General features: G+C 64.4%; 56 protein-coding genes, 2 tRNA genes and 1 pseudogene (1 of these 59 running past the window's edge). 19 read left to right on the forward strand and 40 right to left on the reverse strand.

Translation table 11 applies throughout. The features are described from left to right. The 4 genes from SPMU_RS06970 to SPMU_RS06980 all read right to left on the reverse strand — a co-directional run. Positions 1-339, reverse strand: partial view of a TetR/AcrR family transcriptional regulator gene (locus SPMU_RS06970; protein ID WP_169715645.1) — the beginning only. The gene continues 348 nt to the left of window position 1, outside the view; the window shows 339 of its 687 coding nt (coding positions 1-339); it begins with the start codon at positions 337-339; its stop codon lies off the left edge, out of view. Positions 340-571: 232 nt separating this feature from the next. Further along, the gene (locus SPMU_RS06975) at positions 572-2923 is read right to left on the reverse strand and encodes a TonB-dependent receptor domain-containing protein (protein WP_342746437.1); all 2352 of its coding nucleotides are present in this window, start codon (positions 2921-2923) and stop codon (positions 572-574) included. After that, on the reverse strand, positions 2920-3552 hold the full coding sequence (locus SPMU_RS17460) for a TonB-dependent receptor plug domain-containing protein (RefSeq protein WP_342746431.1): 633 nt from the start codon (positions 3550-3552) through the stop codon (positions 2920-2922). Before SPMU_RS17460 ends, SPMU_RS06975 begins: the two co-directional genes overlap by 4 nt. A gap of 979 nt (positions 3553-4531) precedes the next feature. Beyond that, positions 4532-4608 (reverse strand) — tRNA-Arg (locus SPMU_RS06980). Positions 4609-4875: 267 nt separating this feature from the next. Here SPMU_RS06980 and SPMU_RS16645 point away from each other — a divergent pair. After that, a complete protein-coding gene (locus SPMU_RS16645) occupies positions 4876-5193 on the forward strand; it encodes a hypothetical protein (protein ID WP_140418419.1) in 318 nt (105 codons plus the stop codon). A 9-nt stretch (positions 5194-5202) separates the two neighbouring features. Here the strand turns inward: SPMU_RS16645 and SPMU_RS06990 are convergent, their stop codons facing one another. From SPMU_RS06990 to SPMU_RS07020, 7 genes are all read right to left on the reverse strand, one after another. Beyond that, positions 5203-5718, reverse strand: coding sequence for a DUF2141 domain-containing protein (locus SPMU_RS06990; RefSeq protein ID WP_088333002.1), 516 nt, complete (start codon positions 5716-5718; stop codon positions 5203-5205). Between the two features lie 130 nt (positions 5719-5848). Next, a tRNA-Val gene (locus SPMU_RS06995) sits at positions 5849-5924 on the reverse strand. A gap of 102 nt (positions 5925-6026) precedes the next feature. After that, positions 6027-6974 (reverse strand): winged helix DNA-binding protein, encoded by a 948-nt coding sequence (locus SPMU_RS07000; protein ID WP_088333003.1) that lies wholly within the window; start codon positions 6972-6974, stop codon positions 6027-6029. Between the two features lie 125 nt (positions 6975-7099). Further along, positions 7100-8608: an NAD(P)(+) transhydrogenase (Re/Si-specific) subunit beta gene (locus SPMU_RS07005; protein WP_088333004.1), complete on the reverse strand. Its 1509-nt coding sequence runs from the start codon at positions 8606-8608 to the stop codon at positions 7100-7102. A gap of 98 nt (positions 8609-8706) precedes the next feature. Continuing rightward, complete coding sequence (locus tag SPMU_RS07010; RefSeq protein ID WP_088333005.1) at positions 8707-9006, reverse strand: proton-translocating transhydrogenase family protein; 300 nt, start codon at positions 9004-9006, stop codon at positions 8707-8709. 125 nt (positions 9007-9131) lie between these two features. Beyond that, on the reverse strand, positions 9132-10259 hold the full coding sequence (locus SPMU_RS07015; protein WP_088333006.1) for an NAD(P) transhydrogenase subunit alpha: 1128 nt from the start codon (positions 10257-10259) through the stop codon (positions 9132-9134). 3 nt (positions 10260-10262) lie between these two features. Next, on the reverse strand, positions 10263-10397 hold the full coding sequence (locus SPMU_RS07020) for an aa3-type cytochrome c oxidase subunit IV (protein WP_088333007.1): 135 nt from the start codon (positions 10395-10397) through the stop codon (positions 10263-10265). A gap of 129 nt (positions 10398-10526) precedes the next feature. Here SPMU_RS07020 and SPMU_RS07025 point away from each other — a divergent pair, with 129 nt between their 5' ends. Next, positions 10527-11948: a sigma-54-dependent transcriptional regulator gene (locus SPMU_RS07025; protein WP_088333008.1), complete on the forward strand. Its 1422-nt coding sequence runs from the start codon at positions 10527-10529 to the stop codon at positions 11946-11948. Positions 11949-12010: 62 nt separating this feature from the next. Here SPMU_RS07025 and SPMU_RS07030 read toward each other — a convergent pair whose 3' ends face one another. The 19 genes from SPMU_RS07030 to motA all read right to left on the reverse strand — a co-directional run bounded on the left by SPMU_RS07030 (position 12011) and on the right by motA (position 29147). Beyond that, entirely contained in the window at positions 12011-12448 is a 438-nt protein-coding gene (locus SPMU_RS07030) for a Na+/H+ antiporter subunit G (protein WP_088333236.1), read from the reverse strand. Between the two features lie 8 nt (positions 12449-12456). Further along, complete coding sequence (locus SPMU_RS07035) at positions 12457-12726, reverse strand: K+/H+ antiporter subunit F (RefSeq protein ID WP_088333009.1); 270 nt, start codon at positions 12724-12726, stop codon at positions 12457-12459. Then, on the reverse strand, positions 12723-13211 hold the full coding sequence (locus SPMU_RS07040; protein WP_088333010.1) for a Na+/H+ antiporter subunit E: 489 nt from the start codon (positions 13209-13211) through the stop codon (positions 12723-12725). Before SPMU_RS07040 ends, SPMU_RS07035 begins: the two co-directional genes overlap by 4 nt. Then, a complete protein-coding gene (locus SPMU_RS07045; RefSeq protein WP_088333011.1) occupies positions 13208-14713 on the reverse strand; it encodes a monovalent cation/H+ antiporter subunit D in 1506 nt (501 codons plus the stop codon). Before SPMU_RS07045 ends, SPMU_RS07040 begins: the two co-directional genes overlap by 4 nt. Continuing rightward, the gene (locus SPMU_RS07050; RefSeq protein ID WP_211275723.1) at positions 14710-15072 is read right to left on the reverse strand and encodes a Na+/H+ antiporter subunit C; all 363 of its coding nucleotides are present in this window, start codon (positions 15070-15072) and stop codon (positions 14710-14712) included. The genes SPMU_RS07045 and SPMU_RS07050 overlap by 4 nt, the downstream gene beginning before the upstream one ends. After that, positions 15069-17921: a monovalent cation/H+ antiporter subunit A gene (locus tag SPMU_RS07055; protein WP_088333013.1), complete on the reverse strand. Its 2853-nt coding sequence runs from the start codon at positions 17919-17921 to the stop codon at positions 15069-15071. Before SPMU_RS07055 ends, SPMU_RS07050 begins: the two co-directional genes overlap by 4 nt. Positions 17922-18300: 379 nt before the next feature. After that, on the reverse strand, positions 18301-19950 hold the full coding sequence (locus SPMU_RS07060) for a methyl-accepting chemotaxis protein (RefSeq protein WP_245832834.1): 1650 nt from the start codon (positions 19948-19950) through the stop codon (positions 18301-18303). 469 nt (positions 19951-20419) lie between these two features. After that, entirely contained in the window at positions 20420-20863 is a 444-nt protein-coding gene (locus SPMU_RS07070) for a hypothetical protein (protein WP_088333016.1), read from the reverse strand. A 10-nt stretch (positions 20864-20873) separates the two neighbouring features. Further along, a complete protein-coding gene (locus SPMU_RS07075) occupies positions 20874-21737 on the reverse strand; it encodes a flagellar motor protein MotB (RefSeq protein ID WP_088333017.1) in 864 nt (287 codons plus the stop codon). 2 nt (positions 21738-21739) lie between these two features. Next, positions 21740-22033 (reverse strand): hypothetical protein, encoded by a 294-nt coding sequence (locus SPMU_RS07080; RefSeq protein WP_088333018.1) that lies wholly within the window; start codon positions 22031-22033, stop codon positions 21740-21742. Positions 22034-22068: 35 nt separating this feature from the next. Further along, complete coding sequence (locus tag SPMU_RS07085) at positions 22069-22581, reverse strand: chemotaxis protein CheD (protein ID WP_088333019.1); 513 nt, start codon at positions 22579-22581, stop codon at positions 22069-22071. Positions 22582-22589: 8 nt separating this feature from the next. After that, positions 22590-22979 (reverse strand): response regulator, encoded by a 390-nt coding sequence (locus tag SPMU_RS07090; RefSeq protein ID WP_211275724.1) that lies wholly within the window; start codon positions 22977-22979, stop codon positions 22590-22592. 16 nt (positions 22980-22995) lie between these two features. Next, positions 22996-24027: a protein-glutamate methylesterase/protein-glutamine glutaminase gene (locus tag SPMU_RS07095; protein ID WP_088333020.1), complete on the reverse strand. Its 1032-nt coding sequence runs from the start codon at positions 24025-24027 to the stop codon at positions 22996-22998. Further along, the gene (locus SPMU_RS07100) at positions 24024-24917 is read right to left on the reverse strand and encodes a CheR family methyltransferase (RefSeq protein ID WP_088333021.1); all 894 of its coding nucleotides are present in this window, start codon (positions 24915-24917) and stop codon (positions 24024-24026) included. The genes SPMU_RS07095 and SPMU_RS07100 overlap by 4 nt, the downstream gene beginning before the upstream one ends. Continuing rightward, positions 24914-25408 (reverse strand): chemotaxis protein CheW, encoded by a 495-nt coding sequence (locus SPMU_RS07105; protein WP_088333022.1) that lies wholly within the window; start codon positions 25406-25408, stop codon positions 24914-24916. Before SPMU_RS07105 ends, SPMU_RS07100 begins: the two co-directional genes overlap by 4 nt. Next, on the reverse strand, positions 25405-27600 hold the full coding sequence (locus SPMU_RS07110; RefSeq protein WP_088333238.1) for a chemotaxis protein CheA: 2196 nt from the start codon (positions 27598-27600) through the stop codon (positions 25405-25407). Before SPMU_RS07110 ends, SPMU_RS07105 begins: the two co-directional genes overlap by 4 nt. Continuing rightward, positions 27597-27962 (reverse strand): response regulator, encoded by a 366-nt coding sequence (locus tag SPMU_RS07115; protein WP_088333023.1) that lies wholly within the window; start codon positions 27960-27962, stop codon positions 27597-27599. Before SPMU_RS07115 ends, SPMU_RS07110 begins: the two co-directional genes overlap by 4 nt. Next, on the reverse strand, positions 27959-28288 hold the full coding sequence (locus tag SPMU_RS07120; protein WP_088333024.1) for an STAS domain-containing protein: 330 nt from the start codon (positions 28286-28288) through the stop codon (positions 27959-27961). The genes SPMU_RS07115 and SPMU_RS07120 overlap by 4 nt, the downstream gene beginning before the upstream one ends. Then, a complete protein-coding gene (gene motA, locus SPMU_RS07125; protein ID WP_088333025.1) occupies positions 28263-29147 on the reverse strand; it encodes a flagellar motor stator protein MotA in 885 nt (294 codons plus the stop codon). The genes SPMU_RS07120 and motA overlap by 26 nt, the downstream gene beginning before the upstream one ends. A 188-nt stretch (positions 29148-29335) precedes the next feature. Here motA and flaF point away from each other — a divergent pair, with 188 nt between their 5' ends. Together flaF and SPMU_RS07135 are read left to right on the forward strand one after the other, a co-directional pair. After that, positions 29336-29722, forward strand: coding sequence for a flagellar biosynthesis regulator FlaF (gene flaF, locus SPMU_RS07130; RefSeq protein ID WP_088333026.1), 387 nt, complete (start codon positions 29336-29338; stop codon positions 29720-29722). A 94-nt stretch (positions 29723-29816) separates the two neighbouring features. After that, on the forward strand, positions 29817-30497 hold the full coding sequence (locus SPMU_RS07135) for a GAF domain-containing protein (protein WP_088333027.1): 681 nt from the start codon (positions 29817-29819) through the stop codon (positions 30495-30497). Positions 30498-30730: 233 nt separating this feature from the next. Here SPMU_RS07135 and SPMU_RS07140 read toward each other — a convergent pair whose 3' ends face one another. The 6 genes from SPMU_RS07140 to SPMU_RS07160 form a co-directional block, all read right to left on the reverse strand. Beyond that, positions 30731-31021, reverse strand: a complete 291-nt coding sequence (locus SPMU_RS07140; protein ID WP_088333028.1) for a hypothetical protein — start codon at positions 31019-31021, stop codon at positions 30731-30733. 150 nt (positions 31022-31171) lie between these two features. Then, positions 31172-31390, reverse strand: a complete 219-nt coding sequence (locus SPMU_RS17540; RefSeq protein WP_140418420.1) for a TorF family putative porin — start codon at positions 31388-31390, stop codon at positions 31172-31174. 82 nt (positions 31391-31472) lie between these two features. Beyond that, positions 31473-33725: a putative bifunctional diguanylate cyclase/phosphodiesterase gene (locus SPMU_RS07145; RefSeq protein WP_088333029.1), complete on the reverse strand. Its 2253-nt coding sequence runs from the start codon at positions 33723-33725 to the stop codon at positions 31473-31475. A 120-nt stretch (positions 33726-33845) separates the two neighbouring features. Continuing rightward, complete coding sequence (fliP, locus tag SPMU_RS07150; RefSeq protein WP_088333030.1) at positions 33846-34574, reverse strand: flagellar type III secretion system pore protein FliP; 729 nt, start codon at positions 34572-34574, stop codon at positions 33846-33848. Between the two features lie 11 nt (positions 34575-34585). Beyond that, positions 34586-35005, reverse strand: coding sequence for a flagellar biosynthetic protein FliO (locus SPMU_RS07155; protein WP_088333031.1), 420 nt, complete (start codon positions 35003-35005; stop codon positions 34586-34588). Next, on the reverse strand, positions 35005-35241 hold the full coding sequence (locus SPMU_RS07160) for a FliM/FliN family flagellar motor switch protein (protein WP_088333032.1): 237 nt from the start codon (positions 35239-35241) through the stop codon (positions 35005-35007). Before SPMU_RS07160 ends, SPMU_RS07155 begins: the two co-directional genes overlap by 1 nt. A gap of 120 nt (positions 35242-35361) precedes the next feature. Here SPMU_RS07160 and flgC point away from each other — a divergent pair, with 120 nt between their 5' ends. The 5 genes from flgC to flhB are packed head-to-tail and all read left to right on the forward strand — an operon-like array spanning position 35362 to position 38206. Then, entirely contained in the window at positions 35362-35769 is a 408-nt protein-coding gene (flgC, locus tag SPMU_RS07165; protein ID WP_088333033.1) for a flagellar basal body rod protein FlgC, read from the forward strand. A 14-nt stretch (positions 35770-35783) separates the two neighbouring features. Continuing rightward, positions 35784-36110 (forward strand): flagellar hook-basal body complex protein FliE, encoded by a 327-nt coding sequence (gene fliE / locus SPMU_RS07170; RefSeq protein WP_088333034.1) that lies wholly within the window; start codon positions 35784-35786, stop codon positions 36108-36110. Between the two features lie 5 nt (positions 36111-36115). After that, on the forward strand, positions 36116-36379 hold the full coding sequence (fliQ, locus tag SPMU_RS07175; protein ID WP_088333035.1) for a flagellar biosynthesis protein FliQ: 264 nt from the start codon (positions 36116-36118) through the stop codon (positions 36377-36379). 3 nt (positions 36380-36382) lie between these two features. Further along, the gene (fliR, locus tag SPMU_RS07180) at positions 36383-37135 is read left to right on the forward strand and encodes a flagellar biosynthetic protein FliR (RefSeq protein WP_088333036.1); all 753 of its coding nucleotides are present in this window, start codon (positions 36383-36385) and stop codon (positions 37133-37135) included. Positions 37136-37138: 3 nt separating this feature from the next. Then, the gene (flhB, locus tag SPMU_RS07185) at positions 37139-38206 is read left to right on the forward strand and encodes a flagellar biosynthesis protein FlhB (protein WP_088333037.1); all 1068 of its coding nucleotides are present in this window, start codon (positions 37139-37141) and stop codon (positions 38204-38206) included. An 18-nt stretch (positions 38207-38224) separates the two neighbouring features. Here the strand turns inward: flhB and SPMU_RS07190 are convergent, their stop codons facing one another. Continuing rightward, positions 38225-39094 (reverse strand): EAL domain-containing protein, encoded by an 870-nt coding sequence (locus SPMU_RS07190; RefSeq protein ID WP_088333038.1) that lies wholly within the window; start codon positions 39092-39094, stop codon positions 38225-38227. Between the two features lie 21 nt (positions 39095-39115). Beyond that, a complete protein-coding gene (locus SPMU_RS07195) occupies positions 39116-39460 on the reverse strand; it encodes a flagellar assembly protein FliX (protein WP_169715646.1) in 345 nt (114 codons plus the stop codon). A gap of 204 nt (positions 39461-39664) precedes the next feature. On the opposite strand from SPMU_RS07195, the gene SPMU_RS07200 reads away from it, so the two are divergent. The 3 genes from SPMU_RS07200 to SPMU_RS07210 are packed head-to-tail and all read left to right on the forward strand — an operon-like array spanning position 39665 to position 41438. Then, complete coding sequence (locus SPMU_RS07200) at positions 39665-40726, forward strand: flagellar basal body P-ring protein FlgI (RefSeq protein ID WP_245832872.1); 1062 nt, start codon at positions 39665-39667, stop codon at positions 40724-40726. Continuing rightward, complete coding sequence (locus tag SPMU_RS07205) at positions 40726-41019, forward strand: rod-binding protein (protein ID WP_088333041.1); 294 nt, start codon at positions 40726-40728, stop codon at positions 41017-41019. Before SPMU_RS07200 ends, SPMU_RS07205 begins: the two co-directional genes overlap by 1 nt. Next, positions 41016-41438 (forward strand): flagellar protein FlgN, encoded by a 423-nt coding sequence (locus SPMU_RS07210; RefSeq protein ID WP_088333042.1) that lies wholly within the window; start codon positions 41016-41018, stop codon positions 41436-41438. The genes SPMU_RS07205 and SPMU_RS07210 overlap by 4 nt, the downstream gene beginning before the upstream one ends. 236 nt (positions 41439-41674) lie before the next feature. Here the strand turns inward: SPMU_RS07210 and SPMU_RS07215 are convergent, their stop codons facing one another. Next, entirely contained in the window at positions 41675-42097 is a 423-nt protein-coding gene (locus SPMU_RS07215; RefSeq protein WP_088333043.1) for a flagellar basal body protein, read from the reverse strand. 2 nt (positions 42098-42099) lie between these two features. Further along, a complete protein-coding gene (locus tag SPMU_RS07220) occupies positions 42100-44838 on the reverse strand; it encodes an SBBP repeat-containing protein (protein WP_088333044.1) in 2739 nt (912 codons plus the stop codon). A gap of 104 nt (positions 44839-44942) precedes the next feature. Between SPMU_RS07220 and SPMU_RS07225 the strand changes: the two genes are divergently transcribed. The 7 genes and pseudogenes from SPMU_RS07225 to SPMU_RS07255 form a co-directional block, all read left to right on the forward strand. Next, the gene (locus SPMU_RS07225; protein ID WP_088333045.1) at positions 44943-45977 is read left to right on the forward strand and encodes a flagellar motor switch protein FliG; all 1035 of its coding nucleotides are present in this window, start codon (positions 44943-44945) and stop codon (positions 45975-45977) included. Positions 45978-45985: 8 nt separating this feature from the next. After that, entirely contained in the window at positions 45986-46645 is a 660-nt protein-coding gene (locus SPMU_RS07230; protein WP_088333046.1) for a FliH/SctL family protein, read from the forward strand. A gap of 149 nt (positions 46646-46794) precedes the next feature. After that, positions 46795-48360 (forward strand): flagellar basal-body MS-ring/collar protein FliF, encoded by a 1566-nt coding sequence (gene fliF, locus SPMU_RS07235; protein WP_245832874.1) that lies wholly within the window; start codon positions 46795-46797, stop codon positions 48358-48360. A gap of 65 nt (positions 48361-48425) precedes the next feature. After that, entirely contained in the window at positions 48426-48716 is a 291-nt protein-coding gene (gene fliN, locus SPMU_RS07240; RefSeq protein ID WP_245832876.1) for a flagellar motor switch protein FliN, read from the forward strand. 107 nt (positions 48717-48823) lie between these two features. Further along, entirely contained in the window at positions 48824-50065 is a 1242-nt protein-coding gene (locus SPMU_RS07245; protein WP_342746432.1) for a sigma-54-dependent transcriptional regulator, read from the forward strand. Between the two features lie 22 nt (positions 50066-50087). Next, entirely contained in the window at positions 50088-52169 is a 2082-nt protein-coding gene (gene flhA, locus SPMU_RS07250; protein ID WP_088333049.1) for a flagellar biosynthesis protein FlhA, read from the forward strand. A gap of 73 nt (positions 52170-52242) precedes the next feature. Beyond that, positions 52243-53271: pseudogene (locus SPMU_RS07255) on the forward strand (hypothetical protein); the annotation flags it as partial.

Below are 53271 nucleotides of genomic sequence, written 5' to 3' on the forward strand. Positions count from 1 at the left end.
ATCGGGCGCGGCATCTAGGTAGGCGTGTAACACTCCCTCGACCGTCAACTTGCCCGCCTGCTCTTGCTCGTACCGTGTAAGGGCGGCCAGCCGTCGCGCGCTCGTGATCGGCGTACGCTGCGTCAACACGGCCTCGAACAAGTCCTGCTTGTCGCGAACATAGTAGCGCAGCAGCGAACTATGGACGCCTACATGCTCCGCGACATCCTTGAGCATTACTTGCTCAACGCCACGCTGCGAGAAAAGCTCTTCGGCCGCGTCGAGAATACGGTCCATCGTTGCGTTGTGCTGCTTTGCCATCGGATGAGGCGGCAGCGCACGTCCGTCGCTCTTGGTCATGACAGCCCCGTTCACCTGACCCCGCTCGCGGCGGGGCATTCGTTGACGCACCGGGAACAAGCGCCGAGGTTGCGTCGCGGCGCCCGAAGGTTCGCGCGCACTTCGCCTGTGACATCGGTGGTGGCCGTCGCCGCTCTGCGCGGCGGCGTCCCTGACCTCGGTCAACAGCCCCGGACAGTTCTCCCGCTGTCGGGATGGCCAGCCCGCCGCAGCGGACCGGCCATCTGTACTTTCAGAACTTAAAGCCCGCCGCGATGCCGTAGCGGCGCGGTTCCAGCGTGAAGATGTTGGTGAAAAGGCCTGATGACTGGTCAGTCAGGTACAGGCCGGTGGTGGCATTGTTGTCGAACAAGTTCTGAACAAAGCCCCGCACGAACCACCGATCGTCCATGCCGTTCAGCTGGATTTGAGCGTTGACCTGCTCATAGCCCTGAATGCGGTTGATACGGCCGTTGAAGATGTTGCCGTAGCTATCGCCGGTATAGGTCAGGTCGGCGCGCGGTACGAGGCTCATGCCATTGGCGAAGTCAAAGGTCTTCTGCACGCCGGCCGAGAACTTCACTATCGGTGCCTGGGGCAGCTCGTTGCCCTTCAAGCTGACGCCGATGCCCTCGAGTACCGAGATCGTGCCTGCGGTGCCGGCCGAGGCGCCGGTCAGCACCGAGCACAGACCAAAGGCGCCGGTCGCCGCGCCAACATTGGCGTCGGCCGGGAAGGCTGCTGGACCCCGCAGCCCAAGCGCCGAGTTGACGCCGGCTACGAACGCCTGCGCCGCGGCCGATCCACCGGCGTTGGCGCGTACGACGCAGTTCGACCCGTTGCCGATATCCTTGATGATAACGGTGTTGGGGTTGCCACCCGATACGTCGCGCTGATTGATGAACGGCGCGTCCGAAGTGACCTTGGTGTTCAGGTAGCTTGCGCCGAAATTGACGATCCAGCCGGGGCCTGGCCGCACCACCGACTCCAGTTCGACGCCCCAGATATCGGCATCGATGTTATCGTTGATCGAGGTACGCGCAACGATGCGGCTAAGCTGTAAGCCCTTGTACTTATAATAAAAGCCGGTGAGGTTCAGGGTCAGCTTGCCGTCGGCAAACGTGTTCTTCGATCCAATCTCGAAGGCGTTGATGATTTCCGGCTGGAACGCATCCGGTACGGTCAGTTCAGGAACCTGCACCGGAGGGTTGAAACCGCCGGATTTGTAGCCGCGCGAAAACGATGCGTAGAGCAGGTTGTCGTTGCTGATGCGGTAGTCCACAACCGCACGGCCGGTGATCTCATCAAAGGCTCGGCTGCGGGCTGCGAAGGGCTGGATCCCTGCGATCACCGGATCGGCATCGTACCTCGCGGCAAGCGGCGCGTCGAACGCGCTGCCTGTTTGCGTATACGGCACGCCAAAGCTGGCGAGCGTCGAGCGCGAACGCACGTACTTCTTGTCGTTGTTGTACCGCGCACCGAGGGTGAGCTTCAGGCGTTCGGAGATGTCGAAATAGGTTTCGCCGAAGATGCCGTAGGATTTCAGGCGAAACAGATCGGTGTTGCTGCGGAAAAACGGGGTGGCTGAAAATTCCGGTCGCCGGCCGGCTCCCAGCGCACCAAAGGTGCCGAGGATACCGGTGACATAGTCGATCGCAAAGGCATTGACGTAGTAATCGCCATCGCGAACCTTTGCGTCGACGTAGATGCCGCCGAGCAGAAAGTTGAACATGCCGTCGAAGTCCGAGGACACGATCGCCTCAGCCGACCAGTCACGCGTCTTCTGCACTGAACGATCGTAGGCATTGGGGATCGGCCCACACCTGCTGAACCCGCCGTACACGCCAAGGCCCGACTTTTCGGGTAGCGAGGTACAAAGGTCACCCTGTGGTCCGTTGGGAATCAATGCGCGTGCGATCGGCTGGAAATAGGCCGCTGGCAGCCCGGGCACCCCCCCTGCGGCCGCAGCGGCCAGCGTATTGAGAGTCGGCTGGATGAGCGATCGATTGCTGACACCCAGGTTATAATCCTGCGAAGAGTCGACCGACGTTTCGTGATAGAAGCCGGTCAGCTGCGCCTTGATTGGGCCGAAATTATGCTCGATCCTGCCCTGGACTGTCAGTTCGTCAGTTTCGTAGGTTGGGTTGAACGCAGTGAACACCTCGCGTGGATCCGTGAGGATCGGGTTGCCGGCGTAAGCATCCTGCCCATAAAGGCTGCCAAGCCCGAAAGCATTGCCGAGCGTCGGGTTTGCGAAAGCAATCGACAAGAACTCACGGCTGCCTAACGTGCCGCTGAACGTCGAATTGGTATTGGTACGTCCGGCGTCACGCCGATTGTTGAGGCACCCGAGCACACCGGTCGGATCGGTCTGACAAAGCTGCTTTTGGATGCGCAGCCGATTATCGTCTTCCTTGAAGTACGATGCCAGCAAGTCGATCGAGGTATCGAGTGACGGCTCCCACCGGATCGAACCACGCACCGAATACATGTTGCGGCCGTCGATGCGGCTGTTGTCGAAGGTGTTGAGCGTATAGCCGTCGCGGTTGAGGTAAAAACCGGCGAGGCGCACTGCCAGAGTCTCACCTAGCGGCACGTTGATCATCGCCTTGGCGCGGATCGAATCGAAATTGCCGTATTCCGCCTCGCCCGCAGCGGCAAACTTATCGGTGCGCGGCTTGGCGCTGATGAAGTTGACGACGCCCGACGACGCCGAGCGGCCGAACAACGTGCCCTGCGGCCCGCGCAGACCTCCACCCGTTCGAGATCGAAATATTCTGTCTCAAAGATGCGGGTGGCGAGCAGCGGCGACCCATTGAGGTGTATGGCGGTCGCGGCGTCACACGAAATGCCGACGCAAAGGTCGCCGATGCCGCGGATGGTGAAGCTGGCACCCGAGAAATTACCTTTGGAGAAGGTAACGTTGGGGAGCGTCAGTTGGAGATCAGACGCATTGTCGATCTGCTGCGCCTCGAGCGCCGCGGCAGAAAAGGCGCTGACCGCGATCGGCACAGCCTGCAGCGTCTGCGCCTGGCGCTGCGCGGTAACGACAATATCTGTGCCATAGTCGCTGCTGGATGCATCGCTGCCAGCACCTTGGGGTGCGCCACTGCCTTGTCCCGGCTGCGCTCCCTCAGCAATGGCCGGTTCGGGCGTGGCCTGTGCCACTGCGACGCCCGGCAGTAGCGCAACCAGCGCCATTGCGGTCGCGCCAAACAGTTCGATTCTACGCATCGAGATCCTCCCCTAAGGCCCGCGCCGGCTTGAGCCGGTCTGCGGTATGTTCGCTTGCAGACAAATGCTGCGCGTGAAAATTTCACTCGTCAAGCAACCTACGCATCATTGTAATACGTTACTAATAACGTATCGGATCGTACCGTAATTTTGCAGTATTGCTTGGACCGGAAGAGTTGATCGCGAGCAGCACTTGAAGCATCATTGTGCGAGCATTCTGGGTCATCGCCTCCCCCGGCCGAGCTTAACGTAGCGGCGCCTTCTGCGTCGCTGCGGACATCATGTCGATTGTTGGCGATGGTGGCTGCGCCGCAGACCAAATCAGTCCGTACAGTTCATGCTCTCGCCGCCCCGCGCGGCGCCAACTGGCGTCGCTGGAGAATGACGCCCTAGCAACTGCTTATGCTTCTGAAGCCGAGGCATGGCCGATTCGGCAGGATGGTAATCTGCCATCGCGGCCGCCTTTAGCGTCCGTCGCTCGAAGCGGCCGAGCGGCGCAGGCAAGTTCAGGCGGCCCAAAGTGACTATGGCGGCGTCCGATTCCCGGCAGCACGTTCAATAACGGTGATCCTGTCGCGGTCCTGTGCTTCGGCAAGAACGGGCGCTTCTGCATGTGACAGCCCTGCCGGCGATGCTGTGATGCCTTGCGCGGACAGTCAGCTCGGCGGCACGCACGAGAACGAAGCTGGGCGGCAACGCTGCGGATTCGCTTTCATGGCGCCACGGCTCTAGCCAGAGATAAGAAGGATACATGCTCGCAGTCGAGGTCTGCGCCCGGCTGGAGTTTGCGGGTGGCACTCGCGGATAGCCAGCCAGCATGAATGGCAGGGCTGACCCATACCGCGCACCGGACAACTAAAGTTCGCGTCTAGCTTAAAGAGGGGGACGCTCGCTAGGGTCCGCCGGAAAGTACCGCCACAAAGAAAAAGGGGCGGCTCTCGCCACCCCTATATCCTCTTCTTTTCCCTCAGGAAAAGAATGGCGCGCCCGGAACGATTCGAACGTCCGACCCTCAGATTCGTAGTCTGATGCTCTATCCAGCTGAGCTACGGGCGCGTTGGAGTGGCGCTGATATAAGCGACTTTCGGATTGCGCAAGGGCGTTGCGGGCTACTTTGTGAAAAAGTAAGCACGAGCCATGTTTTTGCGCGCTTTCCTCCCACCGCTGATCCCGGGATTGTTGATCACAGGGTGCACCGCTCCCGCGAGTTACCCCTCCCTGCTGCCCCGGGTCACCGAATCACGGAGCTGGGAGGAGCCAGTCATCGCTGCTCCGGCGCCGGATGTAGCCGATCCCGCGCTAGACGCGAAAATAGCTGATGCCATGAAGATATTGGAGGAGCGCGCCGCTGCTTTCGACGCGGCTGGCGCTCGGGGGGAGCGGCTGGTGGCTTCGGCGAGAGGCACTGCCGCAGGAAGTGAAGCGTGGCTAAACGCGCAGGTGGCTTTGGCCGAACTGGACGCGCTGCGTTCGTCGACATCGGAAATCGCGCTCACTCTCGATGATCTGGCGAGCGAACGCGCGCTGTCCTTGGCGCCCGAATATCAGCCGCTCACCACAGCCGCCGATCGGGTCCGCGCCGCTATGAAGCGCCAAGCGGAGCGGATCGCGACCCTACAAGCCCGGCTCGCGCCAGCGTAGGCACGGCGCCTATGATACAGGCCGCAAAGCGCCATTCTGCAAGTACATGACGGTCACATTGATCTCGGTCACCCCGTTCCCGACCCGCACTGCGGTCACCGTGGGCGAAGGCTTGCGCCCGAGAATAAAGTCGATGAGCGTCACCTTCGGATCGCCAGATGCGCCTCCGCCATCGGAGCGATCCGTCTTTCCATTGCCGCTGACATCGTGGCGAAGGTCGACGGCATAGGTGCCGGGCGCGGAGACGGGCATGCACACGCGAACCGGGCCACTCGCAGGCGCTGGCACTTCGACCCGGGTCAGCCACCTCTTCTTCTCGAACCACGTCGACGTTGCACCACCGAACGTCCGCACACGTACGTTGCCGGTTCGAGCCTTCATGCCAACGACGGTGACCAGGATTGCGGGGGCATTCCCGGCGCTGCAACGAGACGCATAGGGGCCGAGGATTGCGCCCCCGCCCTGTGCCGCAGCGGGGGCGGCGAGCAAGGAGGCAGCAACAGCGATAAGCGGCAAAGTCTTCATAACTCGTGATTTTACACGAGCAGATGGCGCAACCGTGGCAATTCGTCGGCGAAACCGGACAGGAGCCGATGATCCGTCGGGATGATACTCACTCGCCCAACGGTGATGATCGAAGTTGGGCCGGCAATCATGGTGGGCGCTGACGGGTTCGAACCGCCGACCTACTCGGTGTAAACGAGCCGCTCTACCAGCTGAGCTAAGCGCCCCCTTTCGGGTGGAAGCCCCTTAAGCGCCTCGCGGGGCTTACACAAGACCGGTGCTGCGCAACGCTCTGCTGGTCCGCGGACGCGCCAGGGCACAACGGTTCTTCAGACCACCGGCAGACCCAGCGCTCGTGCCATCGAGGCATAGCGGCGCATCGCATCAAGCCCGCGGTCCGTCAGGGACATGAAGGCGCGCCTGCGATCGAAAGGATCGGGCCGCCGCTCGAACAAGCCGGCTTCCGTCAAACGGGCGATCCAGCGCAGCGCCGTCGTCGGCGCCACGGCAGCGGCGATGCACAGACTGGATACCGAAACATGAGCCCGCTCCAGGTGCGCGGCATAAAGGTCCAGCATCATGTCCCACGCAGGATCTTCGAACAGGCCCGGCCCGACGTAACGATCCCGGAGACGACGAGCGCGGACGATCTGCCGGATGTCAGCCGCCGTGATCGGATGCTCCCCGCCCGGCTCCGACGAAAAGTCCAGCCCAGCTTCCGCGACCAGTGCAGCACGCGGCGCCTCTTCGTGTTTCGACAGTCGCGCGAGCACGTCCGCGATTCGCGCAACTTCGGCATTCAGCTTTGCTAGTCGCGCCGCTTCATTTTCGCTGATGCGATCATGCAGCGTGAGGTCCGAGACGCCCTGTGCGGCCGCGATGGCTCCGATCCAGTCCGATGGGGCGGGATCGCAGAGGATCTGATGGCGCGACATCATCAATCCGGCAGCGGTGATGTCGATCTGCTCCGAAGCGATGGCTACAACCATGGGCAGATCTCGACCCGCTGCCAACCCGTCGAGCCGGGACAGCGACCGTGCCAGTTCGTCTTCGGACACAAGGCGCGCGTCGACCAGGAGCAGTGGGCGCGACGCCATGCCGGCAATCCGCTGCACGGCATCTCCGAACGGAGCCGAGGTGACGATGCGTCCGCCAGCAAGGGCAACCGCAGCGGCCGCCCCAGCCCCGCCGATTTCTTCCTCTCCGCCCTCGTTGATCAGCACGGCATCGAACCGTGAGCTCAGCTGAGCTTGATATTCTTCTTCAATCAAATGCATGCGTCACTCCGATCCGTGATCGAACCCAAGTGTTTCCCGTTAGCGGCCGATGGATTGTCTAACATCCGAAATGGCACGGTATACATGCTAAATTGTCTTTCACATCCAATTCGGATCGACGCGCATCAATCCAAGGACTTCACGATCTCTTCCACCATCTTCTTGGCATCCGCCAAAAGCATCATGGTGTTGTCGCGGTAGAACACCTCGTTATCCACACCGGCATAACCGACGCCGCCCATTGAGCGTTTGATGAAAAGCACGGTCTTGGCCTTCTCCACGTCGAGCACAGGCATGCCGTAGATCGGCGAGGTTTTGTCCGTCTTCGCGGCGGGGTTCGTCACGTCATTCGCACCGATGACGAAGGCGACGTCGGTTTGCGAGAACTCCGAATTGATGTCCTCAAGCTCGAAAACCTCGTCGTACGGAACGTTGGCCTCGGCGAGCAGCACGTTCATATGCCCAGGCATGCGACCGGCAACCGGGTGAATGGCGTATTTTACGCGAACGCCATACTCCTTCAGCTTGTCGCCCATCTCCCGCAGGGCGTGCTGCGCCTGCGCCACTGCCATGCCGTAGCCGGGCACGATGATAACCTGTTCCGCCTGGCTCATCAGGAAGGCCGCATCCTCGGCCGACCCGCGCTTCCACGGGCGGTCTATCTTTGCCGCGCCCTCGCCGCTCGGCCCGGCTTCGGCGCCGAAGCCACCAGCAATCACGCTGATGAAACTGCGGTTCATCGCGCGGCACATGATGTAGCTGAGGATCGCGCCGGACGAGCCCACGAGCGCGCCCGTGATGATCATCGCCGTATTGTGGAGCGTGAAGCCCATCGCCGCCGCCGCCCAGCCGGAATAGCTGTTCAGCATCGACACGACGACCGGCATGTCCGCGCCGCCGATCGGGATGATCAGGAGGAAACCGATCGCAAAGGACAGACCCACCACGATCCAGAAGTCGATCGGTGATTGCGTCAGCCAGAAGGAAAAGGAAAACCAGACGATCATCAGCGCGACGCCCAGATTGATCGCGTGACGCATCGGCAGCATGATCGGCGCGCCGCCCATGTTACCATTCAGTTTGAGGAAGGCGATTACCGAGCCGGAGAAGGTGATGGCACCGATCGCCACGCCAAGGATCATTTCGATCCGGCTGACGCCATGGATTGCGGCGAACGGCTGGCCGATCAGCGGCGTGACGATATCGGCGATGCCGAACGCCACCGGATTGAGGAAGGCGGCGATCGCCACAAGCACAGCGGCCATGCCGACGAGGCTGTGGAACGCGGCCACGAGCTGCGGCATCGCCGTCATGGCGATGCGGCGCGCCGTGACGACGCCGATCACCGCACCGATGGCGAGCGCGGCAAGGATCTCGAACACCGCAAGCGAGTCCACCCGCTGCAACAGCGCAGCGTAATCGTAGCCGGCGACCTCGCCGACGGCGAGCACGGGCATGGTCGGCACGTGCGTGGCAAGCGTCGTAATCACGGCGATCGCCATGCCGATCATGCCGTAGCGATTGCCGCGGCGGCTGCTTTCGGGGCTGGAGAGACCTCGAAGGGCGAGAATGAAGCACACGCCCGATATCAGGTAGGCGAGCGCCACCCAGGGATTGTCCGCGACGTGTTCCACTATCCTCTTCCCCTATTCGTCGTCCGGCGCGGGCCGGTTTGCCCTGTGCGGGCGCAACTTCACGGCAGTCGAACCCGGCCGCCAACCGGCGCCGGTGGTCAGTGCTTGACCGCCGCCGGCCGTTCTTTCTTCTTGTACATCGCCAGCATGCGCTGGGTGACGGCGAAGCCGCCGAAGATATTGATGCTGGCCAGCACGACGCCGAGCAGCCCCAGCCACTTGGAGCTCGCCGAGCCGCTGGCCGCCGCGGCGATCAGTGCGCCGACGATGATGACGCTGGAAATGGCATTGGTCACCGCCATCAGCGGCGTGTGAAGCGCCGGTGTCACCGACCAGACCACGAAATAGCCGACGAAACACGCCAGCACGAAGATCGACAGGATCGCGATGAAGCTCAACTTCCCCTCCTCATTTGCCGCGAATGTTGAGAATGTTGAGACACTCGCGCGTTTTTCTCCAACGCCTCAACATTCGCCGCCCGGCCGATCATCGTTGTGACCGAAGCCGGGCGTGTAGGACAGCATCAGCCCGCAGCAAGCAGCCGCTGGTTGACGACCTTGCCGTCCCTGGTCAGCCGAACCGCGTCGCCGATTTCCTCGTCGAGCACCGGCCGGCCCTGTTCCTTGTCCCAGAAAGCCGACAGGAAATTGAAGAGGTTGCGCGAGAACAGCGCCGATGCATCCGCGGCGAGGCGCGACGGCACGTTGCGGTGCCCGACGATCTTCACGCCGTGTTTCACGACGATCTCACCGGCGACCGAACCCTCGACATTGCCGCCCTGCTCCACCGCAAGATCGACGATCACGCTCCCCGGCCGCATGGTGGCGATCTGCGCATCGCTGATGAGCCGCGGCGCGGCACGCCCCGGAATCAGCGCCGTGGTGATCACGATATCCTGCTTGGCGATGTGCCCGGAGACCAGCTCGGCCTGCGCCTTCTGATATTCCGCGCTCATCTCCGTGGCGTAGCCGCCGGAGCCTTCGCCCTCGATGCCGGCTACGTTTTCGACGAAGATCGGCTTGGCGCCGAGCGACTGGATCTGCTCCTTGGTGGCGGAGCGGACGTCCGTCGCCGACACCTGCGCTCCGAGGCGCCGCGCGGTGGCGATCGCCTGGAGCCCGGCCACGCCGACGCCCATCACGAACACCTTGGCCGCGGACACGGTGCCCGCTGCCGTCATCATCATCGGAAAGGCGCGGCCATATTCGGCGGCGGCATCCAGCACCGCCTTGTAGCCCGACAGATTGGATTGCGAGGACAGGATATCCATCGACTGCGCGCGCGTGATGCGCGGCATGAACTCCATCGCCAGCGCCTCCAGCCCGGCGGCTGCATAAGCATCCACGCGCGCCCGGTCGCCGAACGGATTGAGCCCTGCGGCCACCCACGCGCCCGGCTTTGCGCCGGCGAGCGAGGCCGGATCCGGCCCCTGTACGCCCAGGATGATGTCTGCCCCGGCAATGGTGCCGGCACGATCGCCGACGGTTGCCCCCGCATCGCGATACGCCTCGTCAGCGATCGACGCGCCTGCACCAGCGCCTGATTCCACGGCCAGATCTGCGCCCAGCTGAATGAACTTCTTCACCGTTTCCGGTGTCGCCGCCACTCGCTGCTCGCCGTCCGCCCCCTCCCTAAGGACAGCGATCTTCATGGCTCAGGCGATCAGATAGATGACGAGCGCGGCCAGCAGGATGCACAACAGCGTGCCCCACTTCATCATGCCCATCACGCGGTCATAGGTTGCCGCATGCGTCTTGATGTCCCCACCGGTCGTACCATGGTCAGCCATAGCGATCCTCTCTTCCAAAAAAGCTTTGTGTAGCGTCTTAGTCCGCTCGACGGCCACCCCTCAAGCCTGCTTAAGCCTGCTTTTACTTGCACGGCCTAAAGCAGGACACGCGATGGGACAAAACCAGAGATGACTCGCAACGGCCAGCGCTTGCTGATGCTGATCGACGATGAGCCTGCGCAGCGGCGCCTCGTCGCGGCGCTTGCCGCGCGTGGCGGATGGCGCACGATCTTCGCCGGCGATGGGGAAACCGCAATTGCCACGCTCGGCACGCAGGATGGGATGCGGCTCGACGCGATCCTGCTCGACCAATGGGGCGAGGATGCCGATGCCTCTGCGCTGATCGCGGAGCTGCGCACCCGGCGCCCGGCGCTTCCCGTGCTGGTGGTCACCGCCAACGGCTCGGTTTCCCATGCGGTGAGTGCGATGCGCGCGGGCGCGACGGATTTCCTGGTAAAGCCGCTCGCCCCCGAACGCTTGCTGCAGGCGCTGGACGCGGCGGTCGAGGGCACCGCGGCCGGCGAGCTGCGCCCGCTGACCGAGAAGATCCCCGCGATGCTTGGCTTCGACGAGATCGTCGGATCGGAACCGCAATTCCGTGCGGCGCTCGCCATCGCGGCCAAGGCGGCGCGCGCGCGAGTCGCGGTGCTGATCGAGGGCGAGAGCGGGGTCGGCAAGGAAGTGGTGGCGGAAGCGATCCATGCCGCCAGCCCGCGCGCCAAGAAGCCGATGCTGACGGTGAATTGCGGCACGCTGCCGGCCAATCTGATCGACAGCGAATTGTTCGGGCATGAGCCGGGCGCATTCCCCGGCGCGTTTGATCGCAAGGTGGGCAAGTTCGTCGAGGCGGATGGCGGCACGCTCTTTATCGACGAAGTCGCCGAACTGCCGCTCGAGACGCAGGACCGGCTTCACGCCGCGCTGCAAACCGGGCTTATCCACCCGCAGGGTGGGCGCCATGCACGTGAAGTGGACGTTCGGGTGATCGCGGCCACCAACAAGCGGCTTTCCGAAGAAGTCGAAGCCGGCCGGTTTCGCGAAGACCTTTTCTTCCGGCTGAATGTCGTGCCGGTGACGATCCCGCCCCTGCGCGATCGCGCGCAGGATATCCCGGCCCTGGCGCGGCACCTGCTTGCGCGGATCGCGCTTCAACCGGGATTGCGACAGCTCGGCATCACCGATGATGCGGTGGCCATGCTGGTCGATTACGACTGGCCCGGCAACGTTCGCCAGATGCAGAACGCGCTGTTCCGCGCGGCAGTGCTTTGCGAGGGCGACGCGCTCACCCGCGCGGATTTTCCGCAGATCGCGACGCTCAACGCGCGTCGGGTGCGCGCGCCGCAGCCGCAGCATATGTCCACCTCCGGCGGCGTGACGCTGTTCCACGCGGACGGGAACCTGCGGGCATTGCACGAGATCGAGGCCGACGTGATCCGCCTGGCGATCGGCCATTACCGCGGGCGGATGACGGAAGTCGCTCGGCGCTTGGGCATCGGGCGGTCAACGCTTTATCGCAAGCTGAGCGAATTGGGGATCGACAGCGCGGCGTAAGGCCGCCGCCTGCGGTAGTCGTAGACGCAGGGGAGCCAGACAGGGGTCTGCCCCTTACCGCGTCAGGAGCGCCGTTCCGGGCTCGCGTCTCCCGTCTCACCCAGGATCATTTCCTCCAGTTCCTCGTCACGGCCGAACGTCGCCCAGTCGGCATCATGCGGCGGGGCGACCGGCATGCCCTCGGCGGCCGGCGCGTTCTCGTCCGGCTCCGTGCGGCAGCCATGGAGATACGCCTTGGCGATCAGGTTTGCCGAGATCGGCGCCGTGATGAACAGGAAAAGCGTGATCAGCAGCTCGTGCGCCGTCCACGCATGTCCATATGCCGGGAAATAGACCATGGAGGCGATCAGGCAGCTGCCGACCCCCAGGGTGGTCGCCTTGGTCGGGCCATGCAGCCGGCTCATCAGGGAAGGCAGCTTGGCCAGCCCCCAGCTTCCGATCAACGCGAACGCGCCGCCAAGCAGGAGAAGGCCCGAGATCACGACATCGGCGATGATCATGCCGCCGCTCATTCCACCACGTCCCCGCGCAACAGGAACTTGGAATAAGCCGCCGTTCCGACGAAGCCGACCATCGCAAGCAGAAGCGCCGCCTCGAAATAGGTCGTGGTGGTCTCGTGAATGCCGAACAGGATGATGAAGGCAATCGCGTTGATCACCATTGTATCGAGCGCGAGGATGCGGTCGGCAGCGGTCGGGCCGCGAAACAGCCGGAACAGGTTGAGCAGCATCGCCGCCGAGACGCACGCCATGGCGCCGATCAGCGCATAGGCGATCATCGAAAGATCTCCATCAGGCGGCGTTCGTAGCGGGCCTTAATGTGGGCGATCTCGGCAGCGGGATCGGCAACGTCTAGCGCGTGGACCAGCAAGTGGCGACCGTCGGTGGATATATCTGCCGACACGGTGCCCGGCGTTAGGCTGATCGTGCCGGCCAGCAGCGTGATCGCCTCGGCCGAGTGCAGATCGAGCGGGATGGCGAGCCAGGACGGTCTGAGATCCCGGTTGCGGCGGAAGAGGATCAGCCGGGCCACGTGGAAGTTGGCGACGATGATGTCCCGCACGACCAGCAGGAGAAAGAGCAACAACGGCAGCCGCCACCGCATGCCGGGCCGGTCGGGCCAGAAAGCGGCCGTGTAGATGGGCACAAGAACGGCAAAGATGCCGCCGAGCACCAGGCCCCCCATGCTGAACGAATTCAGCATCAACAGCCAGATGAGGAGGAGCATGGCGGTGAGCCCGGGGTGCGGAAGGATACGCCTCATGCGCCCGCCCCTGCTGGCGGCGGGAGAACCGCGCGCACATAGCCGGCCACGTCGAATATCTGCCGGCTGGCCGCCTCCATATAGGCGGTGACCGGCCCGGCGCCGGCGGTGAGCAGCACCAACATGGCGAGTAGAAAGCCCGCCGGCGCGGCTTCCGCAAGGTTGGGCGCGCTTCGCCGGGCGGGCGGTGGCGGGGTCACGTCGCTTTTCCAGAACAAGGTGCTGCCGGCGCGCGCGAGCGCGATCACCGCCACCAGGCTGGTGCCCAGGATCACCGCCCAGATCGCCCGCCACCACGAAGACGAGAGCGACGCCTGGAGGATCAACAGCTTGCCAATGAAGCCCGAAAGCGGCGGCAGGCCCGCCAGCGCCACGCCGCCGGCGAGAAACAACCCAGCCAGCAGTTGTCGGCCGGGATAGCCGGGCGTGGCGACGATCGCATCGCCCTCCATCCCGCGCCAACGGATCACAAGATCGGTGATGAGGAACAACAGCGCGGCAGCGATGGTAGTGTGCGGCAGATAATATAGCGCCCCTGCCATCGCGGATTGCTCGAACAGCGCGACGGCCGTCAGCAGGATCGCGGTCGAGCCGATCAGGCCGAAGGCGGCGGTGGAGCGCAGATGGCGCGCCGCAAGGAAGCCGACGAAGCCCAGGATCATCGTGCCCAGCGCGGCGGGCACCATGTAACGCCCGGCAGCGCCCGCGAAGATCAGCGGGCCGGTGCGGATGATCGCATAAGCGCCCACCTTGGTCATGATGGCGAACAGCGCCGCGACAGCTGGGGCGGCTCCGGCATACGCACGCGGCAACCAGAGATGGAGCGGCAGCAACGCAGCTTTCAGCGCGAAAACGGCGGTGAGCAGCATGCCGCCGGCCCGGAACAGGCCATGATCGCCGGCCGGAAGCGAGGCCGCCCGAACGGCCATATCGGCCATGTTGAGCGTGCCGGTGACGCCATAGAGCAGGCCTAATGCGATCAGGAACAGCGTCGAGCCGACCAGATTGACGATCACATATTGCACACCCGCGGTCAGCCGCCGAGCGCCCTGCCCGTGCAGCAGCAAGCCATAGGAGGCGATCAGCAGCACCTCGAAGAAGACGAACAGGTTGAACAGATCACCCGTCAGGAACGCGCCATTCAGCCCAAGCAACTGGAACTGAAACAATGGATGGAAATGCCACCCGCGCCGATCCAGGCTGGTCAGCGTCGCGTGCACGCTGACGGCCAACGCCAGCGCGCTGGTCAGCACCAGCATCATCGCCGCCAGACGATCGAGCACCAGCACGATGCCGAACGGCGCCGGCCAGGCACCGAGCGCGTAGGCCGCCACTCCTCCCTCTGACGCTTCGATCATCAGCAGGACAGTGATGCCCAGCAACAGCGCCGTCGCGCCGATCGACACGCCGGCGCCGATCCAGCGGCGACGGCGACGAAACAGCAGGGAAATGGTGGCCGCGAAGGCCGGCAGCAGCACCGGCGCAGCGATCAGCGCGCTCATGTGCGGTTTTCCCGATCAAGCAAATCGGGGTCCGGCCTGCCGTCCACCTGATCGGTCCCGGTCTCCAGAAAGGTGCGCAACGCCAGCACGAGCGCCAGCGCCGTCATGCCAAACGAAATCACGATCGCGGTGAGCACCAGCGCCTGGGGCAACGGATCGGTGTAGCCCGTGGCGCCCTTTTCGTAGATCGCCGGACGACCGACCACGAGCCGCCCCATCGCGAACAGGAAAAGGTTGATCGCGTAGGACAGCATGGCGAGGCCAAGCACCACCGGAAAGGTGCGCGCGCGCAGGCACAGATAGATGCCGCCGGCGGTCAGGGCGCCGATCGCGGTTGCCACAAGGAACTCCATGCTCATCGCTGCAGCCCCCGTAGCTTGGCGGGATCGACGTCCATCGGGCCATCGTCCTCTGCCGGCTCCTTTTGCGCGCGCTGTGCGATATGGCTGAGCTCGGCGAGCGCCAGCATCACCGCGCCGATCACTGCGAGGGCGACGCCGATGTCGAACAACATCGCTGTTGCCAGCTCGAATTTGCCAACAATCGGCAAGGTGAAATAGCCAAAGGCGCTGGTGAACAGCGGCGCGTCGAATAGCAGCGAGCCGACCCCGGTCAGCGCGGCGATGATCACCCCGAAGCCGATCAGCGCATGCTCATCGATCTGCCGGCGCTGGTCCGCCCATTCGAAACCCGAGGCCATGTACTGCATCAACAAGGCGATCGACACGATCAGCCCGGCAATGAAGCCGCCTCCGGGCGAATTGTGGCCGCGCAGGAAAATGTAGAGCCCGACCATCATCGCGAGTGGCAGCAGGAGCCGCGCGGCGACGGCGAACATCATCGGGTGGCGCTCCGGAGAGCGTGGCAGATCTGCGATCCATTCGCGCAGTCGCTGCCCCGATACGCCGCGTGCCGCCGGCTGAAGCAAGGCGAAGATGGTGAGCGCCGCGATGCCGAGCACCGTGATCTCGCCGAACGTGTCAAAGGCGCGGAAATCCACCAGCGTCACGTTCACGACATTGGTGCCACCCCCGCCGGAATAACTGTTGGCCCAATGGTAAGACGAAATCGGATCGTTCGGCGCGCGTGTCATCACCGCCCAGGCGGCGAGGCCGCTCGCGGTGCCGCCCGCCAGCCCCAGCAACAGGTTGCGCGCGCGCTCCTGGTTGCTCGATAGCTGCACGGGTTGCTTGGGCAACAGATTAAGCGCGAGCAACAGCAGCAGGATCGTGACGGTTTCTACCGAGATCTGCGTCAGCGCGAGATCGGGCGCCGACAGGTAAATAAAGGCGAGCGAGACGACGAGACCGATGACGCTGATGTAGATAAGGGTCACGAAGCGCTGCCGCGGCACAAGGGCGACTGCTGCGGTGGCAGCCAGCAGCAGCGTCCAGGCGACGATCGCAACCGGAGGCGCCGGCAGCAACGGCCGCGTGCCCGGTGCATATCCACCGTACCAGATCGCCTCAACGCCGATCACCACCGCCAGCAGGAACATCAGCGCCAACTGCCGCTGAAGGGAGCCGTTGTGCACGGCATCGCTCATGCGGCGCGCCCATTGCACTAGACGCTCCAGCGCGGCCTCAAACAGGCGCTTCGCATCGGGCAGCCGCAAAAGCTCCCATCCGCGCAGAAGAGGACCATGGCGCCACAGCATCAGGCCGCCGGCGGCCACCGCAATGACGCTCAGCATCAACGCGGGCGTGATCCCATGCCAAAGCGCCGGGTGGAATTCTGGCGCCGTCCCGCCCGTGATGTCCGCCGCCGCGGGCGTGATCAGCCACCCCGTCAGCAATGCCGGGAACAGGCCGACAGCGATGGTCAGCGCAACCAACAAGGCCGATGGCGCCCAAAGCCCGGCAGGCGGATCATGCGGCGAGGCCGGATACGCATCCCGCTGCGGCCCCAGATACAGCTGGACGATGAACCGGAGCGAATAGGCCACCGACAATGCGGCGCCGACCAGCGCCACAAGCGGCACGACCCACGGCGCCCCAAGCCAGGCGGTATGCACCGCCTCCTCCAGCATCATCTCCTTGGACAGGAAACCGCCAAGCGGCGGCAGACCCGCCATGGAAGCAGCGGCGATCATCCCGAGTGCCGCCGTGATCGGCATCAACTTGGCGAGACCACCCAGGAGACGGATGTCGCGCGTGCCAGCCTCGTGATCCACGATCCCGGCGTTCATGAACAGCGCGGCCTTGAAGAGCGAATGGTTGAGCAGGTGAAAGATGCCCGCCAACGCCGCGGCCGGCGTGCCGAAGCCGAACAACATGGTCATCAGGCCGAGTTGGCTGACGGTGGAATAAGCGAGAATGGCCTTAAGATCGTGCCGAAACAGCGCAATCGCGGCGCCCACCACCATGGTGATGAGCCCGGTGGTCGCGACCAGATAGAACCACAGATCGGTGCCGGCCAGCACCGGCCACAGCCGCGCCAGAAGGAACACGCCCGCCTTCACCATCGTCGCCGAATGCAGATAGGCACTGACCGGTGTCGGCGCCGCCATCGCGTGCGGAAGCCAGAAGTGGAACGGGAATTGTGCTGATTTGGTGAAGCAGCCCAGCAGGATCAGCACGAGCGCCGCGGGGTAAAGCGGCGACGCGCGAACGACATCCCCCTGCGCGAGGACATCGGTCAGTTCGTAGGAGCCGGCGACATGGCCGAGCAGCAAAAGCCCGCCAATCAGCGCCAGACCGCCGCCGCCGGTCACCGCCAGAGCCATCCGGGCGCCCTGCCGCCCTTCCGCCTTGTCACTGCGGAAGCCGATCAGCAGGAACGACGAAAGGCTGGTCAACTCCCAGAAGATCAGCAGCAGCAGAATGTTGCCGGACAGTGCGATGCCGAGCATCGCACCCTGGAACAACAGGAGCAGCGAAAGGAAGCGGCCCATCGGCTCGCCGGCCGGCAGGTAGAAACGCGCATAGACGACGATGAGCAGCCCAATGCCGAGGATCAGGCCCGCGAACAGCAGCCCGAGCGCGTCGAGACGCAAGGTGACGCTCAGATCAAGCGCCGGCACCCACGCGTAGCGGACCTGGTCAGCGATGCCGTTCAGCACGCCAGGCGCGACGAACAACAGCAATCCCAGCGCCGCTACGACATGCGCCACCGCAATGCCGGCGTGAACGCCCCGGCTCGCCCGCGGCAGCAACGCCAGCCAGGCGGAACCCAGAAATGGCAGCAAAGCCAAAAGGATCAGGTGCAAGCCGGGTCCCCAAAGCGAAGCAGCACGAGATCGGCATCACGCAGGGGAAGCGGCGCCGCGCCAGCGAACGAATGAAACAAAGCAGCGGGCGTCATCTGGGCACGGCTCTCCGGCGCTGGCGGCCCGACCAACGCACGACCTGCTCGCCCAAACGCAGGACCGAGCACCCAGGCCGTTTATTGCCTCCCGAGCGCCGCTCTGCAAGCGGAAGCTCGACGAAGGCAGATACGCGCCTCATTACGGCGGCGGCCGCGGCGCTAGAGCGCGGGAGCCTAGGGCTGTGGAAGAAGGAATTGCCCCACCCTTTCCACGCTAACGGACCGGACGATGGAAGGAAGCGCAGGCGCGTGCTGGAGCGTTCCTGCCCAGGATCAGGCGCTCAGAATGCATTCCAATCGTCTGCTTTCGGCCGGGTGAGGGCGGAGATGGCGGCAGGTGCCAGTGGTTTGACGGGCGAGACATAGCCGCCGTTGTTCGGCTTGGGTTTCATCGCTTCGACCTGGGTGTGGATCGAACGGCTGGTGCCATTGTCAACCTTGAAGCGGGCGGCCTGTTCGCTGAGCGCCTGAACCTCGCTGGTGAGATTGCGGGCGGCAGCGGAGGTTTCCTCCACCATGGCGGCGTTCTGCTGGGTGGACTGATCCATGGTGCCGACCGCCGCCGAGATCTGGGTGATCGCGGAGGATTGCGCCTGGTTGTCGGCCGCCATGGTGGCGAGCAGCTCGTGCACCTGGCCAACGTCGCCCGAGATGTCGGCGAGCGCGCCGTCCACCTTCTGCACCATCTCCACCGCACAGACGATATCGGTCTGCGTGACGGTGAGCTGATCGCGAGCGCGCTTGGCCTCTTCCTCGGCGCGCATGGCGAGCGCGGAGACGAGATCGGCGACCACGGCGAAGCCGCGGCCTGCATCTCCGGCACGGCCGGCCTCGACGGCGGCGTTCATCGCGAGAACGCGGGTCTGGAACGCGATCTTATCCAGCCCTTCAATCACGCTGTCGATGCCCTTGGCGCTTTCGGAAACGCGGCCCATCGCCTGCACCCCCTGATCGGCAACCGAGCGTCCGCCCGATACTGTGGTGATCGCGCCATCGGCCCGCTCCACCGTGGTCGCGGCAGCGGCAGCCGACGTGCGCAGCCGCTCGTCCATCTGCGAGATCGCTGCCGAGGTCTCTTCCAGGCTCGCGGCATTGCCTTCCGTGCGGCGTGCCAGATCCTCCGACGCCTGCGCGATCTCGACCGAGCCCGTGCGGATGGAGGCAATCACTTCCTGAACCTTGGCAATCACATCGGCCAGGCCGTGCCGGGTCGCTTCGAAATCCTCGCGCAACGAGCCAAATTCCGGCGGGAAGGACTGGCCCGCAGGGGTGGCGAGATCGCCCTGCCGCCATGCGCCAAGCCCGCGGCCGATGGTGGCGATCACCGTCTCCAGCGTTTCCGCGCGCGCGGTGCGCTCCGCCGAGGCGGCCTGCTCCATCGCTTCGCGGGTAGCCTGCGCCGCCGCAATCCCGTCCAGAAGCTTCACCAGCGCATTCGACAACCAGATCAGCGCGGCGGACTCGATGACGAGGATCAGCGCATGGAGGGCAATGCGGCCGAGCGAGCCACCGTCGTCAAACACCCATGAAGGCAGCGCCAGTCCGAGGACGAGGTGATGAAGCGCAATCACCACCGTGCCGGCCAGGATGGCGCGCCAGTCTGCGATCACGGTGGTCACCGCCAAGACGGCGAAGAACAGCATGTGCAGATCGCTCTGCCAGGAATAGCCACTGAAGACGTACAGCAGCATCGCCGGCATTGCCGAGACCGTTAGCGCCATCGTGATCCGGGCGGCCTGATCGATCCGGCGGGTGAGGAAGATCCGGACAGGCTCGACCAGCAGCAAAACGGTGAGCACAACAGCTGCCCAGTCCATCGATTGTCCCGCAAACATCGCGCCGGCGATCACCGGAAGCGCAACGGCAGCCGTGAGCATGCACAATGCCCGCATCCCGGTTGCCCGAATGGTCGCGAGTGTCACCTGTTCCAAAACGTCTTCCCTTCCTGGCTACAGCCGCCGCCGCGAGCGGCGATCACGAGCGCCCCTGCCCGCGCTGCCGGCCCCACAAGCCGCGCCCGTGCGCCGTTGACGAAAAATGATCCTTCGTAGGGCCCCGCCCCCCGAAGACTGGCGCCGGCAGCCGTTGCCCATGCCGCGGTCGCGTTCGCCGACGCCGGGCGCACCGGCAGTATAAGCATCGGCCCTTCAGCCGGCGGCATGCCCGGCAGCAGCAAAGCAATCAAAAGTATCGCTGCTTGCCGAGGTACAGATGCCGTCCATCGTCGATGGTTGAACCAGTCTATCGTCAAAGCAAGCATCGGTTCCGATTGTCGTTCCAGTTCACATAGGACAATATTCTGCCTGCTAGTTTGGCGCGGAAAGATTATTTCTCGCCGGACGGATGCACACCGATTTTCTTACCCCGATGCCGATGTTGCTTCGATATTTCTGAACTGGCTCAGGCGGGCACGGCCTGGGTAATCGCCGTCGCCTTCACCACGTGCTGCCCAAACGCTTCGGGTGCCGCGGCCATCACGATTGCGCGAAACGTGCTCAGATCCGGCAGCATGCCGTCCGGCCCCGCCGCCATCGGCGTCTTGTAGGTCCGCATGTTTATGGCATGGAGCAGGAGCGGCAGCCGGGCGGTGACGAAATCCACTTTGTCGGCGGCTACTTCGAGCTGCACTTCGAACTGAACGTAGCCCGCCAATCGGCCATCGCCGGTGACCAGCGGCGCCATGACATTGGTGGCGGGCACGAACGCCAGATCCTTCGCTTCGGCAGCTGGAGTCTCCTTGGCGGTAGCGGAGGCACCCACCAACATGCGCGTACCGTAAGCGGCGCCGCCGCCGACGCCGGTGCCGGCGAGTAACACGCCCAAGGGCAGCAGGAACTTTTTCATGGCCTGTTCCTCAGAACTTGAAGCTGGCGTCGGTGGGGAGCGACGGCGCCGCACCCAGCACGACGATGGTGATCCGGCGGTTCTCCGGGCGTTCCGGCTGGTCGGGATAGACCGGTTCGGTCCCGGCCTTTGCGACGATCTCGGAGAACCGGTCCGTGGTAATGCCGGCCGCGGCCATGGCGTTTCGGGCAGACAAGGCGCGCTCGCCCGACAGGCGCCAATTGCCGTCGGAAGAGCCCCCTAGGCTGTCCGTATGACCCTCGATCGCGATCATCGCCCCTGACTTTGCGAGTTTCCCCGAAATTTCGCGAAGCATCAAACGTGCGAAGTCGTTCAGATCGGCCGTGCTGCCACGGAACATGGAGCGTTTGGCGCTGTCCATCAGGTTGATGCGCACACCATCACGCGACGGTTCCACCTTCGTGTTCTGCTTGGCATCCTCGCCTTGCGGCAGACTGTCGATCGCCATCTTCAGTTCCTGCGCCAACACGCGCATCGACGCGTCCGGCACGTTGGCCGTACCGCCGCGGGCGACGCCAGCGGTCGCTGTCTCGGCAGAGGGTTGACCGGAGGGCGCCGAACTGTCGGTCCGACTGCGCACCGTTCGCCCGCCAGCGCCCGGATTGTCGCCGGGCGCATCGCCGATGGCGGAGGACGCCGCGGCATTGGGGGCCGCCGGGGTGAAATAGTCTGCCAGCCCCTTCAACTGCTGCTTGTCCGGATTGCTGATCAGCCAGAGCAGCATGAAAAAGGCCATCATCGCCGTGACGAAATCGGCGTAAGCGACCTTCCACGCGCCGCCATGATGCCCGCCGGAGATCTTCTTGATCTTGCGGATGACGATCGTGGGCTGTTCGTTCGGGCGCGTGGCCACGGCTACGCTGCCTTGGCGAGCGCGGCGCGCAGGCGGTCCTGAACCACCGTCAGTCGCACTGGCGCGATGGCGTCGTGCGATTTGGCACCCGCTGCCATCCGGTCGAGCACCGCTGCGCTTTCATCGGTGCACTGGATCAGCAGATCGAACATCTGCAATCCTTCCAAGTGGTTGGTCGTAAAATGCTCGTCCTCGACCAGCAGCATCGATAGCTGCTCCAGGAGTTCGCGCACGTGCCGCAACTCCTCGGCCACAGCGGCGTGAAGATACGAAGCGAGGTGATCGGTCTGAGACATGGCGTGTACGCGTCCGGTAATTCGTGGAAGAGGGATCAGAACAATTCTAGCTCGCCCCCGCGCGGCGTAACCGGCACGGCGATCGGCGGCGCGTCCGCCACGGCGGTGGAGCGCGCCTTGCCCTCGTAGGGCAGGAATTCCACCTTGCGGGCTCGGGTGCCGCCAACATCGACATGGCCGATCGCGATTCCTTCCGTTTCCAAGAAACGGCGGGCAAACGCGGCATTGCTGCTGCCGATGGAACCGAGCCCGGCAACGATGTTGGCGCCGCCGTAAAGATGCGCGCGGAAGCCGTTGCGGGTGGCCCCACGCTTCATCATGGCATTGATCAACAATTCCATGGCGTGAAGCCCGTAACGCTGCAGTTCGTGCGCGTTCACCCGCTGATCCTTGCCGGGTTCGCCCAGCAGGAAATGGTTCATCCCGCCGATCCGCGTGACGCTGTCTTGCAGGCACACGGCAATGCACGAGCCCAGAAGCGTGGTGATCACCGTCCCAGGTTCACCGACAACGGCATGTTCGCCCTGAATGATGGAAATGCGGTGCATATCGCGGATCAGGCCAGCGCGCCGAAGACGCGCTCGATCTTTTCCTTAAGCGCAGCAGGCGCAAAGGGCTTCACGAGATAGTTGTTCACCCCAAGCGCGGCAGCTTTCTGCACGAGCTCACGGTCGGAAGACCCAGTCAGCATGATGAACACGGTCTTGCCGATCACGCCGTCCTTGCGAACCGCCTCCAGAAATTGCAGACCATCCATTTCGGGCATGTTGTAGTCAGAAATGATCAAGTGCACGCGATCGGACTTGACCGACTCCAGAGCTTCCGGAGCAGTTGGCTTGTCGCGAATATCCTTGAACCCCAAATCCTGGAGGGTCCGACGGATCATCGCGCGCATGCTGGTCTGGTCATCGACCACCATCACCTTGATTGCAGACGCAGCGGGCATGTGACGCTCCCAATCCTTACTTGCGGCACGCCGCGAGGATAGCCTCGGGCATGGCTGACAAACTCAATTCCTTTTCCACCGCGCCGAGCTCGAAAGCCGCGCGCGGCATCCCGTAGACCACGCAGCTTTCGCGCGATTGGCCGAGCGTGCGTGCTCCGGCCTCTCGCATCGCGAGCATCCCTTCGGCGCCGTCCGTCCCCATCCCGGTCAGGATGACGCCGACCGCTGCCTTGCCGAGCGGGGCAACCGAGCGGAACAGCATGTCGACCGAAGGCCGATGGCCGGTGATCGGATCACCCCGACGCAGTTTGATGCGTCCGGCGATTCCACCAGCCAGTTCCATGTGCTGCTCCCCTCCTGGTGCAATATAGACGGTTCCACGCCCAATCGGCTGACCGTCCACCGCTTCGACCACCTTTGCCCGACATTCCCGGTCAAGACGCGCGGCGAAGCTGCCGGTGAAGGCCGCTGGCATATGCTGAACCACCAGGACGGGCGGGCAATCCTCTGGCAAGGCCGCCAACAGCGCGAACAGGGCCTCGACGCCCCCGGTGGACGCGCCAATTGCGATAACCATCTCACGCGTGCCGGCGCCTGCGGGCCGAATATCCCGGGCCGCCGACGCTTGTCGCGCAAGCGGGCGGACCGCGGAACGGGCAGCAGCCTTCACCGTCGCGCACAGCAGTTCGGCATCGCGAACGATCTCGAGCGGATTTCCCGAGGGCTTGGCGACACAGTCCACTGCCCCCAGCCGAAGCGCTTCGATCGTCACCTCTGCACCGCGAGCGGTCAGCGTGGAGCACATGACGACCGGCATCGGGCGCAGCCGCATGATCTTCTCGAGAAATGACAGACCGTCCATTCCCGGCATCTCGACGTCCAGGGTGATGACGTCGGGCGACAATTCCTTGATCATCGCGCGTGCCGCGTGCGGCTCCGGTGCGAGGCCAACGACCTCGATGGCCGGATCCGCCGATAGGATACGGTTGAGCGCGGCGCGCATCGAAGCGCTGTCATCGACGATCAATGTGCGGACACGTTCGCTCATGTCGCTGCCTTCTGGTAAATGGTGTGGCCGCACGCTTGCATGCGCGCCGCCGCAGGGCCGATCAGCCGTTCGGAGTGACCGATGTAAAGGTAGCCGCCGGGTGCGAGCAGTTCGACGAACCGCGCCTCAAGCTCCGCCTTTGCCCGATCATCGAAATAGATCATCACGTTGCGGCAGAAGATGACGTCGTAGCTCTGGCGCATCGGCCACGGATCGAACAGGTTCAGGACCCTGGCGGTGACGAGCGCACGCGCTTCGGCAGCCATCTGGTAGTCAGCGCCCATTTTGCGCATCCAGGCGTCGCGATAGGACGCCGGCACGGGCTCCACGGTTGAGGCAGAATAGATGCCGCGACTGGTGCTCTCGACCACGTGGGGCGCAATGTCCGTCGCCAGCAGCCTCAGGTCCGCCGAACGAAGCCAGCCTGGAACCTGGCGGCTTTCGCCAAGAAGGCACATCGCAATGCTGTGCACCTCTTCGCCGCTCGAGCAGCCTGCCGACCAGATCCTGACCGGCGCACTGCGCGCCCGCTGCTGCAACCACGGCATCGCGGTCGCCCGGAAATGGTCGAAGTGATGCGATTCGCGGAAGAAGTGCGTGTGATTGGTGGTGAGCGCGACCACCATTGCAGCGCGCTCCTCCGCGTCCGACTGGACGAGCCGAACGTAATCACGGAATTCTGCCAGCCCGTGCTCCCGCAAACGCCGGCTCAGGCGGGAGTGGACCAACGTAGTCTTTGCTTCCGACAGGTGAATGCGCGCATCGCTCTGCATGATTGCCGCGATCGCATTGAACTCGGCAGCGCCGAGCACCGGGCTGGCCGCACCAGCCGCACCGGCCGGTTCACCGGTGGCTGGCGGCCGTGATCGGGAGATGCTGGCCGATGTCATGCGGCCAGGTCCAGCTGGCGCGTGAGGCTCAGCGCGTTCAGGTCGAGGAGCGACACCATCTCTGCGCTTTCGTGCGCCGACACGCCCTCCGTGGTGCGCGCGGAGATCTGCACGAGGCCAGAAATCACGCCTTCCTCGCTGATGTCGACGTCGGGGGACGGCTGAATGTCGCCGTCCTTGATGAGAACGATGTCGGCGACTTCGTCCACCAGGAACCCTGCTTGCTTGCCGGCGATGCTCACAACGAGGATGCACGAGCGCGCGTGGATGGCACTCGGCTCCCACCCCAGTCGCTCGGCCAGCCCGACCACCGGGATCACGGTGCCGCGAAGATTGGTGACGCCCTTGATGTAGCTGGGCACGCGCGGGAGCGGTGTCGGCTCTTCCCATTCCCGGATCTCGATAAGCGCGCTCATCTCGATGCCAAACATCTGATTGCCGAGCGAGAACGTGACGATCTTGCGCTCGCCGATGCTGTCGATGCTGCTCATGCTGCAAGTCCCTTCATTGCGAATTTCGAGGTGGATGTCGGCGAGGCGACGAGAGCCTCGATGTCGAGGATGAGGGCGATCGAACCGTCGCCGAGGATGGTCGCACCGCCGAGGCCGCGGATCGGGTGCAGGTTTTGATCAAGGCTCTTGATCACCACCTCGCGCCGGTCATCGATCGTATCGACCATCAGACCGACATTCCCGGCGCTCTCGCTTTCAACGATGATAACCAGCGATTCCTCGGGATCACGGCGGTATTTGGAGCCGAAACCAAAGGTGTCGGTCAGGCGCCTCACCGGCAGATAGTTGCCGCGAAGCTCGATCACTTCCGTGGTCGGCGACATACGACGCACCTGCCCACTTTCTGGGCGCACTGCCTCGACGACGTTGGCGAGCGGCAGCACGAAGCGCTGATCGGCGAGCCGCACGATCATGCCGTCCAGGATCGCGAGCGTCAGCGGCAGGATCATGGTGAAGGTGGTGCCCTCACCCGGGACCGAGCTGATTTCGACCCGTCCGCCCAGCGCCTCGACGTTGGAACGCACCACATCCATGCCGACGCCGCGGCCGGAAATATTCGAGATGGTTTCGGCGGTGGAGAAGCCGGGCGCGCAGATCAGCTGATCGATTTCCTCATTGGAAAGCGTCGCTTCCGCCGACACGATCCCCTTGTCGATCGCCTTGGCAAGCACGCGCTGACGATCGATGCCGCGACCGTCATCGGCCACCCGCACGAAAATGCGCGCGCCGCGCTGCTCGGCGGACAGGCGAATGGTGCCCACGGCGGGCTTTCCCTTCGCCAACCGTTCTTCCGCGCTTTCGATGCCGTGATCGCAGGCATTGCGGATCATGTGGGTGAGCGGGTCGCCGATCTTCTCGATGACGCCCTTGTCCACCTCGGTCGCTTCGCCGCTGGTTTCGAGCAGATACTGCTTGCCGGTCTCTGCCGACAAGTCGCGCAGCATACGCGGCACGCGGCTGAATGCCTGCTTGATCGGCTGCGCCCGCAGCGACATCACGTTGTCCTGGATCTCGCGCGTCAGGCGCGCCAGCTCCGGCAGCTCGACACGCTCCTGATCCTTCGGACTCAGCCGATCGGAGAGGATCGAGTTGCGGATCACCAGCTCTCCGACGAGGTTGAGCAAGAGATCCAGCTTGGTGAGGTCCACCCGGATCGTCTGTGCCGGCTGCTCCACTGCACGCTCCGTAGGGCGTGGATCGGGTGTGGTAGCCGGGGCGGCCGAGACGGGCGCGAGGGTCGATCCGGTGATCGGCACTACCGCCGCGGAACGAGGCGCTACCTCTTCGATCGAATCGGCAACGATCGGCTGCTGCTCGGCAACGACCGGTGCTGCGACGCTCTCGACGGACCGGACGATCTCGACCAGCGAATCCGGTGCCACGAAATCGAAAGCCTCGGAAATGGCGGATTCCTCCACCGTGCCCGGCAGCGACAGCGCCCAGGTGAGATAGCCGTCTTCTGGGTCCAGGTCGCGCAGGCCCGGCAGCGTGCTGCTGTCCACCGACGCGATCGTACCGCCCAGTTCCTCCAGCTCGCGGAGCACGAGCAGGGGCTCGCTGGCATTCGCCAGCGCCTCGCGCGACGGGCGGAAGCGAACGGTCCACGCGGCCGGCGCGGATGTTTCGAGATCCTCAAGGGCGACGCCCACGGGCTCGAAACCGAAGGGATCGAACTCCTCCACGGCGGCCTGAACCGGCGTGAAACCGAACTCATCCTCGTCCGGCGCCGCGGCCAGCGGCTGGGGAGCCGCGGGCGACGCCGCCGGCGTTGCCGCGTCCGACGCGCCCTTGTTGGCGAGAACGTTCTCCAGTGCCTGGAGCGCGGCCGCGTCATCGGGCAGCGGCGCCGTTCCCTGCGCGAATGCGACATGGTCCGACAGGATGTCAAAGGCCGCGAGCATCACCTTCGTGACGCCGGGCGTCGCGGGGATCCGCTCGGCGCGCACTTCGTCGAGCACGTTCTCGAATCGGTGCGAAAAGGCGGTCAGGGCCGTGTGGCCAAACGCGCCCGAGCCGCCCTTGATCGAATGCACGGCACGAAAGACGCCGGCGATCACGTTTGCTGAAACGTCGCCCGCGGCCATTGCCGACAAACCTGCCTCGGCCGTGGCAAGTCCTTCGGCGCACTCTTCGAAGAAGATCGCCTGGATCTCGTCGAGTTCGTCGCTCACGGGCACACGCGGCGGATCGCCGCCCCCAGCTTGGTCGCTTCGAACGGCTTCGTGATCCAGCCGGTGGCGCCCGCAGAACGGGCGCGCGCCTTCTTCTCGTCGGAGAATTCGGTGGAGAGCACCAGGATCGGCGTGCCACGGAACTGAGGCAGCGCGCGCACCGCTTCGATCAGCTCGAAGCCGTCCATCTTGGGCATGTTGATGTCAGTGATGAGGAGATCGGGCGTGACCTCGTGCATCCGTTCCAGGCCATGTTCGCCATCATTCGCGCTCTCGATGCGGAAGCCCTGCGCGGTCAGCGAGGTCTTCAGCAGCATCCGCATGCTGGCTGAATCGTCGACGGTAAGGATCAATTTGCTCACTGGAAGACGTCCTTTTCGGTGGCGAGGCCGATTGCATCGGCCAGGCAGCAGGCGGTGACGCGCTCCACAAAGGCGCGACTTGGGTTGAGGATCTCGAACGGCATGCCGTTCTGTTCGGCATCGATACGGGCGGCGATCAGCAGCTGGAGCACGGCTTGGCCGACGCTTTCCACTTCGGACGCATCCACCTCGATGCGTCCTTGGAAGTCCGCGGCGAGGACGAGGCGGACCCGAAGATCCTCCGCGGCAACCGTGCTGTTGTGAGCGAGAAGCCGGATGGGGCCGGCGTCCTGCGGGGCATCAAGCGGGGACAGCATTGAGTTCATTTTTCGCCTCGTCGAGAGCAGTCTCGAGTTGTTGGAACGTGGGTGCGTAGCTGGACGGCGTCATGCGGCGCGCGATCTCGATCGCGACCTGAGTCGGCTGACCCTGGGCGTGCGCAACGATTGCCGTTTTCACGATCTGGAACGGCTTGGCATCGGCATCGACGATCTCCAGCAGCTTTGCGGCGAGAGGGCCGACCAGGCAGTAAGCGAGAAGAACGCCGAGGAACGTTCCGACCAGCGCGCCGCCGATCATGGCACCAAGCACTTCGGTCGGCTGGTCGATCGAACCCATCGTCTTGATGACGCCGAGCACCGCGGCAACGATGCCGATCGCGGGAAGCCCGTCCGCCATCGCCTGCAGGGCGTGCTGCGGCATCAGCTCCTCGTGGTGATGCTTCTCCATGTCATTATCCATCGCCTCCGCGATCTGATGCGGATCCTCGAAGTTCACCGTCATCATGCGCAGGTAATCCGCGATGAATTCCGTCAGGTGATGGTCCTTCAACAGCCGCGGATAACGCGAGAAGATCGGGCTCTCCTCCGGCTTGTCGAGATGCGGCTCGATGGCGGTCGCGCCACCTTTCTTGAAGGTGGAGAGAAGACCGAACATCAGCGTCAGCAGATCGCGGTAGTCGCTGTCCTTCCAACGCCCACCCTTGAAGGCGCGCGCCAGGCCCTTGCCGGCGCTCTTTACCGTGGCCATCGAATTGGCGACGATGAACGCGCCGATGGAGGCGCCCCCGATCGCCATCATTTCATGCGGCAGCGCATGGAGGACGATGTCCATCTTGCCGCCAGCCATGATGAAGCTGCCGAAAACGCAGCCGAGGATTATGAGAAAGCCGACACCGTTCAGCATGGCGCATTCCGAACATTGAAGAGAAGCGTATGATTTCCCGAATTATAGAGGGCTTGCGCGCCAACCGGGCTGCGTCGGCGACAAACATCTCACCAGCGCTCACGACCGATAGTTTTTCTTCGATCCGGACCTCTCGGCCGCAGACTGTCTAGAATGGAAGCAGGAACCGTCAGGAGCGTCGAGCACCCATGTCCTTAAATGCCTATCAGCGCGCGCGGAGCATCGTAGAAAGCCCGCGAGCGACCGAGTTTCGCCTGATGAGCCAAATCACCGGCGACATGATGCAAGCTAGGGATAGCGGACTTCGGGGTGCAGCACTTGTTCCCGTACTGCACCGAAACCGCGAGATCTGGAGCGTGTTTTCTTCGGCCTGTGGCGCGGTGGGCAACGAACTGCCTGATCAACTACGCGCAAGCATCATCTCGATTGCATTGTGGGTGGATCGTTTTACCAGTGACGTAATCGCTGGCCGCGACTCGATTGACGAGCTGATCGAAGTAAATCGTTCCATAACGGAAGGACTTTCGCCAGGAATGCAGCAATCGCGCATGGCGCGGCAGGCCGAAGCAGCGTAGAACTGAGCCAAAGGGGCATCGGTTAACGTCGTATTTACCTTGATCACCTTAGTTACAGGAAATACGTACTCCTCAGGGCTGCCGGATCGCATGCATGGATGAGAAGCTGACTGATTCCGTAGCTGGGGGCCACTGCTCGCGCGAAAAGCACGAGGTGGTGCGCCAGGCTGCGGTTTACGCTTCGGGTGTCCTGAACATGGCAGGTGATCCGGCCATGCATCAACTGGTCGAGCACGCCGCGCGCGAGTTCCATGTGCCCGTGGCGGCAGTTTCCGTCGTGGATCGAGATCGGCAGTGGTTTCCCGTTTCCATCGGAATGGATGTTCCGGAAACAGCGCGCGAGGTGTCGTTCTGCGCTCATGCTATCGAACAGCCTCATGAGATCCTGACCGTGCTGGACGCGAGCCGCGATCCCCGCTTCTGCGCCAACCCGCTGGTCACCGGTGCAAGCCACTTCCGCTTTTACTTGGGCTGCCCCATTCTCGACCGGAGCGGCCTAGCGCTTGGCTCGCTGTGCGTGATCGACGTGCAGCCGCGCGCGCAGGTGGAAACCGGCGAGTACGAACGATTGCGTGAGCTTGCTCAAAAAGCCGCCAACCTCATCGCTTATGTTGAAGTCAGCACCACCGACCTGAAGCACGCCGGCGACAGCATCGGTGAACAGATCGAGGATCTGATCCGTGCCGGCGACGATAGTGTCGTCGGCGAATTGGACGCCATGCTCCGCCGTATCGAACGGCAAGAGGAGAAGCTACGGCGGCAGCGGAAAGGCTGACACCTTCCGGCGCGCTGGGTGCGGCGCCGAAGTTCGACACCCATGTACGACCGCCAAGGCATATCCCGACCTTGCTCACTGCGCCGCTCGCCCCTGACCGGCCGAGAAGGCGCATCATCTGAAGGTTGCGTTGACCTTATCGGCCAGCCCGCTCTGTCGGCAGTGCCGGCAGGCTGGTGTGTGCGCGGGCTGCCCGATTGCTCCCGGCCAGGATCGCCCGCCGGCCGCTGATCTCAGAACGATATGGTGGCGGAGTTCAAAGCGCCATTCTTCGCAAGGTCGCGCCCTGCGTCGTTGAAGATCTCAGCGTCGGAGCTCGCGAAATATGCCCCAAACGTGAAACGCTTGATATTGAGCGTCACGCCCGTGAGCCAGTCGGCCTTTTCCCCCACGATGCAACCATCGAAGTGGCCGTTCTCATATCTGGAGCCGGCGATAAGCGCGAAGGGCGTGTCCGCGGTCGGCTGCTGCACTTCGAGCGCAGCATAGACATTGTGCCGGAGCCAGCCACTCGGCGCGCGCATATTGTTTTGCTTGGGCGCATAAGCGACTGCACCGGTGAAAGATGTGCTGCCGACGTCTTCGTCACGTGCGCGTTGAATCCAACAAAGTCGGATTGGCGTTTCGACGGATAAAGGAAATAGATGATGCCGGCATAATAAATGATGCCGGCATCAAAGGTGCAGACTTGCCCAGTGACCCATGGTAGCCGGCGCCGATGCTGACCTCTGCGCGCGCACCCTTGGCGGAGCGCGCGATGCTGGAGGTCCAGAGATCGTGTGGAACCCGTCGGCATGCGACAACGAGAGGCCGACCTGTGCGGCAGGATTACACTCGCTGAGCGAAACGCCGCGAGCATTATATTCCGACACGATCGCGCCCTCGCCGCTCATTGTTCAGGTCTGTGCCAGAGCGGGCTGCACCGGCGCGAGCCCACACGCTGCGACGGCGAACATCAACTTGTTCGCATGACAGTCAGGCTGCTTCGCGGTCAGCGGGATCAAAGGCGGCGAGCGTGCTTACAGCCGTGGCGGAGACGGGCGCGGAGAAGTAGAAACCTTGCAATTCGTTGCAGCCGCTCTCCTTCAGGAACTGGAGCTGCTCGTCGGTCTCCACGCCCTCGGCCGTCACCGTCAGACCCATGGCATGACCAAGCGTGATGACGGCGGTGATAATCGCCGCTGAATCGACCGCTTGCCCTAGATGCTGAATGAAGCTTCGATCGATCTTGATCTTGTCGACATCGAACCGGCGCAAATAGCTGAGCGACGAATAGCCGGTGCCAAAATCGTCCAGAGCAACCCGCAGGCCGGCCGCACGCAACCGTCGCAGCGCGCTGCGGACATTCTCGTCGTCGTCGATCAGCACACCTTCTGTAACTTCGACCTCGATCTTTGCAGGATCGGCCCCACAAGCGTTGACGATGCCAAGGACCCGTTCGGCGAAGTGCGGGCTGCGGAACTGAACCGGCGAAAAGTTGATCGCCACGAACAGGTCGGGCCACTCGAGTGATGCGCGGCATGCCTGTTCAAGGATCCAGTCGCCCAGCGGGCCGATGAGCCCCGTTTCCTCGGCAACTGGGATTAGCTGCGCTGGCGAGATGTTGCCGCGCTGCGGATGCTCCCACCGCAGAAGCGCCTCCACCCCGATCACCCGCCCCTGTTCGTTGACCAGAGGCTGATAGGCCAAGCGCAGACCAGTGTTCGTGGCCAGCGCGTGGCGCAGATCCTCTTCGATCTCGCCGCGAAACCGTACGCCAGCGTCCATAGCCGGGCTGAAGTAGCGATAGCAGTCCCGGCCCTCACCCTTTGCCACATAAAGCGCGATATTCGCCTTGCGCAGCAATTCGGTGCGCTCGGTGCCGCTGAGCGGCGCAAGGATGACGCCCATGCTGACGCCGACATGCGCCTGGTTGCCGAGCACCTCGAATGGCCGGTTCACTACCTCGCGAATCCGCTCGCAGATCTGATCAACTTCCGCAGTGTTGCGAACACCATCCAACAGGACGGCAAACTCGTCCCCGCCGAGGCGGGCGACCATGTCCTTGTCGCGCAAGAGGCTCGCAAGGCGCGAGCCGAATTCCTGGATCAGCGCATCGCCGGCGAGGTGGCCGAAATTGTCGTTGACGTGCTTGAAGCGGTCTAGATCGAGGAGAATGAGCGCACAGCTGCGCCCGCGCCGAGCCTCCACCAGCGCGTGATCGAAATGATCGTTGAACTTCGCGCGGTTCGGCAGGCCCGTCAGCGGATCGTGGAACGCGAGGTGATGCGCCTGCGCTTCGCTCGCCTGCAATTGCATGATGGCAGCGCGCAGATCATTGGTGCTTGCGATCAGCCGACGGCCGAGGAGCAGCATCAGCCCCGCAATGAGGCATGTCGAAAGCGTGCCCACGGGCACCAGCACCGACTTGATGGCCGACCCCGGCAGTTCCGGGGACCAGAAGAGCCATGCGACCACCTGCCCGGAACGGTTGCGGAGCGGTAAGGACGCCTCGCTTTCGCGCACATTAGAAATCGTGGAGAAGCGCGGCCGGGCAAGCAGATACTCCCGGGCCAGTCGGTCGCGGAACGTGCCGTCAAGGTAGCGCACGCTGAGCAGGACCCGGCGAGCGCCCGGCTGATCCGCGATCTTGGCAGTCAAGGGAAGCACAAGCATCGCGCTTACCGCAGCGGGGCGTCCTCCGATGACCAGAAGATCGGAGACAAAGGGCGCGTTGACCGAAGCGTCGGCGGATCGTGACGGCGCCAGCTTAAAGACGCGATCCTCGGCCCTGAGCGTAGCGAGAAGGCGTTTGAGGCCCGGCGCGCTTTGATCGTGTAGGCTTTCCTGAACGCGGCGGCCGTCCACCATCGCGTATGCGACCTCATCACGCGCATCCAACAGGAAAACGCGATCATGCCCGAAGAGATCGTGTAGCCACAGGCCGATGTTGGCGTCGAGCCAATCCAGATCAGGCGCAGGCGCCCGCAATTTCACCACCAGATCGTCCCAGACGGCGACGGTCTGCTGCTGCAGCTGGATCTCTGCCAGGCTCGTCTGGACAGCACGCTGAACGGTGCGCACCTGCCGGTCGATCGACACGGTGTCGCTTCGCCCGGCCGACCAGAACAGCCCGAAGCCCAGGATCGTGATCGCGATGATCGTCGCCAGGGCAATCGGCAACAGCAGACGACGATCGGACCCTACGGTCAGCCGAAGGGCTTTCAGAGCGTGTTTCGCGTCGATCATCGATTTGCCCTGCCCCGCATTTCGTTACGCCCTGCTTTTGCAGGACATCCGTAGTTCTCCTGATCTCTGATCGGTTTAGCGCGCCGCCGCCTTGTCCGCCGCGCAGCTCGGCAATGCATTTCAGTTGCCGCCGAAACTTCGCACCAGCGAACCGGCAACCAATGCCCAGCCGTCCACCAGCACGAAGAAGATGATCTTCATGGGCAGCGAAATCGTGGGCGGCGGCAGCATCATCATGCCCATCGCCATCAGCACCGCGGACACCGCCAGATCGATGATCAGGAACGGCAGCAGCAGCAGAAAGCCGATCTCGAACGCGCGCTTCAGCTCCGAAATCATGAATGCCGGAACGAGTGTGGGCAGCGGGGTTTCGGCGCGCGCCACCGGCGGCTTGCCGGAGAGCTGGGTAAACAAGTTCAGATCAGCATCGCGCACCTGCCCGAGCATGAAGCCCTTGAACGGCGCCGCGGTGCGGTCAAACGCTTGCTGCTCGGTGATCTGCCCGGCCGTATAGGGGCTGACGCCTTCATCCCACGCCTTCTGAAAGGTGGGGGCCATGACAAAGAAGGACAGGAACAGCGCAAGGCTGATGATCACCGGGTTCGGTGGAACGCCCTGCGCACCCAGGCCCGTGCGCAGCAGTGACAACGCGACGACGATCCGGGTGAACGACGTGATCGTCATCAGAATGCCCGGCGCAAGGCTCAGCACCGTCAGCATCATGACGAGCTGGATCGCCCGCCCGGAAACGGAGCCGCCCGCAAGGTCGAGGGTCGCGCTCTGCGCCAGCGCCGCAGACGGCAGCAGCAAGGCGCCGGCGGCGAGCGCCAGCCGAACCGATTTCACCATTGTAACGCTTCCTAGATCGTGTCGCGGGTGCGAGTGAGCCGTCCGCTGGCGCGCTCGACCATGTGTCCGAAGGACTGCCGAGCAGCGGCGGCATTGGCGCGTGCCTCGGCCTGGCGAGCCTCCTCGATGGCGACCCGCGCTTCGGACGCTGCCAGGTCGATCGCGTCGCGGACAATACCCGCCTCGATCACCTGCGGCCCCTCAGGGGTCAGCAGCACCAGATGCTCGCGCCCGTCGCGGCGGATGAGCGCCACGGAGCGGCGCTTGTCGAGCGGCAGGCGCTCGACCAGTTCGATGCGGCGCTCCGCCCCGCCAAGAACGCGGCCGGGGAGCTTCAGGTCGAAATGGCGCACGATCCACAGGGCCACGCCAAGCAGCCCCAGAACGACCCCCAGTCCGCCCATCATGCGCAGAACAGAGACAAGCTCCATCAGCCGCGGCCCCGCTTCACCATCTCGGTGACCTCCAGCGACATCTGCTCTTCGTTGACGAGCACACGGCCCTTTGCGACGAGTTTGTTGTTTACGTAGACGAGCGTGGGATCATCATGGCCGCAGTCGAGCGGGATCATCGCGCCGCGGCTCATCTTCAGTATCTGCCGGATCGGGATCTGGGCCGAACCCAGCACGATCGACATCTCAATGCTGATATCCTCGAGAACAGACATGAGCTGCTCCTTTCGAGTGGTTTTATAGGAAGGAATTTCCTCCGGCCCGGCCGCACTAGGAAAATCTTGCCTACAATGGAGAGGCAAGCGGCCGGCGCGCCGCTGAAGGAGACCTTTTGAATGGACCTCAAGACTTCGGTGCAGGTGTCTGCGACCGGCCTTCGTGCGCAGTCTTTACGCATGCGGATAATTGCGGAGAACCTCGCAAACTCGGATTCGATCGCTGCGGCGCCGGGCGGTGATCCCTATCGCCGGCGGGTCGTCAGCTTCCGCTCGGAGGTTGACCGTGCCAGCGGCGGCATGGGCGTCAGCGTCAAGGGCATCGACGGCGACAAGGCCGCCTTTCAGCGCACCTACCAGCCCGGGAGCCCGGCTGCCGACGCGCAAGGCTATGTGCTGCGGCCCAACGTCAACGGGCTGGTGGAAACCGCCGACATGAAGGCCGCGCAGCGCAGCTACGAAGCCAATCTCAGCGCAATTGAGGCCGCAAAGGGCCTGACGATGCGCACCATTGACCTCCTGAAGTAAGGACACCTTTCATCATGTCGATTGGCGCACTTGATGCAGCAACGGCTTACGGCCGTGCGGTTGGCATCGGCAAATCGGGCGGCCTCGGCGGCGTCGCCGGCGGCTCGGCTGCAGAGGAAACCGGCGGCGGCTTCGGCGACCTGGTGTCGCGGCTCGTCACCGACACCGCTTCCTCGCTGCGCGCGGCGGAAACCGCGAGCGCAAAGCAGGTCGCCGGAAAGGGAGACCTGATCGACGTCGTCACCGCAATAGGTGCGGCGGAAACCGCCCTCGACACCGTGGTCGCCGTCCGCGACCGGGTCGTCGGCGCCTATTCCGACATCATGCGCATGCAGATCTGATCGCCATGACCGCGCATGACGCTATCGAGATCACGCGTGCGGCGATGGTGCTGGTGCTGACCATTGTTGGCCCGATGCTGATTACGTCGCTGATCGTCGGCGTCGTGATCGGCCTGGTGCAGGCACTAACCCAGATCCAGGAAATGACGCTTACCTTTGTGCCCAAGCTGTTGGCGATCGGGATGGTGCTGCTGTTGTGCCTGCCGATGATCGGCAGTGCGATGGCGAACTTCACCCATCAACTCAGCGACCGGATCATCCAGGGCTAGGCCATGGATCAGATCCCGGTCGAGGCGACCGCTTTCCTGATCATCTTTGCGCGGGTCGGAGCGGTGCTGATGCTCCTGCCCGTCTTTTCGGAGGATTCGATCCCGCCGCGCCTGCGGCTGATGCTGGCGTTCGGCATGACGGCGGGCCTGTGGGGGCTGCTTTCGCCGCACACCTTGCCCCTCGCGCAGAACGAGGCGGCGCTACCCGCGACCATCGTCAGTGAACTCCTCGTGGGTCTCGGCCTTGGCGCCATCGTGCGGATCATGTTTCTTGCGGCGGCGATGGCGGGATCGATCATCAGCCTTCAGATCGGGCTGAGCTCCGCCATCGTGTTTGATGCCGCGCAGGGCGGCCAAGCGCCGCTGCTGTCGCGCTTCGTCACCGTGGCCGCCGCTGTGGTATGCATGGCGATGGCGGTTCATCATCTCTGGATCGCCTCGATCGTCCAATCCTATCAGCAGTTTCCCGTCGGCACGCTGCCCCCTGCCCCTGATTTCGCGGCGCTTGCGCTCACCGTTGTCACGCGGTCCATGGCGCTTGGCCTCAGCCTTGCCGCGCCGCTCATCGTTTATGGCATCGTCTTCAACGTTGCCCTGGGCCTGTCGTCGCGCCTGGCGCCCGCCATCCAGGTCTTCTTCATCGCGCAGCCGCTGAACCTGCTGCTGGGGCTTGCCCTGCTCGCCACGATCTTCGGCACGATGCTGACAGGCTTTGCCCATGCCATGGCCGACTGGATGCAGACGGGGTGGAGCTGAGCCATGGCTGAAACCGAGAAGGATCAGAAGACTCACGATCCTACCGAAAAGAAGATCCAGGACGCGCGCAAGAAAGGCGACATCGCCTCTGCGCCCGAGATGCGCCACGCGGCGATGTTCGCGGCTGCTCTGGTGGTGGTTGGCGGCATGGGCGTGTGGACGTTCGGCCGCCTAGCGCACATCCTGGTGCGGCTATGGGGCCGTGCGGAGGATTTCTCGCTTGAGCCCGAGGGCGCGCGGCATCTTGCCAGCGGCCTGATGGGCCAGATGTTCTTGGTGATGAGCCCGCTGCTCGCCACGCTATTCGCCTTCGCGATCCTCGGTGGCCTGATGCAGGGGCGCCCGTCGATCGCCATGTCGCGCCTGGCGCTGAAATGGTCGAAGCTCTCGCCCGTTTCGGGATTCAGCAGGCTGTTCGGTATGAAAGCGCTGGTGGAGTTCGCCAAGACGCTCGCCAAGCTGGTCCTTGTCACTAGCGCCGCACTGATGGTGGTCTGGCCGCGGGCGGTCGGGCTCGACACGCTGATCGGCGCCAGCCCGGTCGAGATCGGCAATGCCGCCGGCGGGCTGATCATGGCGATGATCAAGACGATCGCCGTGCTCGTCGGCGCGTTGGCGATGTTCGACTTCGTTTACCAGCGGCGCTCCTGGATCAAGCGGATGCGTATGTCGCTGCAGGAGATCAAGGACGAGCACAAGGATGCCGAGGGCGATCCGAAGATCAAGGCAAAGATCCGCGCGATCGGCATTCAGCGCTCACGCAAACGCATGATGGCGGCCGTGCCAAACGCCAGCGTGATCATCACCAACCCGACCCATTATGCCATTGCGCTGAAATACGATCACGGAAGGATGGGCGCGCCGGTTGTGGTGGCAAAGGGCGTGGACGCGATCGCGCTGAAGATTCGCGAGATCGCCACCGCCGCGAACGTGCCGATCATCGAAAACCGCCCGCTCGCCCGCGCGCTATACGCCAGTGTCGAGGTCGATCATCCGATCCCGGCCGAGCATTACGCCGCCGTCGCGGAGATCATCGGCTATGTCATGCGGCTGGCGAGCGGCCGCGCCTGACTAGCGGCCCGCTCCCGCTCACCCCTGCGACCGTGGCTCAAGCGGTCGCCGCCCGACCCCACCGGGCGCCTCGGCGGCCTTTGGCTCGAGCAGCGAGGCCGGCAAAGCGCCCAGCGCGGGCGCACCCACCACATCCCCGCTGACATAGCGGAAGCCGAAACCGCGCAGCTTCACGGCGTCTGCCAGCCCGCCGACGCCGCCCGCGATCAACCGTGCGCCATGACTTGCGCCCGCGATCCGGCGCGAGAGATTCTCCACCTGGATCCGGCGCCCCCAGCTGGACGCGATACCACTTGTCTGGTCCGGGTCGATCTCCACGAAGTCGGGCGGGAGGCGCGTCAGACGCTGGATCTCGTCGTCCCCGCCGTGGAACGGCCCATAGAGCGTCGCGCACCCGTGTTTCGCATGCGCGTCGAGCAGGTCCGCCAGCTTGGAGGAGGCAAAGCGCTCGGGCGCCTGCACGCGCATGATCAGGCGCCGTGGCACGATCCCCAAGGCATGCGCCGCGTCGATCAACGGGCGCAGCTCTTCGAACGGATCACCGATCAGCTCCAGCGGCAGGTTCAGGATCAGGCGTGCGCCGCTGGTCACAAAGCCGAGACCGGCGGCACTCCTTACCGACGCAAGTCGAAACCTGGCTTGCAGCGCAGCCTGCGCCGGCTGGTCCATGCCCGCGATCTGCGCATCAACCACGCCGCCGTCACGCGCCCTGAGCAGCGCCTCGTAAGCGAACACCCGCCCGGACTCGATCTCCGCAATGGGAGCAAAAGCGATGCCATAGCTAGCCCCCGTTGCGGGTGCAGCCGCCTGCGCTTGTCCCGGCTCTTCCACATCGCCCCCTTTGCCGAATTCCACAGGCTCCATGGCGCAACCGTCGGGAAAAATCATCCACCAATGGTCGTTGGCGTGTCAGACGCGCAACTCGTGCTTTGCCAGTTCCACCTTCACCCGAAGCTCGATCTCCTGCATGACGGCGGCGAGCTCAGGATCATCCGGCATTTCGAAGGTCTCCAGCCAGTCGCGCAAGGCGTCGAGCGGCTCGACAGCGGCGGGGCGGACCCGCGTTTCCACATCAAAGCGGTCGAGCAGCGCAAGGCCGCGGCCGGCATTCTCCGCCATTTTCCGGCGGCGCTCCACGGATGGGTCTGCGGCGGCCAATTGCACCAGCATCTGTACCGAAGTGGTAGGCACCACGGCCGACTGGTGATGCGGTGTGGCGGCAGGGGCCGGCTGTTCCGGTGCGGTAGGCATCATGCGAAACGCAGCTTCTGCTTTGGGCAAAGCGGTCAGCAGTTGCTGCTGAAGCAAGAAGGACAGCGGGGAGATATTCACTTTTGACCGTACCGCCGAAGGAGGAGCCCTAATCTCTCTATAAGAGATAAGCGGACACTTTCTCATGGAATCCTTACGATTATGCGCAAGCCACGACAGAAGGTCGCTGCACTGGTTCTCGCGGCGATGCTGGCCGGAGCCGCTCCGGCCGCGGCCGGGCCGCGCATCAAAGATATCGTCGACGTAGAGAATGTCCGGCCTAACCAATTGGTCGGCTACGGCCTGGTGGTCGGCCTCGCCGGCACCGGCGATCGCACGCGCAACACGCCCTTTACCGAGGAGTCGATGCAAGCGATGCTGGAGCGCATGGGCGTCAACGTCCGCGGCACGCAAATGCGTACGCAGAACGTTGCAGCCGTCTCCATCACGGCGACCATGCCGCCGTTTGCCCGGGCCGGCTCCAAGATCGACGTTCAGGTATCGGCGCTTGGCGATGCGACGAGCCTTCAGGGCGGCACGCTTCTGGTTTCTTCGCTGCGGGCGCTGGACGGCGAGATCTACGCAGTTGCGCAGGGGCCGGTCGCGCTTTCGGGCTTCAAGGCCCGCGGTGCCGCCGCCAGCGTGACCCGGGGCGTCTCCACCTCCGCGCGCATCGCCGAAGGCGCGATCATCGAACGCGAGGTACCCTACGCACTGAAATCCGCCACCAGCCTGAAGCTCGCGCTCAAGAACCCCGACTTCACGACCGCCCAGCATATCGCCGGTGCCATCAATCGCCGGTTCCCCGGCGCCGCGGAGGTTCTGGATCCGGCGACCGTCCAGCTGGCGCCGCAGGGCGGAGGCGGCTTGATCAACCTGGTGTCGCAGATCGAGAACCTCTCGGTAGAGGTCGATCAGCCTGCCCGCATCGTGATCAACGAAGCATCGGGCACGGTGGTGATGGGCACGGATGTCCGCATCAGCCCAGTGGCCATCGCGCAGGGCGGGCTTACGATCAGTGTATCGGAAAGCCCGGTCGTGTCCCAGCCGGCGCCGCTATCCGGCGGCGAGACCACCGTTGTGCCGCGCACGCAGATCGCGGTGGACGATGGGGGCGGCGCCTCGCTGGCGATGGTTGGTGGAGGCGCGTCCTTGCAGTCGCTGGTCAGCGGGCTCAACGCGCTTGGCGTGTCCCCTCGCGACCTGATCACCATTCTTCAGGCGATCAAGACGGCCGGCGCGCTACAAGCAGAGATCGAGGTGCAGTGATGGACGATATTCGGATCAGCCCGCCCCTTCCGCCCACGCCGCGTCTGCCGTCGGCAAGCAATGCACCGGCGCAGAAGACCGCCCGTGATTTCGAGGCGGTGTTCATCGGTCAGATGACGCAGCTCATGTTTGAAAGCGTCGAACCCGGTGAATTCAGCGGCGGGCACGGCGAACAGATGTTCCGGGGGGTGCTCGCCGAGAAACTCGGCGGTGCGATCGCGGAACGGGGCGGCATTGGCCTCGCCCCGAAGGTTTTGGAGCAGATCATCAAGCTTCAGGGAGGGAATCAATGATTGAGGAACTGCTCGATCACATGGCATCGCTGACGGCGATCATGGAAGAAGAATCGGATCGCCTCGTTGCGCCGGGCCGCGTGCCCGACCTGTCCGAAATGGCGGTGGCGAAGACGCGGTTGGTGGGATCGCTGGAAGCCAAACTCGCGCAGCTTTCGCGTGAGCGGCCTTCGTGGATGGAGGAACTGGAGAAAGCGGATCGCAGCCGCCTGGCCGCCGCCGTCGCCGTGCTGCGCGACGCATCGCTGGTGAACGCAGACGTGCTGGAGCGGCAGATCGAGCTTTCGACCGAACTGATGGCCGCGATCGCTCAGGAAGCGCAGCGGCTGATGGGCACGCGAAAGACGACCTACGGGGCACATGGCGGTTTGTTGGGCATGGATCTCCCTGCCCCGATCTCGCTGAACACCAGGCTCTAGGAGCAGGCCCTCACCCCCGCTTGCTGCGCCGGACTGGCGCAGCGGCTGGAGCAAGGGCGGCTTCCCGAGAGGCGCATCAAGAACAAGCGCGGGAGACGTGATGTCTCCCGCGCTTGTTTTGTCAGGCGCTGATCACACTGCCGCTCTCGGCGGCCTCCCGTGCGTATGCGCAATTCGCGCCTTACGCGCGGGTGTTTTCTGCCCCCCGCTGATCGGTAGCGCCGGCGGCTGGGTGTTCAGCCGCCGCGACCCAGGGCGGACTTCAACAGCGACTGCTGCTTGCGATACAGGTTGGTCAACGCTGCGAAGTCCGCCTGCAGCTGCCCCATTTTCAGCAGCTGGTCTTCCAGCGTCACGTTGTTGCCATCCGGCTTGGTCTCGCTGACGTTCTTGTCCAGGACGACATGGTTTGCGATCGGCGCCCGCGCGCCCAGCGCCGCCATGCCGCTGGTCAGGCTGACGCTTGGCTTGCCGATCCGCACACCCGAACCGCCGCCCGTCTGCGCGAGAAGCGCGCCGAAGTCGGGCGCCTCCACCTCGCGTGCCTTGAAGCCAGGCGTTTCGCTGTTGGCGATGTTCTGCGCGATCACGCGCTGGCGCTCGGCGAGATGCTTCATCTCGCGCCCGATGCCGGAAATCAAAGCAGGACTATTCGGCATGATCAGAATCCAGAAAAACCAGTGGTCGGGGAGCCCGACGACAGCCGCGTCAGCGCGGCACGATATTGCGCAAGCTGGGATTGCTCACGGCTGGTAGAGCTTCGTGCCTTGCCAGCGCCCCCGTCGGCGAGCGCGGCCTTGCCATCGTCCCAATAAAGCGAGCGATAAGCCGTCTGACTCATCGAAACGGCCTGTCGGACACGGTCCAATGCCACCGCCGCTCCCGCAGCCGTGGAGATGTTGAGCGCCTGATCGAGATCGAGGCCAAAGCTGCCGCCCGGCCTTACGGACGGCGCGTTGGCCGGCACGGTAGCCGGCGTCGTAAGCCGCTGCGGTTCGATCCCCAGCTTGGCGAGCGCATCCCTGCCCTCGCCGCCCGCGATCAACTCCACCGACGAACCAGCCTTGGCTTCGATGCGCAGCGCATAGCCGGTGCCGCTCTTCGCCGACATCACGATCGCCTTGGATCCCGTCAGCAGGCGCACCCGGTCTGCCAGCGTGGCAATCGTATCGTCGGCTCTGATCGTGACCTTGCGTGCATTGCCGCCGGTTACCTTCACCAGAAACTCGTCGCCCGGCCGCAGGCTGGTCTGGGCCAACAGGCTCGCCGAATTCTCCGGCGTCAGCACGCCGCGCCGCAGCCCGAGCGCGCCCAGCGCGCTGGCGCCGCCCGAAGCCGCGGCGATCCGCACTGGCTCCGTTCGTTGCGCGGCTTGGCCGAACTGCGTGGTGGACAGCAGCGCGCCAGTGGAAGGGTCGACCCGGCTGACGAAGCCGTCAACGGCCCCCTGTCGGGCACCGCCAAACGCACCAGTCGTGCGACCGCCGACGTAAAGCGCGCCGTTCATGAAGGCGATGCTGTCCACCTGATCGTCACCGTCAGACGCGAGATAGCTGACGCTGGATCCCGACAAGTCCGACGCGATGCGCATAACAAAGCCGTCTTGGCCTGCCCCTCGCGCATTGATCTGATCGCCGTTCAGGTCCGCGCGCGTTGCCCCTGCGATGGCGATGCTGCCGCTTGCATCCACGGCAAGCGCCCGTGCATCGGCCGAGCCCAAGGTCAGCATCCCAAAGTCATTGGCAAGGCTACTCGCATCCAGCCGCCGGACAACCGCGTTTGCGCCTTCGCGCGTCAGCGCGAGAAGCTCGCCATCCGCGCCCACGGCCAGGCTGGTGACAGTGTCGCTGCCGCCCGAATCGATTGTTCGGCGCTCCTGCAGCCGTCCGGTGCCGTCGAGCCGGGCGATGAAGGCGTCGCCGCTACCGCTGGAGGTGCGTCCACCCACGAAAACCGAGCCATCGGGGCCGACCGTCACCGCATGGGCGGTGTCGCTGCCCAACGTACGCACCAGGCTGGCAAACTTCTCGTCGCCATTGGCGCTGAAACGCGCGACCAGCATGTCGCCGTCGCTCGCGGCGCCGTCGAAATTGCCCGTCACCGTGCCTGCGACCACGACATCGCCGTTGGGCGCGATGCTGACGGCAGCGCCTGTGGCCGATCCCGCCGCGCCGAGCGTACGCTGCCAGACGGCACGACCCTCACTGTCCAGCTTGGTCAGGAACAGATCTTCGCTGGCGTTAAGATTAGAGCCCAAGTCGCCCGACGTGGTGCCAACGACGTAGCTGAACCCGTTGGCGTCGGTTGCGATCGCGCTGCTGCTCGTCGTGGCAAGGATCGCCGCAGGCGCTTTTGTTCCCGCTTTCGCGGTCAGCTTGGCCGCTGCCGTTGCCTCGGTATCGATTGCTGCAATCTGAGACATCGTGCGTCGCTGGATGTCTCCGGCCGGATCGTCGAAACGCATGATCCGGGTCGTCGTCGGCGCATCCAGCGCCGTGAACCCGCTAGCGACCATTAACGCGTCGCGGGCACCAACCTGATCGATCTCGACCCGCTCATATCCCGATCGTTTGATCGAGAAGCCCCATTGATCGCCTGTCTTGGCCGGAACGAAGCTGACCTCCCACCGCGGCACGGTCGCGCCGCTGGCGTCCTGCACCGCGGTGCCATCGGCATTTCGCATCGGGATCGCCGCGATCGCCGCATTGATGGCATTGGCCATGCTGTCGAGCGTCGGCGGCTGCTGCGTACCCGATAGATCAACCGAAACGGTGTCTGCGGTGCTGCCGCTGCCGAGGCGGATCTGGAAGACTTCGTTGCCCCTCAGCCCCGGAAGCGCGGCGTCGCGGGTCGCCACGATACCGACCGCCGGGATCTCCGCCGCGTTGAGCGCCGCCGGCGAGAGCATGGAAACGCTCTCCGCCCTTCGCGCCGGGCCGGCGAAAGCGAGGTTCACCTTTTCAGAGGGCGCGCTGACCAGGTAGGTTTGCAGGTCGGCGAGCCCCTTACCGAAGCTTGCTTGAAGCGAGGCTCGCTCGGCAGGCGAGGTCGTCTTTGCGGCTGCGGACGCGGCCAGCAGGCGAAGCCGGTCCAAGGCCTTATAGGCGGTAAACGCGGTTTCGACGTCGGCCGGGAGCGTGCCGGTGCCCGCCCCGGCCCGGTCGACGCCGGCCTTGTCGATGATGGTGGACATGCGCTTGATCGCGGAGACTTGGATGGAGACGGGACCGTCGCTCGATCCTTGCCGCCAGGGCGGGATCGTTGCAGCCGTGGTGAACAGCGCTTTTGCGCGGCGCACTGCTCGGCTCTCCGACATCCCCGCGGAGGAGAAAACATCAAAGCTGTTCGCGCCGGTCAGCATGCTGAGACCCACAAGGCCGTTTGAAAGATTTATCGTCATTCCCTCCGCCGTCCTCACCGACCGCCTCGCACTTCTTCCTATAATAGGGGGGTGGCGGCCATTCCGGCGCGAACTGGCCGCGGAATCTTCGGAGCTCACCTTTCATGACGATGATGATGCCGATCCCCGAGCCGGCGGAGCTGAAACGCTATTCCGGCGCGCAGCGCGCCGCGGCGCTGATGCTGGCGCTCGGCAGAGAGCATGGCGCCGCCATCTGGGAGCAACTGTCGGTTGACGAGATAAAGGAGCTTTCGGGCACCATCGCGCAGCTCGGCCGCGTGCCATCCACCGTCGTCGAGCATCTGCTCATCCAATTCTCGGGCGAAGTGTCGAGCATGGCCTCGCTTCATGGTTCGTTCGAGACAACTGAGCGGTTGCTTGGCGGCATCCTGCCCGAGGACCGGGTCAAGGAGATCATGGAGGACATTCGCGGCCCGTCGGGCCGCACGATGTGGGACAAGCTGTCAAACGTCAGCGAGGCCGTCCTCGCCTCCTATCTGAAGAACGAATATCCCCAGACCGCAGCGGTGATCCTGAGCAAGCTGCGCTCGGACCATGCGGCCCGTGTGCTTGCGGTTCTCCCTCGCGACTATTCGGTGGATGTGATCCAGCGGATGCTGCGCATGGACGCCGTGCAGAAGGAAGTGCTGCATCAGATCGAACACACGCTGCAGAGCGAGTTCATGAGCAATCTCGCGCGCGCGCAGCGGACCGACCCGCATGAGTCCATGGCCGACATCTTCAACGCCATGGACCGGTCCACCGAAGAAGCGATGCTGAACGCGCTCGACCAGCGTGCGCCGGACTCCGCAGAACGTATCCGTTCGCTGATGTTCACGTTCGAGGATCTGGGCAACCTGATGCCGAGCTCGGTCTCGGTGATCGTGCGTCAGGCCGACAAGCGCCAGATCGCGCTGGCACTGAAGGGCGCGCCCGAGGAAATGAAGAAGCTGTTCTTCAGCTCCATGACCGAGCGCTCGGCGAAGCTGATGCGCGAAGACATGGCCGGCATGGGCCCCGTGCGCGCGCGGGACTGCGAGGAAGCGCAAAGTGCGCTCGTGCGCCTGGCGAAGTCGCTTGCGGATCGCGGCGAGATCATGCTGGTCGATCCCAAAAGCGATGACTCGATGATAATCTGAGGACGCCGATGCACACCTCCTCCCACATACGCCCCTTCGTCTTTGACAGCATCTTCGCGATCCCGGAGGCTGATCCTTCAAAGGTCTCGACACATGATCTGCAACTCGAGATTGCCGCGTTGCAGGCGGATCTCGCCCTCGCGCAGCAGCAACAAGAGATGTTGCTGGCTTCCGTCAGAGCCGAGGCGTTCGAGGCCGGGCTTGCGCAGGCGCGTGATGAACGGGAAAACGCCATGCTGGCCGCGGTTGACGCCTTGCAGGCCTCGCTCGAGCATCTCGACAGCCGGATGGAGGACATTGCGGCCGAGGTGGCACGTGACGGCGCCGAGGTTTCACTCGCCGCCGCCGAGCTTCTTGCCGGACGAGCGATCGCCATGGACCCCGGGCTGGCGATCGATGATGCGATCGGGCGCGTGCTGAAGCAGGTCGCGCGCGGCCAGGAACTGCTGGTGCGGGTCGCACCATCGCTCGCCGCCGATGTCGAGCGTATGATCGAAGCTCGCCAAGCGCAGGACCGGCGCCGCTTGAACCTTCAAGTGGTCTCCGATCCGAGCCTCGCGCCCGGCGACGCCTTTATCGAATGGGATCAGGGCGCACTTGCGCTGGACGCCGAGGCGCGCCGGGAGGCCATCCGCGCCGAATTGGAAGCGCTTCTCCCCACCGCCTGATTACCCGGCAACTTTTTCCCACCGGCAGAATCTGCCGCTCTCTCCCTCTCCTATAATTAAACCGAGGGGTACGTCCCCGGCTTATAGACGAGGGACGATCCTTGAACCAATTGCGGACATTCGTCGCCCAGATCGGGGCACGACGGCTGATGATCATGGGCGGGGTCGCCGTGGCCCTGCTCGCCGTGCTCGCAGCCGTTGCCCTGCGCGGCGGATCAAGCGCGATGGGCTTCCTGTACACGGATCTCGATCCGGCCGCGGCCCAGAGCATTTCCGAGAAGCTGGCCAGCCAGAACATCCCGTACCAATTATCGGCCGACGGCAGTTCGATCCTCGCCCCGCAGGAGAAGCTCGCCGAGCTGCGGATGAGCATGGCCGGCGAGAAGCTGGGCGGCAAGATCGGTTATGACGTGCTGGATGAGGAGGAGCCGTTCGGCATCTCCGCCTCGCGTGCCAAGCTGAACGAGACCCGCGCCATTGAAGGCGAGCTTTCCCGCTCGATCGAAAGCCTCCAGAATGTCAGCCGGGCACGCGTCCACATCGTGATGCCCGAACGCGCCATGTTCTCCGCCGAGAACCGCAAGGCAACCGCCGCCGTCACCGTGAAGACCCGCGGGCGTCTGACTGGTGAGGCCGTGCAGTCGATCCGTTATCTCGTGTCGTCCTCTGTGCCCGAGCTTACGCCGGAAGCCGTCTCGGTCGTTGACCAGACCGGCGCCTTGCTGGCGCGGGCCGGCGAAGCTGGCGAGGCTGGTGCGGGTTCGGCGGACGAACGCCAGCAGGCCGTCGAGAGCAAGCTGCGCAGCGAGATCGAGGCTCTGCTGGAGCCGATCGTCGGGGCGGGCAAGGTGCGCGCTGAAGTTTCCGCTCAGATCGATCGCGACCAGACGCGCGAAGAGTCGAGCGTCTTTGATCCCGACAAGCAGGTGATCGCCCGCCAGGTCACGGTTGAGTCCAACGACCAGAACAGCGAAAACCAAGCCGCAGCACAGATGGCGACCGTGGGCGCGCAGCTCCCCGAGAACCAGAACCAGCCCGGTGGGCAAGGCGACAGCCGCAATGCGGCGCGCACCGAAACGTCCGAGGATACCACCTACGCAAACAGCCAGACCCGCAGCGTCGTGGTTCGTGCACCGGGCAAGATCAACCGGCTGAGCGTTGCCGTGATGATCGACGGCGGCGTCAGTGGACTGCCGCAGCCGAAGATCCAGCGGCTCACCCGCCTGGTCGAGAATGCCGTCGGCATCGATGCCGAGCGCGGGGACAGCGTGGTGATCGAAAGCATGCAATTCGCCGCGGACGCTAGCCTGACGGACAAGGAAGACAGCATCTTCTCGCTGGTCACGACCGATCAGATCCTCGGCTTCTTGAAGTTTCTGGTGATCGCCGGCGTGGGCCTCGTCGCCCTTCGCATGCTGAAGCCGAAGCGTCTCGCCGCCGACGCTCCCGGCGGCACCGTGGAAACGCTTCTGACCCCGCAGGGCCCGGAGATCGCCCGACTGACCGCGCAGGCCGCAGAAGGAGACGAAGCCGCGATCCAGCAGCTGGAGGCTCTGCAAGACGCAGCGCCCAGCCCTCCGCTGCTCGATGAGGAGATCGCGCTCGCCCAGGTGGACGGCCGCATCAAGAGCTCTGCCCTCAAGAAGATTGGCGATGCGATCCAGGCAAGCCCGCCTGAAGCCGCCGCCGTGATCCGCCAGTGGATGAACGCATAATGGAACCGTTGATGAGCAATGAAGATCATGCGCAGCTCCTGACTGCGGAGAACAACGCAAGCCCGATGTTCGAGGATTTCGGAACAAGCGACTTTGATACCGGCGCTCCGGATGAGATCGGGCTCGAGGCGGTGCACGAGGTTCCGGTGAAGGTTCAGGCCGTCCTTGGCCGCTCGCGCCTGCCGATCGGCGAGCTGCTGCGCTTGAAGGCGGGCGCCGTGATGGAACTCGACCGGCGCGTCGGCGAACCCGTCGATGTGTTCGTGAACGATCGTCTGATCGCCCGCGGCGAAGTGGTGATGATCGACAATTCGCTGGGTGTGACGCTCACCGAAATCACACGTCCGGAGCGCTGAGGTCGATGGTGAAATCTTGTCCAACCCGGCTTCTCCTGGTCGGCGTTCCCGGTAGCGAGTTTCGGCTAGCGGCCGGTATGGCGCGGGACGCGGGCGCTGAAGTGAACATGGCGGATACCTTGGCGCAGGCGCTAGCAGTGCTCCGCGCCGACGGCGCGATGATGGTGATGATCGATGTCGCCATGGATGTTGCGGGTTTCATCGCGCAGCTCCGCTCGGAGCGCTTCACGCTGCCGGTGATTGCCTGCGGCATCAATGCGTCAGCTGATCAGGCGGTCAGCGCGATCCGCGCCGGCGCACGCGACTATGTGCCGCTCCCTCCCGAGCGCGACCTCATCGCGGCCGCCATCGCATCGGTGGTGCCGGCGACGCCTTCCGTCATCATCAGCGACGATCCGTTGCTCGCCCGCACCATCTCCTTCGCCTTGAGCATGGCAACGTCGCGGGTGCCGGTGCTGATCTGCGGCGAACGCGGCACCGGCAAGGAATTGCTCGCGCGAAACATCCATGATGCGTCCGGCTGTTCCGGGTCATTCGAAGTGGTGGATTGCGCCGGTGCATCGACCGACGTGGTGGCATCCGAATTGTTCGGCCATGAGGAAGGCGCGTTTCCCGGCGCGATCGCCCGGCGGATCGGACGGTTCGAAAAGGCCGGCAAAGGAACGCTGCTGCTGCGCAACGTGGACATGCTGCCGCCCGGCCTTCAGGCCGATCTCGCCCGTGCACTGCGGATGGGCGTGATCCGGCGCATGGGCGCCCACCAAGCCTTTCCTCTCGACGCCCGCATGATCGTCAGCACGACGACGTCGCTCACCGATCGCGTTGCCGCCGGCACCTTCCGCGCGGACCTGCTCGCGCGCTTCGAGCTGGTGCAACTGCGGTTGCCCGCGCTGCGCACACGTGGCCAAGACATCATTCGCCTCGCGAAATACCACCTAGAGCTGATCGCGCGTGCTGAGGGTCGCTCCGCGCTGGTGCTCTCTGATAGCGCCACGGCAGCTTTGTTGCGGCACGACTGGCCCGGCAACGTACGCGAGCTGCAGGATCTGATGCACCGCGCCGTGCTGCTCGCCAGCGGAGACCAGATCCGCCCGGCGGACCTGGTGCTGACGGACGGGCGTCAGCTCGCGCCGACCGAGAACCGCGGCGAAAGCGGCCTGCCCGAGGTGGAGAGCCTCGTCGGCCGTACGGTGGAAGAGGTCGAGCGCGAGCTGATCCTTCAGACGCTGGAGCGCTGCCACGGCAATCGCACCTCTGCGTCCAGCATCCTCGGCATCTCGGTGCGCACGATGCGCAACAAGCTGAAGACCTTCATCGAGGCCGGCATCGCCGTCTCGCCCGCCGCCTGACCTTCAAGATCGGACGATCCGCATGCCGCCGCAGCTAACCTCCTTCTTCCAGCGCATCGGTGCCAATCGCGACATGGCGTTGGCCAGCGGCGTGATCGCCATCATTGCGATGCTGATCCTGCCCATGCCGGGCTGGTTGCTGGACTTCGGCATCGCGCTGTCGATCACCGCATCGGTGATGATCCTGATGACGGCGCTGTTCATCGAAAAGCCGCTTCAGCTTTCCGCGTTCCCCACGATCTTGCTGGTGGTGACGATGCTGCGGCTCGGCCTCAACATCGCCTCGACCCGGCTGATCCTGGCAAACGGACATGAAGGGCCGGCAGCCGCCGGCGGCGTGATTCACGCCTTTGGCGAGTTCCTGATGGGCGGCCAGACGGTGATTGGCATCACCATCTTCGCCATCCTTGTCGTCATCAACTTTGTCGTTATCACCAAGGGCGCGGGGCGGATTGCGGAGGTCGCGGCGCGCTTCAGTCTTGATTCCATGCCCGGCAAGCAGATGGCGATCGACGCCGATCTTTCCGCCGGCATGATCGACGAGACGACGGCCCGCGAGCGCCGCACCGAAGTGGAGGCGGAAAGCGGCTTCTATGGCTCGATGGACGGTGCCTCGAAGTTCGTGAAGGGCGATGCCGTCGCGGGCCTGATGATCACCGCCATCAACGTTCTGGTCGGCATCATCATGGGCGTCGCCGTGCATGGCGTGCCGTTTGGCGAAGCGTTCCAGACCTACACGCTGCTGACCGTCGGCGACGGCCTCATCAGCCAGATTCCAGCGCTGATCGTATCGATCGCTGCGGGCATGCTGGTGTCGAAGGGCGGCGTCGCGGGGAAGACCGGCGCCGCGCTCGGCGAACAGCTCGGCCGCTATCCCAAGGCATTCGGGATGGTCTCGTTCCTAATGGGTGCACTGGCGCTCCTCCCGGGCTTGCCGTTCATCCCCTTTGCTGCCTTTGCAGCCCTCAGCGGCTGGACCGCCTGGAAGATGAGCAAGGAAGCGGACGCGCGCGCGGCGCAGGCGGTGCGCGACGAGGCTGCCGCCGAGGCTGCTGCCGTGCCCGCGGAAGAGCCGATCTCCCGCACGCTCGCCATTGACGCTTGCCGGATCGAGATCGGCTACGCCCTGCTGCCGATCATCAACGACGCGCAGCGCGAGCCGCGCCTCGACGATCAGGTGCGCGCGCTGCGGCGGCAGATGGCGACCGAATACGGCTTCGTTCTGCCCTCCGTCCGGATCATCGACAACATGGCGCTGAAGGCCAGCGAATATATCGTCTACATCAAGGAAACCGAGGCCGCCCGCGGCGAGATCCGGCTCGACAAGCTCCTGGTGATCAATCCCGGTGGCGCAAACGTCGGCATCGCCGGCGAAGTGACCCGCGAGCCGGTCTTCAACCTGCCCGCGCTCTGGATCGAGCCGGAACTGCGCGAGGAAGCCAGCTTCCGCGGCCTCACGGTGGTCGATTGCGGCACCATCATAACCACGCACCTGACGGAGCTGGTGAAGGACAACATCGCCGACCTGCTGAGCTACACCGAGACGCAGAAGCTGCTGAACGAAGTGCACAAGGAGTCGGAAAAGCTGGTGGGAGACATCGTCCCCTCCAAGATCTCCGTGTCGGGGGTGCAGCGCATCCTGCAGAACCTGCTGAGCGAAGGCGTCTCGATCCGCGACATCCCGACCATTCTCGAAGGGATCGCGGAATCCGCGCCCACCACGGCAAACCTGACCCAGATGACGGAGCACGTGCGCGGGCGTCTGTCGCGCCAGATCTCGGCCCAGCAGACGCGTGAGGGCGCCATTCCCATCGTGACGCTGTCGGGGGAGTGGGACGCTGCCTTCGCGGAAAGCATCATCGGCCAGGGCGATGATCGCCAGCTCGCCATGGCCCCTTCGCACCTGCAAGCGTTCATCGCTGCGCTTCGCACCACGCTCGATCACCTCGCCCAGCAAGGCGACATCCCCTGCCTGCTGACCAACCCGTCGATCCGGCCGTTCGTGCGCTCGATCATCGAACGGGTGCGACCTGCCACGGTGGTCCTGTCGCAGAACGAAATCCATTCGCGGGCGCGGATCCGATCGCTTGGCACGATTGGCTGAGCACGAACCTCGCCGCGCCCCGAACCTCTATAATGAACCGTTAGCCCCCTCGGGCGGCAAGGTGAGGCCCTGAATGACGATCGCCGCAACGTTCTTTTCCCCGCCGGCAGCCGGCATGCCGGTGCCGGCCCCGCTCGAAGCGATGCCAAAGGTCGACTCGGGATTCTCGATCAGCGTAGAGGCTGCACTAAACGTCCAAGCGCCCCCGCCCCCGCAAGGCACGCCAGCCGCCCCGCTTACTTTGCTCTCTCCCCAGGAAGCGGCACAGGCGCAGGCTGCTGGCGGGATGACATTGCCCGGGCAGCAAGGCGGTTCGCTCACCAGGCGCCCGCCCGCTACGATCGAGGAAGTGGCGGTGCAGCGCCCGAACACGCCGATCAAGCGCCCGGACATGCCCGCGCCAAACCCGGACAAACCCGTCCTGACGGATAGCGACGCTGATCATGGCACGTCTGCCTGCCAGGTGCGCTCCGGCCCGCCACCGATCAAAACGGTGGCGGGCATCGCCGACCGTCTCGCGATCCCTGCAGTTCAGCCGGCGGCTAACGCCCATGCGCTCGCCATCCCAATGACCATTGCGCCGATCCCCGCCAGCGTGCCCACAGGCGCAGCCATGCCGCCGCAGGACACGCCGCCCGCGGCATCGGGCGATGGCGCTGAGGATGGCCGTGCCGAGGCCGATGGATCGCAAGCGCCGCTGACCGAGGCACCCTCCGCACCCGCCGAAACCTCCTTGCAGGACCAGCCCGCTATCACGTGTGAATCCGGTCGGGCCGCCGCCGCTACTCCGATGCCGCAAGCCGATAACGCGCCCGCGCTCGCAGCCGCTACATCGACCAAGACGGCGCCCGCCGCTGCTGTTGACCGCGCACCACTTCAATCAGCGGCAGCCATCACCGCCGCGGACGCTGCGGCTCCAGTCGCGCTAACCAGCGCTGAGCGTGCACCCTTCACGCGCCAACAGATGCCCACGCTTTCCGAGGAGCGCATCGACGCTCCGATCGCAGGCGCTCCGGCACAGACGAAGGTCGGCGGCAAGAACGACGGCCGCCAAGCCGCGCGCGGGACCCCGCAGCCGCCCACCCCGCCGCCGACCTTCGTC

The sequence above is a fragment of the Sphingomonas mucosissima genome (genome assembly GCF_002197665.1).
GTDB lineage: Bacteria > Pseudomonadota > Alphaproteobacteria > Sphingomonadales > Sphingomonadaceae > Sphingomonas > Sphingomonas mucosissima.

Excerpts from the sequence above, each read along its gene's own strand:
- SPMU_RS07155 (WP_088333031.1), bottom strand. The coding sequence starts at position 35,005 with ATGGAGCTTGTCTCTGTTCTGCGCATGATGGGCGGACTGGGGGTCGTT.
- SPMU_RS07030 (WP_088333236.1), bottom strand. The coding sequence starts at position 12,448 with ATGATCATCGCCGATGTCGTGATCTCGGGCCTTCTCCTGCTTGGCGGC.
- SPMU_RS07120 (WP_088333024.1), bottom strand. The coding sequence starts at position 28,288 with ATGAACTCAATGCTGTCCCCGCTTGATGCCCCGCAGGACGCCGGCCCC.
- SPMU_RS07050 (WP_211275723.1), bottom strand. The coding sequence starts at position 15,072 with ATGAGCATGGAGTTCCTTGTGGCAACCGCGATCGGCGCCCTGACCGCC.
- SPMU_RS07085 (WP_088333019.1), bottom strand. The coding sequence starts at position 22,581 with ATGCACCGCATTTCCATCATTCAGGGCGAACATGCCGTTGTCGGTGAA.
- fliN (WP_245832876.1), top strand. The coding sequence starts at position 48,426 with ATGTTCGAGGATTTCGGAACAAGCGACTTTGATACCGGCGCTCCGGAT.
- SPMU_RS07245 (WP_342746432.1), top strand. The coding sequence starts at position 48,824 with ATGGCGGATACCTTGGCGCAGGCGCTAGCAGTGCTCCGCGCCGACGGC.
- SPMU_RS07220 (WP_088333044.1), bottom strand. The coding sequence starts at position 44,838 with ATGACGATAAATCTTTCAAACGGCCTTGTGGGTCTCAGCATGCTGACC.
- SPMU_RS07045 (WP_088333011.1), bottom strand. The coding sequence starts at position 14,713 with ATGAGCGCGCTGATCGCTGCGCCGGTGCTGCTGCCGGCCTTCGCGGCC.
- SPMU_RS07100 (WP_088333021.1), bottom strand. The coding sequence starts at position 24,917 with ATGACATCGGCCAGCATCTCCCGATCACGGCCGCCAGCCACCGGTGAA.
- SPMU_RS17460 (WP_342746431.1), bottom strand. The coding sequence starts at position 3,552 with ATGCGTAGAATCGAACTGTTTGGCGCGACCGCAATGGCGCTGGTTGCG.
- SPMU_RS07215 (WP_088333043.1), bottom strand. The coding sequence starts at position 42,097 with ATGCCGAATAGTCCTGCTTTGATTTCCGGCATCGGGCGCGAGATGAAG.
- fliR (WP_088333036.1), top strand. The coding sequence starts at position 36,383 with ATGGATCAGATCCCGGTCGAGGCGACCGCTTTCCTGATCATCTTTGCG.
- SPMU_RS07080 (WP_088333018.1), bottom strand. The coding sequence starts at position 22,033 with ATGTCTCAGACCGATCACCTCGCTTCGTATCTTCACGCCGCTGTGGCC.
- flhA (WP_088333049.1), top strand. The coding sequence starts at position 50,088 with ATGCCGCCGCAGCTAACCTCCTTCTTCCAGCGCATCGGTGCCAATCGC.
- SPMU_RS07105 (WP_088333022.1), bottom strand. The coding sequence starts at position 25,408 with ATGAGCAGCATCGACAGCATCGGCGAGCGCAAGATCGTCACGTTCTCG.
- SPMU_RS07025 (WP_088333008.1), top strand. The coding sequence starts at position 10,527 with ATGACTCGCAACGGCCAGCGCTTGCTGATGCTGATCGACGATGAGCCT.
- SPMU_RS07205 (WP_088333041.1), top strand. The coding sequence starts at position 40,726 with ATGGACGATATTCGGATCAGCCCGCCCCTTCCGCCCACGCCGCGTCTG.
- fliP (WP_088333030.1), bottom strand. The coding sequence starts at position 34,574 with ATGGTGAAATCGGTTCGGCTGGCGCTCGCCGCCGGCGCCTTGCTGCTG.
- SPMU_RS07230 (WP_088333046.1), top strand. The coding sequence starts at position 45,986 with ATGCACACCTCCTCCCACATACGCCCCTTCGTCTTTGACAGCATCTTC.
- SPMU_RS07020 (WP_088333007.1), bottom strand. The coding sequence starts at position 10,397 with ATGGCTGACCATGGTACGACCGGTGGGGACATCAAGACGCATGCGGCA.
- SPMU_RS06975 (WP_342746437.1), bottom strand. The coding sequence starts at position 2,923 with ATGATCAACGTGCCGCTAGGTGAGACTCTGGCAGTGCGCCTCGCCGGT.
- SPMU_RS07035 (WP_088333009.1), bottom strand. The coding sequence starts at position 12,726 with ATGATCGCCTATGCGCTGATCGGCGCCATGGCGTGCGTCTCGGCGGCG.
- SPMU_RS07140 (WP_088333028.1), bottom strand. The coding sequence starts at position 31,021 with ATGCGCGCGCCGAGTGGCTGGCTCCGGCACAATGTCTATGCTGCGCTC.
- SPMU_RS07090 (WP_211275724.1), bottom strand. The coding sequence starts at position 22,979 with ATGCCCGCTGCGTCTGCAATCAAGGTGATGGTGGTCGATGACCAGACC.
- SPMU_RS07135 (WP_088333027.1), top strand. The coding sequence starts at position 29,817 with ATGGATGAGAAGCTGACTGATTCCGTAGCTGGGGGCCACTGCTCGCGC.
- SPMU_RS17540 (WP_140418420.1), bottom strand. The coding sequence starts at position 31,390 with ATGAGCGGCGAGGGCGCGATCGTGTCGGAATATAATGCTCGCGGCGTT.
- SPMU_RS07225 (WP_088333045.1), top strand. The coding sequence starts at position 44,943 with ATGACGATGATGATGCCGATCCCCGAGCCGGCGGAGCTGAAACGCTAT.
- fliF (WP_245832874.1), top strand. The coding sequence starts at position 46,795 with ATGATCATGGGCGGGGTCGCCGTGGCCCTGCTCGCCGTGCTCGCAGCC.
- SPMU_RS07210 (WP_088333042.1), top strand. The coding sequence starts at position 41,016 with ATGATTGAGGAACTGCTCGATCACATGGCATCGCTGACGGCGATCATG.
- SPMU_RS07195 (WP_169715646.1), bottom strand. The coding sequence starts at position 39,460 with ATGATGCCTACCGCACCGGAACAGCCGGCCCCTGCCGCCACACCGCAT.
- SPMU_RS07015 (WP_088333006.1), bottom strand. The coding sequence starts at position 10,259 with ATGAAGATCGCTGTCCTTAGGGAGGGGGCGGACGGCGAGCAGCGAGTG.
- SPMU_RS16645 (WP_140418419.1), top strand. The coding sequence starts at position 4,876 with ATGAAGATATTGGAGGAGCGCGCCGCTGCTTTCGACGCGGCTGGCGCT.
- SPMU_RS07160 (WP_088333032.1), bottom strand. The coding sequence starts at position 35,241 with ATGTCTGTTCTCGAGGATATCAGCATTGAGATGTCGATCGTGCTGGGT.
- SPMU_RS07040 (WP_088333010.1), bottom strand. The coding sequence starts at position 13,211 with ATGAGGCGTATCCTTCCGCACCCCGGGCTCACCGCCATGCTCCTCCTC.
- SPMU_RS07095 (WP_088333020.1), bottom strand. The coding sequence starts at position 24,027 with ATGAGCGAACGTGTCCGCACATTGATCGTCGATGACAGCGCTTCGATG.
- SPMU_RS07190 (WP_088333038.1), bottom strand. The coding sequence starts at position 39,094 with ATGATTTTTCCCGACGGTTGCGCCATGGAGCCTGTGGAATTCGGCAAA.
- flhB (WP_088333037.1), top strand. The coding sequence starts at position 37,139 with ATGGCTGAAACCGAGAAGGATCAGAAGACTCACGATCCTACCGAAAAG.
- fliE (WP_088333034.1), top strand. The coding sequence starts at position 35,784 with ATGTCGATTGGCGCACTTGATGCAGCAACGGCTTACGGCCGTGCGGTT.
- SPMU_RS07070 (WP_088333016.1), bottom strand. The coding sequence starts at position 20,863 with ATGAAAAAGTTCCTGCTGCCCTTGGGCGTGTTACTCGCCGGCACCGGC.
- flgC (WP_088333033.1), top strand. The coding sequence starts at position 35,362 with ATGGACCTCAAGACTTCGGTGCAGGTGTCTGCGACCGGCCTTCGTGCG.
- SPMU_RS07000 (WP_088333003.1), bottom strand. The coding sequence starts at position 6,974 with ATGCATTTGATTGAAGAAGAATATCAAGCTCAGCTGAGCTCACGGTTC.
- SPMU_RS07200 (WP_245832872.1), top strand. The coding sequence starts at position 39,665 with ATGCTGGCCGGAGCCGCTCCGGCCGCGGCCGGGCCGCGCATCAAAGAT.
- SPMU_RS07145 (WP_088333029.1), bottom strand. The coding sequence starts at position 33,725 with ATGATCGACGCGAAACACGCTCTGAAAGCCCTTCGGCTGACCGTAGGG.
- fliQ (WP_088333035.1), top strand. The coding sequence starts at position 36,116 with ATGACCGCGCATGACGCTATCGAGATCACGCGTGCGGCGATGGTGCTG.
- motA (WP_088333025.1), bottom strand. The coding sequence starts at position 29,147 with ATGCTGAACGGTGTCGGCTTTCTCATAATCCTCGGCTGCGTTTTCGGC.
- flaF (WP_088333026.1), top strand. The coding sequence starts at position 29,336 with ATGTCCTTAAATGCCTATCAGCGCGCGCGGAGCATCGTAGAAAGCCCG.
- SPMU_RS06990 (WP_088333002.1), bottom strand. The coding sequence starts at position 5,718 with ATGAAGACTTTGCCGCTTATCGCTGTTGCTGCCTCCTTGCTCGCCGCC.